A 57671-nucleotide genomic window follows, 5' to 3' on the forward strand; every position below is an offset into this window, starting at 1 on the left:
TCAAGATGAGATTTCCCATAGCGTAAGCTAGTAAGACCCCTTGAAGAACACAAGGTTGATAGGTCAGAGGTGTAAGTGCAGTAATGCATTCAGCTGACTGATACTAATAGGTCGAGGGCTTGATCTAATTTATTACTCTGTGCAATTTTGAGAGAACAACTCTCAAATGAAACTCTTCAGCGTAGCTGATGAGTACTCTATCTCTAGAAGATCGAAGATTTTAAGAGCTAGAGCATCTGGTGATTATGGCTTGAAGGTAACACCCGTACCCATTCCGAACACGAAGGTTAAGCTTCAAAGCGCCAATGGTACTGCCGGGGAGGCCCGGTGGGAGAGTAGGTCGTTGCCAGATAAATTTGTTCCGTGGTAGCTCAATGGCAGAGCATTCGGCTGTTAACCGAAGGGTTGGAGGTTCGAGCCCTCTCCACGGAGCCATTTTTATTTTTTGAATAAATAAGTACATAAAATATTAAAGACTTCCTTAATGGGAAGTCTTTATTTTTTTATGATTAAAAAAATAATTTTTAAGTTATGTTTTTTTATAAAAGGTTTGTGGGATATATATATTATAATACGTCTATATTAATAAGAAGATAATTTTTGAAAGGTGGTAAAGATATGAAAAGAGTAGGAACTATCACTTCTGCTCTAGGCTTTATATTTCTTGGAGTATGGCTTCTTGTCAGAAATGTAAATTTAAGTTTAGCAGATCAATTGATTAAGTGGTGGCCAATTTTAATAATATTATTTGGCTTAGAAATAATATTTTTATTTAATAACAAGAAGGAAGGAGAAAGAATAGGATTTAACTTCTCAATGATTCCTTTAATTATAGCATTTATATTTGCTAGTTTGTATGTAAACATATTAAAGCCAATAGGAAAAGAATTTAATATACTTGAAAATGGCCTTAATATTTCAGAAAATATATTTGATTTAGGAAACGGTAAAAATATTAAGGTAGATAAAACCTTAGATAAGTTAGGAAATAAAATAGAATTTATTACAGATAATAGTGACTTGAAAATAAGAAAGTCTACTGATGATAAAATAAAACTTGATATATATGTTCATATAAAGAATGGAAGTAATATAAATAACTATGATATAAAAGAACAAAAGGTTTCTGATGGCTATAAGATAAATATTAATGAAAGCTATGTAAAAGGAGTAAGTGGCATTATATATATTCCAGATGGGTATAATATAAAATTCCAAAATCATAACATGAAATTAAATACAGAAGATGAACTTATAAATAGTGAACTTTATATAAGTGGAGATAATGGAATCTTTAATTTTAAAGGTCTTAAGTTATTAAAGATGGATATAGATAATTTTAATATAAATGGTAGTAATATAAAGTATTCTATGATTAATGGAAACAATGGTAATGTAATCATTAATGGAGATAAGGTAGAAGAGAGTATTATAGAAATGGATAATGGTAAAGTAAATATAGAAAATAAGTTTTGCAAAAATATAAAAGTGATACTTGAAAGAGGAACAGTGAATGTAAAAACTATAGACCATAATATTCAGGCAAACTTAAATTTAAACAAGGGAAAGGTAAATCTTAATGGTGGAGGAAGAGTTAATTCAAGTATAGTGACCACATTAGGCGATGGAACAGGAAAGGTGGATATAAAGGTGGATACAGGGACTATAAATGTATCTACTAGTCAGGAGTGGTAGAGTGAAGGAAGATGAGATTGTTAAAGCTCTTAAAGAAAATAATGAAGAAAGCTTTATAGAGGTTGTTGAACTTTATAAAAATAAGATAGTATCTCTATGTTATAGCTACACTCAAGACTATGGAGAAGCAGAAGATATATCTCAAGAAGTTTTTATAAGCATATATAAAGGAATAAAAAACTTTAGAGAAGAAGCTTCATTATCCACATATATATATAAGATTACTGTATCAAGATGTTTAGATTACAAAAGAAGAAAAAATATAAAAGGATTTTTGACCGGGCTATTTCAAATAAATAAAGAAATAGAAAATACATTTGATAAGGATGATAAAAATGCAGTAAGAGAAGCAGTATCCAATCTTCCAGAAGACTTAAGGATTTGTATAGTGCTTTATTATTTTATAGGGCTTACTCAAAAGGAAGTAAGCAATATTTTAGATATATCTCCTAAAAATGTAGAAGGACGGATATACAGGGCAAAGAAAAGGCTGAAGGCCTATTTAAAAGAAGGAGGATTTGGGTTTGAGTAATGAGGAAAAGAATTTTGAAGAAATAATAAAGAATTCTTTTAATGAAGTAAAAGTTTCAAGGGATTATACAGAAAGACTTTTAAATAAGCTTTATGCAGAGCCTTCACCAAGCATTCATTTAAGAAAAAATATATCATCAGGATTAAGTTTTATATTTGCAGGTATTCTTATGCTTGTAATATACAACACGGATATAATGTCAGAAATTTTAGATATACAGCTTCAACTTAAGTTGAAGACAAATATAATACAATCTAACTATAAAGAAAGTTTTATAAAAGATAATTTTGGGGAGGATATAAAATGAGAAGGAGTAGTTTTCTAACATTCTTGTCAGCTCTAATACCTGGAGTAGGATATATGTATTTAGGACTTATGAAGAGGGGTCTAGAAGCATTAGCTATATATTTACTTATTGAACCAGTATTTGGGATAATAGGGCTGGGGATTGCAGGAATATTGAAAATAATATTTTGGTTTTATACATTTATAGATACTTTTAATTTAGCAAATAGGATTGATCAAGGAGAAATTATTATGGATTCAAGCTTTATAATGGATAAATTTGCAAACAATAATGGAACAATGACTAATAATTTTCAAGCAAGTAGTAAGAAGTTATGGAATGTTATAGGTATACTTTTTATAATTATAGGTATAATGGCCATACTTGATAAAACATTAGTAGGACTTGATGTATATTATTATGTTAAATCAGTTATGAATAAGTTCTTAGTGCCTATAATACTAGTATTGTTTGGAGTATATATCCTTTTTAAAGGAAATAAGCAAAACTTTAAGCACTAATATAACTTTGATATAGTTTTACCATTTGTAGAAAGTACAACAGTCCCATCTATATCTGTTCTATAGATTTTAACATTAAGGTTTATAAGCTTTTTTAATATATCTTTAGAAGGATGATTGAACATGTTGTGTTTCCCACAGCTTATTATAGCAATTCTAGGAGAAACCTCTTTTAAAAATAGTTCCGATGTGGAAGTATTACTGCCATGGTGGCCAACCTTTAGCACAGTAGATTTCACATCGGTTTTTTCATTTAAAATATCTAACTCACTTTCAAGTTCTGCGTCTCCCATAAATAAAAATGATATACCTTCATAACGGACTTTAAGTACGGCAGAATAATTATTTAAATTATCATAAGTACTTCTTGTAGGAGAAAGCATTTCACAATGTACTTCATTTCCTAAATCAAAATTCACTCCATTTTTAGCTATTTTTATTTTTAAGTTTTTAATCCTCAGGTAATTTACCATGTCTTTAAAGGAACTTTCTTCACTTACAGCTTTAGGAGCGTAGAAATTTTCTATTTTAAAATCTTTTATAATATATTTCATACTTCCTATATGATCATCATGAGGATGAGTAGCTAATACATAATCAAATTTCTTTATATTATTTTTTTTAAGATACCTTATTAAGTTATCACTTGACTCTAAGGTGCCTGAATCTATAAGCATATGATGATTATTAAAGGATAGAAGTATAGAATCACCCTGACCAACATCTATAAAGTGTACTTTTAGTATATTGTCTTTAACATTATTGTAGGTATTTATACTTGTACTGCACGAAGTTAAGAGCAAAGTAATTACTAACAGTATAACTAGATTGTATTTTTTGTAAGATTTCATTTATAGAACTCCTTATCATGGGATCTAAAGTATTTGTATTGCCGCACATTATTAATGATTATAACCAATAGAAGAAATATAATACTTTGTGTTATAATATAAAGTGAAACTTAAATTATATTGAACTACTAAGGTGGGTAGTCATGTGATAATTGCAATATTTACAGAGGAGTGAAATTACATGAAAAATTTATGGCTGTATCTTGAATTTGGAGTATACATGGCAAGGTTATTATTCAAAAGGAATAGTTTTAAAAAAATAAAGAAGGAAAAGGGAGAGAAAGCAGCAGAGGAATTAGTATATAACTATGCTGTTAACTGGGCAAAATTCATAATTGATAAAGTAGGTATGAAAGTAAATATAAAAGGAATAGAAAACTTACCGGAAGGTAGTTGTTTATATGTAGGTAATCATCAAAGTCTTTTAGATATTCCATTAATACTTGCAGGGATAAAAAGGCCTATGGGATTCATCGCAAAAAAGGAGATGGAGAAACATACCATCATAAGCGATTGGATGAAGGAAATTCATTGCGTATTTATGGATAGAAGTAATGTAAGGGAGTCAATAAAGTCTATAAATGAAGGAATAGAAAACTTGAAAAACGGATACTCAATGGTTATATTCCCTGAAGGAACTAGAAGCAAGGGACCTTCATTAGGGGAATTTAAAAAAGGCAGTATGAAACTTGGAATAAAGGCAGAAGTTCCAATCGTACCAATAGCTATAGATGGAACTTATAAATGTATGGAAGGCAACCCTAAAAATAAAATAAAAAGTGCAGAGGTAAATTTAATAATAAACAGGCCTATAGATCCAAGCACTTTATCACGTGAAGAACAAAACAATTTATCAGAAAAAATTAAAGAAATAATTGAAGAAAGCTTAGATAAAAGTAAGCCTATTTAGAAAAAAACATTTCTTGAAGAACTTCTATATCATTTTTAAGATTTTCATTTTTGAATTTATATTCTTTAATTTGTAGTATAAGTTTATTATCAGTTTCCTCTAAGGAATTTAGCTCTGATAATAAACTTTTTTCCATAGTTTGTTTTTCTGCAATTAATGAATTGTAGCTAGCATTTATTAGTTCGCTTTTATTTTTAAAAGTATTTACCTTATTTCCTATTTTTGTTAGATATTCTTCTATTAAATATTGAACTTTTTCAAAAGAATTATAAATAACGTCTATAAATATATCTAATCTTTTTTTCATTACAAATACCTCATTTCATGTTCATATATATATTTTATAGGAAAAATTATTATATACCAAGGGGAAAGTTATGAATGGGAACAAATTAATAGAACATTTACGTAAAAAGAAAGAGAAATCAATTTTAAATAGTGAAAAAAATATAGAAAAGTATTTAAAGTCTATAAATGATTTGAAAGCTGATATATTAAAGAAAGAAACTGAGATAAATAAGCTTCAAAAGGAAAATAAAGAATTAGATAAAAAGTATTTTGTAATAAAAGAAGTTATCTTAAAAAATGGTTTAATATTTTCTATAGTAAATAAAAATTATAATGTAAAAGAGTGGGATAATCTTTATATAAAAACAAGGGAAGATTTTTTAGTTGTAACATTGAAGGATGGTACTGAAATCAAAACTATAGAAAGTTTTAAGAGTAAGTCTTTAAAAAGTTTTTTAGAGGGGCATCCATATAGCATAGTAGTAACTAGAATTGAAAGCAATTTAATTAAAGCAAAATTATATTTTAGCAGGTAATAGGCTAACATTAAAGTTATAAATATATCTAATGATTAATTTAATATAAAAAATTATTAAACTCTCTATAGAAACTATTTTATATAGAGAGTTTTTATTTATGCATGCATGTATAAATATTCATAAGTTATCTGAAAAGTTTGAAAAAGATACAAAAGATTAAATCTAGGGCTTGTAAACGTAAAATTAAATGTCCTCACTGGGAATAAAGGAATATGGGGTAAATAAATAAATTATTTTATGAAAAAAATATTTAAAAATTTTTAAAAAAGCTATTGCATAAATATAAATATAAATGTATAATCTTTATCATAAGAGGGCAATACAGATAAGGAGTTGGGGGCAATGAAAACTAAGAAAATTATAAGTCTTTTATGTACTATCATTCTTGCAGGTGGTGTGCTTGCAGCATGCCAAAAAACTCAAAGTACTCAAGGGGCAAAGAGTACTGAAAACTTAAATTCATTAGAAAGAGTTCAAAAGGCTGGAGTACTTACTATGGGACTTAATGACACATATCCACCAATGGAATTTAGAGATGAAAGTCAAAAGTTAGTTGGTTTTGATATTGATTTAGGTCAAGAAATAGGAAAGAAGCTAGGAGTGCAAGTAGAGGTTAAAACAAATGATTGGAAAGGAATAATACTTTCATTAAAATCTAAAAAGTTTGATATGATTCTCTCTTGTATGACTATAACAGATGCGAGAAAGCAGGAAATAAGCTTCTCAGAGCCGTATATAGTAGGTGGACAGAGAATAGTAGTTAAAAAGGGAAATACTAGCATAAAAACTGCTGAAGACTTAAAAGGTAAGACAATAGGAGTTCAATTAGGAACTACTGGAGAAATGGCAGCAAATAAAATAGAAGGTATAAAAGATCTTAAAAAATATGATGGAGTAACAGAGGCTTTTAATGACTTGACTGTAGGAAGAATAGATGCTGTAATTGCAGATGGTCAGGTAGGCGGTTTTTACTTAAAGAAAAAGGGAGATGAACTAGTTATACTTGATGCTAAGCTCTCTCAGGAACCTGTAGGAATAGGTTTTAGAAAAGAGGATACTCATCTTAGAGATGCAGTACAAAAGGCATTAGATGAATTAAAGGCAGATGGAACAATGTCTAAGTTATCAGAAAAATGGTTTGGATTTGATATATATAAAAATTAGCAGACCCCTTTTATAATAATTATATAAGTTATCCCTGTGTTTCCAATGCACAGGGATAGCTACTGTAAAAAACTTTGTTAATAATGACTGTTTATTAAACAATTAATATTAACAAAGTTTTAAATATGTTGTAATATTAGAAATAGTACATAAAATAAAAATAAAAAAGGAGAGAATAAAATGAAAGCTAGAAAGATATTATCATTAGTTTTAAGTATGGTAGTGGCGGGAGCAATATTTGCTGGATGCGGGAAAACTGAAGAAAAGAAAGCAGCAAATGCATTGGAATCTGTAAAGACACAGAAAAAACTTAGAATAGGACTTGAGGACACATATCCACCACTAGAGTTTAGGGATAGTAAAAATGAATTAGTTGGATTTGATATTGATTTATCAAAAGAAATAGCAAAGAAATTGGGCGTTGAAGCAGATTTCATTTTAACTGAATTTGGCGGACTTACAATGGCACTTAATGCAGGAAAATTTGATGTTGGAATTTCAGCTATAAGTATTACAGAAAAAAGAGCAAAGGAAGTTGACTTTTCAGATCCATATGTTAAAGGTGGTCAGGTGATTGTAGTTAAAAAGGGTACTACAGATATAAAAAGTGTTAATGATTTAAAGGGTAAGGTTGTAGGCGCTCAGCTTGGAACAACTGGCGAAGAAGCTGCAAAAAAAGTTGAGGGGATTAAAGAAATAAAAACTTATGATAAAGCAACTCAACCATTCCACGATCTTGAAATAGGAAGACTTAGTGCAGTAGTTGTAGATGAGTTTGTTGGAAGATATTATTTATCAAAAGAAAAAGATAAATTTGAAGTAGCTGTTGTACTAGATCAAGAGCCAATTGGAATTGCATTTAAAAAGGGTGAAAAAGAATTACAAGAGGCAGTTCAAAAGGCTGTAAATGAACTTAAGGCAGATGGAACAATGTCTAAGTTATCAGAGAAGTGGTTTGGAGAAGATATATATAAATAAATAACATTTTATTAGGGGGTCTAAAACATTGGAAATTAATTTATTAAAGGAGATATTTCCTATACTTATTAAGGCTACAGGTATAACTATAGAATTGACGGTTATATCAGTAGTATTGGGTACACTAATAGGTATAATTGTAGCATTATTGAAACTAACTAAAAATCCATTTATAAATGTCATAGCTTCATTTTATACATGGATTATAAGAGGAACTCCAATGCTATTACAATTGTTCTTCTTTTACTATGGATTACCATTTGTAGGAATTGAGCTAGAGCCGATGAGTGCAGCGATAATTGGATTAAGCTTAAACTCAGGTGCATATATGGCAGAAATAATAAGAGGTGGTATAATTTCAGTAGATAAAGGGCAATTTGAAGCATGTAAGGCATTAGGATTTACTTATTCTCAAACCATGATAAGAGTAATTTTACCTCAGACTATTAGAGTATTATTACCACCAGTAGGAAATGAATTTATAACAATGCTTAAGGATACTTCTTTGGTTTCAACTATAGCAATGGTTGAACTTATGAGATCTGCACAACAGATTTATTCTTCAAACTTTAGACCAATGGAGCCATTCTTCATTGCAGCATGTATATATTTAGGATTAACTACTGTATTTACAGGGATATTCTCAGTTTGGGAAAAGAAATTATCAAGATATTAATAGGAGGGCTCTTATATGTACATGATTGAAGCTAAAAATGTAACAAAAAGATTTGGTGATTTAACTGTATTTGAAAATTTAAGTGTAAATGTATCAAAAGGAGAAGTGCTTGTTATAATAGGACCTTCAGGTTCAGGGAAAAGTACCTTCTTAAGATGCTTAAATCACTTGGAAACAATAAATGAAGGTAAAATAATAATTGAAGACGAAGAGCTAAAAGAAAATGATAAGGCTCTTATAAGAAGAATAACTACAAAAATGGGAATGGTTTTTCAAAACTTTAATCTTTTCCCACATATGACAGCTATTCAAAATGTAATGGAAGCACCTATTACAGTAAAAAAGGAAGACAAAAAGGTTATAGAAGAAAGAGCCAAAAAACTTTTAACAAAGGTTGGGCTTGCAGATAAGATGGATTATTATCCATCAAAATTATCAGGTGGACAAAAGCAAAGGGTTGCTATAGCAAGAGCACTTGCTATGGAACCAGATATAATGCTATTTGATGAACCTACATCAGCACTTGACCCAGAACTTGTTGGAGAAGTTTTAAATGTTATGAAAGAACTTGCGTCAGAAGGTATGACTATGGTAGTTGTAACACATGAAATGGGCTTTGCAAAGGATGTAGCGGATAGAGTAATATTTATGGATGGTGGAAAAATCGTAGAAGAAGGAACACCAGAAGAAATGTTTACAAATCCGGCAGAAGATAGAACACGTGAATTTTTAAAGAAAGTAATATAATTGGGGCAAAGTAACAATTTTATAGTTATTAATTCTGTTAAGTTTCGAATTTTAAATATTAATAAATAAATCGGGGGGCTTTTAAATGAATAAGGAAAAAGTTGTTTTAGCATATTCAGGAGGATTAGATACTTCAATAATAATTCCATGGCTTCAAGAAAATTATGACTTAGAAGTTATAGCAGTATGTATAAACGTAGGTCAAGATGATAATATGGAAGACGTTGAAGCTAAGGCTTTAAGAACAGGAGCAATAAAGGCTTATATTGAAGATGCAAAGGAAGAATTTGTTTCAGACTATGTGTTTAAAGCATTAAAAGCAGGGGCTGTATATGAAGATGATTATTTACTTGGAACTTCATTTGCAAGACCTTTAATGGCAAAAAAATTAGTAGAAATTGCTCATAAAGAAGGTGCTAAATATATATGTCATGGATGTACTGGTAAAGGTAATGACCAGGTTAGATTTGAAGTTGCAATTGCATCCTTCGATCCATCCATAGAAATTATAGCACCTTGGAGAATATGGGATATAGCATCTAGAGAAGATGCTATAGATTATGCTACAGCTCATAATGTAGAAGTACCTGTAACTAAGGCAAAAATATATTCTGTAGATAAAAATATATGGCATACAAGTCATGAAGGTGGAGATTTAGAAGATCCAGCAAATGAACATAAGTCAGAAATGTATGATATGATTACTCCAGCTGAAAAGGCAAAAGATGAACCTACTTATGTTGAAATATCTTTTGAAAAAGGTATACCTGTGAAAGTAAATGGAGAAACTGTATCTCCTGTAGAAATTGTGACTATGTTAAACAAGATTGGTGGAGAAAACGGAGTAGGGGTAGTAGATATTTTAGAAAATAGACTTGTAGGAATGAAATCAAGAGGTATATACGAAACTCCCGCTGGAACTATACTTTACAAGGCACATAAGGAACTTGAAAGACTTACTTTAGATAAAGAAACATATCACTATAAGCAATTAGTTTCTCAAAAGTATGCAGAACTTGTTTATAATGGATTATGGTTTACTACATTAAAAGAATCTTTAGATGCTTTTGTAGATACTACTCAGGAACATGTTACAGGAGATGTAAAATTAAAACTTTACAAGGGTAATGTAACAAATGCTGGAGTAACTTCTCCTTATGCATTATATGATATGAATATATCTTCCTTTGGGGCTAGCGATTTATACAGCCACAAAGATGCAGGTGGATTTATAAGATTATTTGGATTACCATATAGAATAAAAGCACTTAAGAACAGTAACAAGTAATAAGCGTTGATAATAGTCATTAGTCACTAATTGCTAGGGAATGGTAAAAATGCTTTTAGCCACTATAGACTGAAATGTATTAGTATGTATAAAATTAGGAAGTTTGCATTGCAAGCTTCCTTTATTCTATAAAAATTACTGTAAAAGATGAAGGGAGTAAAAATATGAAGCTTTGGGGCGGAAGATTTGAAACGGAAGAAAGTAAACTTATGGAGGACTTTAATAGCTCACTAAGTTTTGATAAAAGATTATATAAAGAGGATATAACAGGAAGTATAGCACATGTAAAAATGCTTGCTAAGTGTGATATATTGACGGAAGAAGAAAGAGATAAAATTATAGAGGGGCTTTCTTCAATACTTGCAGATATTGAAGAAGGTAAGCTTATAATAGAAGGCGACTATGAAGATATACATAGCTTTGTAGAAATGAATTTAACAAAGCGCATAGGAGAATTTGGGAAAAAGCTTCATACAGCAAGAAGTAGAAATGACCAGGTAGCGGTAGATTTAAGACTTTATAGCATAAAAAAGAGTAAGGAAGTAATAAAGTATATAGAATCTCTTCAACAAACTATTTTAAGAGTGGGTCAGGAAAATGAAGTTATAATGCCTGGATATACTCATCTTCAAAGAGCCCAAGTAGTAACATTTAAATATCACATAATGACATATTACCAAATGCTTTCAAGGGATAAGAAAAGAATAGAAAATGCAATAGAAATAATGAACGAAAGCCCACTTGGATGCTGTGCATTAGCAGGAACAACCTATAGCACAGATAGAGAATTTACTGCAAAGGAATTAGGATTTAGTAAACCAGTTGATAACTTTATGGATGGAGTAAGTGACAGGGATTTTGTAGTAGAACTTACCGGTGCTTTTTCTATAATAATGATGCATTTAAGTAGATTAAGTGAAGAACTTATACTTTGGAGCAGTAAAGAATTTAACTTTATACAAATTAGTGATGAATTTTCCACAGGAAGTTCTATCATGCCTCAAAAGAAAAATCCTGATGCAGCAGAACTTATAAGAGGTAAAACTGGAAGAGTATACGGAAGCTTAGTTAGAATTTTAACTACAATGAAAGGAATTCCTCTTGCTTATAATAAAGATATGCAAGAAGATAAAGAAGGATTTTTTGATGCATTAGATACTGTACTTGCGTGCGTAAAAGTAATGGATGGAATGCTTGGAAGTTTAAAAGTTAAGAAAGAAAATACCATAAAGGCTGTTAAAGCTGGGTTCTTAAATGCTACAGAAGCAGCAGATTACTTAGTAGGTAAGGGAATGGCATTTAGAGATGCTCATAAAGTAATAGGTGAAATAGTTCTTTACTGTGAAAAAGAAAATAGGGCTATAGAAGAGCTAACTCTTGATCAACTTAAAGGATTTAGCGAACTCTTTATAGAAGATGTTTATGATTTCATAGATTATGAAAATACATTAAAAAGAGGAACTAAAATGGAAATAATAAAATAGCTGTAATAATGTCGTTAAATAAACTTTCATGTATGATAATATTGAGAAGTTAATTAATCGCTAATCCCGGATTGCTATTGTTAAACTATTAAAGTTAATTAGTAATCGGGATTAGCGATTCTTTTTAAATTCTACCCTTTTGCACCTTTTAAATCTACAGGCTGAACTTCTGTAGTTTCAGGTGATACTCCCATATCTATAGGAGTAATAATCTTTCCGGCCTTACCCATGGTGTCATTTTGAGCTTCCTGCGTAGGAGCTTCGGCGACAGGGGCAGTTTCTGCAGGTTTAGTTTTAGTTTGAGTCTTTGTTTGTGGTGCAGGTTGTGTTTCAACAGCAGGAGACACAGATGTAGGCTCGCAAACACATTCTTTATTTAACGTAAAAATATAATTATATTTTATGGCATGTTTTATTTCATCAGTAATTATTTCAAATAGCATATCTCTAAAGGTTCCAAGTGGAAGACATTTTTTAATATCTCTATATCTTTCTACGGCACTTAATTCTCCAAATAAAGCAACTCTAATACCATCTATATAGGATGCAGGTCTTTGAAAGGTTTCATCTTCAGAAGCTGTTATATCCTTATTAGTAAAGTATTTATAAATTGCCCTAAACATTTTATTATGTTTAATTTCATCATTTCGTATACTTGTAATTATCATCTTTTCCTCATCTGTGGGAGCTGTACTTATAAGATAATTGTAAAATAACTCATCATTTTTCTCTCCTTGTACAGATTCCTTTATAATTTCTAAACATCTTTGAAGTGCAGGATTATCTAATGCAGGTTTTTTCTTAGAATCCATATCGTACAAAATGGTTTCCTCCTAAATAAATTAACTACAATATTATTTTATGCATTAGTCAAAAAACTGTACCAACCTATGGAAATAAGGAGGAAAATTTTAAGAGGTTATAAATAGATCACAAGCACTCAAAAGTAATTATATTATTTTTATTTTCAAAGATAAGAATAAATTAATAAGTGAAATAAAAGCTGCAACGATGAAAACATATTTATAGCCCATAGTTGTCCACAACAATCCTCCTAGAAAGGGGATGGTCATAGCTATAACGTGATCAAAACTTGTGCCGGCAGATAAAGTAGGGGTTACATCATCGGGATCAACAGCTATCTTCTTTATATAAGTGGATCTGGCCATTTCTACAACACTTAGAGAGTTATCAATTACATAGCAGGCTGCAATAACAACAACAGCAATTCCTGTTGGAGCTACATCGGCAGCAAAGGAATAGCCAAGGCATATTACTATAAGAACTACTGCCTCTAAAGAGAGAACAAAGCGTTCACCTTTTATATCAATTGCATTTCCCACAATTGTTCTAGTAAGAATACTAACCATTGAAATTATTAATCCAAGTATTGCGAAAGTGGGTGGATCAAGGTGATATACCTGAATAAGCACCCAAGGAGCAAAGGTCAAAAAGATCTGTTTTCTTGCCCCATTCACAAAGCTAAGAATATAGTATAAAGTATATTTTCTTCTAAATACAAATTTCACCTTTTTAACTGCAGGCTTTTTAGAAGTCATAAGTCCTAAAAATATAGCTGCAAAAATATAAAAAAAAGCGGCAATTATAAATGCAATTTTATAAGTAAGGCCAAGATATTTAAAGCCAAACCATACTATTGCATATCCTATAATTGTAGCAAATAAATTATAGGCACTATATCTGCCAAGTCTAGTACCATAGCTTTCTTTTTCAGAAAGATTCATTCCAATACCTGCAGATAAAGGTAGAAAAATATGAGTTCCTAAACTTAATATCATCATCCATATAAGCATTGTTCCAAAAGTAGGAGAAAATATACCTAAGCCTACCATTCCTAATGATGCAAAGACCATGCCTACTATGGACATCCTTACGTCTCCAAGAAAGGATAGTACTCCTAAAACTACTACAATGAGTGCTCCAGGAAGTTCTCGTGGGAATTCTACTATACCTCTAGCTGAAGCTGATAAATTATATGAATCGCTTAAAAAGTTATTAAATACTGTAGAATTTATGCCACTAGCAATTCCAGTCAATATACCAACAATAAGAAATAATGAAAAATCCCTATCAGTTTTAAAGTTTATAAATATGTTATTAAGTCTATATTGGAGTTTTTTGTTATAGCTTTTAATTTCAACTTTGGAATCCATAAAATAATTCCTCCTCTATTTTTTGGGCATATTATTAAGTATATAATATGTGGAAATACAAATCAATTTCTAAAGGAGTAGTATATAAGGATATATTTACTAAGCTGAAGTACTCAATTAGTATTGCATTATAATAAGGTGAATGCTATAATTTAATAAAAGTGAATATATGACGGACGATAGAGGTGCGATATTTAAGAGTATCTGTGTGGATATAAGCAATGGGAAACATAGTGAAAGGAAATATTGCCGAAGCGTATAGCTAAAGCTTTAAGGCTATATAGCTGGTTTTATTCATAATATGAGTAAAACTGTCACAAAGTAATTTGTGGAGAGCTATCATTCAAAGAGCATGCACTTTTAGTATTTAAGTGTATCGATGTCCTTGAGTGAAAAGTTTCAAGGGCTTTTTTGTTATGATGGACTCTCCTCCCAGAGTATTCACCTATTAATTAAATCTAAGGTTTAATTAATAAAAAAATGAGGAGGAGAAAGATTATGAAAAAGAAAACTTTAATTTCAACACTTACCCTTTTATTTCTATTCGTATTGACTACTACAGTATTTGCAGCTGAACCAGATCCAGCACAAATGAATGCGGATAAATTTGGAATACTTACAATATTACCACCGCTAGTTGCAATTATACTTGCCTTTGTTACTAAAAACGTAGTACTTTCCTTAACACTTGGAGTTCTTTCGGGAACATTCTTAATAAAGCTTTCAGGACATAGTATAGGATATGCAATATTTTATGGATTTTTAGATCTTATAAACAAAGTTAGGGATTCCTTAGCAGATCCGTGGAATGCAGGAATAATTTTACAATGTATGTCTATAGGTGGACTTATAGCAATAGTTTCGAAAATGGGTGGAGCAAAAGCAGTAGCAGAATCTCTTGCAAAAAAAGCGAAGACTCCAGTAAGTGCGCAAATTATAACTTGGCTTTTAGGTATATTTGTATTTTTTGATGACTATGCAAATTCACTTATAGTTGGACCTATAATGAGACCAGTTACAGATAAAATGAAAATTTCAAGAGAGAAGCTTTCCTTTGTAGTAGATGCTACTGCAGCACCAATTGCAGGTATTGCTTTAATATCCACATGGATAGGATATGAAGTAAGTTTAATAAAGGATGGATATTCTCAAATAGGACAAAGTGTAAATGCCTATGGAGTATTTTTAGAAACAATTCCATACAGATTTTATAATATACTAATATTAGTATTTATAGTAGTAACAGCAGTTACTTTAAGAGAATTTGGACCAATGCTTAAAGCAGAAAGAAGAGCAAGATATGAAGGCAAATTATTATCAGATACAGCAAAACCTATGGTATCTTCAGAAGCTACAGGACTTGAGCCAAGAGAAGGAATCAAATTAAGTATTTGGAATGCCATAATTCCTATAGGTGTACTTTTAATAGGAGCCTTTGGAGGATTTTACTTAGATGGATACAATTCAATAATGGGTGGAGAAGATGAGGCTGTAAAAGCTATAGTAGCTTCAGCACCATCATCTTTTGCAGCTATAAGAGAGACATTTAGTGCATCTGATGCCAGCATTGTTTTATTCCAAGCAGGATTGCTTGCAAGTATTGTTGCTATGGCGATAGGTATATCAAAGAAGATATTTACATTAGGCGAAGCTATTGATACGTGGGTAGAAGGAATGAAATCATTAGTTATAACAGGGGTAATACTTCTACTTGCATGGTCTTTAAGTGGAGTTATAAAAGAACTTGGAACAGCTAAATTCTTAGTTGCTATATTATCGGACACATTACCAAAGTTCTTACTTCCAACTATAATATTTATAATGGGAGCTATAATATCTTTTGCAACTGGAACTTCTTATGGAACCATGGGAATACTTATGCCACTTACAATACCATTAGCAAATGGTATTGCACCAGGGGATGCTCAATATATCATATTAAGTACTAGTGCGGTTTTAACAGGAGCTATATTTGGAGATCATTGTTCACCAATATCTGATACAACAATATTATCTTCTATGGGTTCAGCTTGTGATCATCTTGATCATGTTAGAACACAAATGTGGTATTCTTTATCAGTTGGGGTAATAACAATACTATTTGGATATATTCCAGCGGGATTTGGACTTCCAATAATTATAGTCCTTCCATTAGGTTTAGTAGCAACTATACTTACGGTTTATATACTTGGAAAGCCGATTGAAAATAAAGAAGTAGAAGAAGCATTCAATAAAAGAGCAGTATAAGAAATGTAATAAATTTAAAAGTGCATTTTCAAAATTTGAAAATGCACTTTTGCTTTATCTAGGTTCTCTTTCATTATTTCTTCCAAAGAAAGATATTGCATATAATCCTGCTATGCCAACAAGAGAGTAAATTACTCTACTGAATGTGGTCATACTCCCGAATAATGCTGAAACCAGATTAAAGTCAAAGAAACCTATTAATCCCCAATTTATAGCTCCTATTACTACTAATATAAGTGCAATAACATCTAATCCCCTCATAATTACATCTCCTTTATAAGTAATTTTATTACATCTATATCTTTTCCAAATTCACTAACTTTATACTAAAGATTTTACTATTAATATTTAAAGCATAGCAGCATATAGTTAAGTATAATAACTTTTTAAAATTATTGTTGATATATTTAAAAAAATATACAATAATATATATAATAGCTGATTTAATATGAGAGGGGGTCGTCAGATGTCAGGTAATTTAGGATATATATTAAGACTTGTGCTTTTTTCCTTTGTAGTGATTGTAATATATAATGTTTTAAAAATTTATGTGCTACAAAAATTTAAACCAAATAAATGGTTAATATTTGGCTTAGCCATAGCATCGTTAACAGGTCCATCTATCATAAGACCTGGTTTCAATACTACTATATGGGGATTAATTCCTTCAGGTATATTTGTAATATTATTTTTATGGTTTTTTGATTTATTTAATGAAGAAAGATATACAAGTAAAGGTCAAAAAAATAATATAAAGATAAAGCCTAAAGCAAAACCTAATAGAATAAAAGATAAGGAAAATAAAGATAACAAGTAGGTAAAAATAGAGAAAAATGCAGTAAGTGGCATTCTTTCTCTATTTTTTATTGATAGATAGTTAACTTTTATAGTTACTAATTTTGAAAATGTCTTGGATTTATAGATACAATTTCAATTGAGTTCATAAGTTCTTTTATTACATCAGTAGTAAATTGAGTTCTCAAATCATTTACCTTTGCATATACCAATCCTGTTTCAGTAGCTACATATAAAGGCTTTAAGTTATTTAAGGCTATAGCCTTTATATCCTCAACGCATCGTGGACATGTACATATATCAGAATACTTGTCAAGAACATGAGGCAACAATTCATCAACTACAATTTCTATATAATTTTTAAGCATAATTAAATCCCCCCCTTTAATATGCTTACATCGTATTATTTCATTATTAATAATATTCATAAGTGATTTTTATAAGTACTAAGAGATGATTTATTTATAAATAAGCCTTACTATAGCCCGAAATATAAGTACCCAAGGTAAATTTATTTTTGATATTTCTCGTTGCATATTTAGGATGCCATCTATTTCAGTTCACTTAAAACCTCCAACATTATTGAGATTAATAATATTATAAATGATAAACAGGTAATTATCTACGAATAATTTGTAAGAGTATAAAAATTGATAGTTTGAAAGAAGGATTTAGAAGAGACACATAGAATATTATTTAAGTAGCGGGAAAAATCAGAATATATAAACTTTTGTCCGTTTAACCAAGGGATTTAGCATATATATTGTTTATTAAGGGAGGAATAAAAATGAGAGATATAAAAATGTACTGCACTAAATGTGGTAAGGAATATCCTATAAAAAATGTTCATCCAAGATGTGAAGAGTGTAATGAACCATTAGAAGTTGAACTTGTTAAAGAAGGAAAGATCAAAGAAGGAAATCCGCTAAGACAAACTATGCTTGAAAGATACAGCGACTTTTTTCCATTTGATAAAGTAAATAACGATTTATCATTACATGAAGGATTTACTCCACTAGTGCCTTCACCTAAAATAGCAAAAGGTGTAGGAGTTAAGAAGATTTATTTTAAAACTGAAAGTCAAAATCCTACTTGGTCATTTAAAGATAGAGGAACTTTAGCAGGAATACAGCATGCATATAGCTTAGGATATAAAAAGGTAGGGGCGGTTTCTACAGGTAATATGGCAGTATCTGTTGCGGCTTATGGACAAAGAGCAGGGTTTGAAACATTTATACTTGTAGATAAAAATATCCCAGAAGAAAAGCTTAATCCTGTAGCTATATATGGAGCCAATTTAATTAAAGTAGATGGGGATTATGGAAACTTATATTACGAAAGCTTAGAGATAGGCAAGAAATATGGAATATACTTCATAAACTCTGATGTTACATATAGAGTTGAAGGCTCAAAAACTATAGCTTTTGAAATATGTGAGCAATTAAACTTTGATGTTCCTGACTATGTTATAGTTCCAACTAGTGCTGGTGGAAATATAAGAGGAATACTTAAGGGCTTTGAAGAATTTAAACAATGCGGATTAATTGATAAAATACCTAAGATGATATGTGCACAGGCTTCTGGATGCTCTCCAATATTTAATGCTTTTAAGGATGATAAGGAAAATATCGAGAGAGTAATAGAACATGAAACTATAGCTCATGGCATAGAAAACCCATTCCCACCAAGTGGAAATGAGGTTTTAAGAAAGATAAGAGAAAATGGAGGCATATGTATTGCTGTAACTGATGAAGAAATAGTTAAAGCTCAAAAGGAAATGGCTGAAGAAGGAATTTTCGGGCAGCCTGAATCTGCAGTTCCACTAGCTTCTATTAAAAAGTTAGTAGCAGAAGGATACTTAAAGGATACGGATACTGTTGCTTGTATAGTTACTGGTAGTGGCCTTAAATATACTGCAGCTTTCAAAAAACATGATCTTAAGACTTATGATTGTAAAATAGAAAGTTTAAGTGACTTTATAGGAAAGTTTAAATAAACGTTGTATTTTCTATTATCCTAACTTGTAATTTAAGAATTTCTAAATTTATAAGTGCTAAATACTAAGAATTTACAGAAACTAATGTCCCATTTAGGCAATTTGTAAATTCCAAAGTCTTTAGCACTTATTATATTTAGGAAGATTCAGGGATTTTTTATACTTCAAGTATGACATTAGGTAATTTTATACGTATAACAAGTATAGATCAAATTTAAAGGAGGAAAGTTTATGAAATTCAAAAGAGGATTTACGGGGATTTTATCTCTCGCCATCTTAGCAGCGTCTACATCTACAGCTTTTGCAGCTAGTAGGGATAATCTAAAACTAATTAACTATATTAAATTAATTGGTAAGGTTGTTCCAATAAGTAGTGAAGTAAAAGAAGAAAAACAATATAATTTTAAATCTTTTACTGGAACAGTTAAAACAGTAACAGATTTTCAAGGAGCTAAAAAGGATTTAAAATATGTGTTGGTAGAAGATGCAGAGGGAAGAGAAGCAAACATTATAGTATCTAAAGACACGTATATTGTAAATAATGAAAACATTGGTGTAGGATCTGTTATAACTGGATTCTACGATGCAGATAAGCCTATGATAATGATATATCCACCTCAATATAATGCTGAAGTTGTTGCTGTTTTTAATAAGGATCAAAATATTAAAGTTGATAGCTTTGATAAGAATTTAATTAGCTCTGACAAATATTTGAAGTTAAATATTTCTAATGATACAAAGATTATCACACAAGACGGAAAACCTTTTAAAGGAAAGCTTAAAAACAAAAAGCTTGTAGTAATTTATAGCATATCTACAAAAAGTATTCCTGCACAAGCAAATCCAATTCAAATAATTGTATTATCTAAAAAGTCAGCTTAATGCTGGCTTTTTAATTTTATTTATATTATTATAAAAATGGTTGTAATAAATTTACATAGTAGGGTATCCTAGATATAATTGAGAATATAACTTCATCATAAAAGGAGGCAGGATAAAGTTGAAAAAAACTGATACTAGTAGCAGCTCTAATAAAAATTACTACAAAAATAAGTTAATAAATAAGCTATTTAAAATAGTATCAGTAGCTACTATGATTATTATTTTTATAATGATTGGAGGATATATTTTTATGCATCAGCCTCAGTTTGGTAATAATCCTACAGGAGATCGACTAGAAAGAATGAAAAATTCACCTAATTATAAAAATGGAAAATTTCAGTATGCTGTAGAAACTTCTGATTTAGGAGAAGATACTAGCATGTATGAAATGTTTAACGAATTTTTCTTTAATAAAAGTAAAAGAATTAGACCTGCTTCAGAAATTCCATCAGTAAAGAGTGATTTGAAAAACTTAAAATCAGATGAAAATATTATAGTTTGGCTAGGACATTCATCTTTCTTCTTACAAGTTGATGGAAAGAAAGTTTTAATTGACCCTGTCTTAAGTCAATATGCATCTCCTGTAAAGTTTTTCAATAAAAGTTATAAGGGCAGTAATGTATACACCGCCGATGATATACCTAATATAGATTATCTTTTTATTTCTCACGATCATTATGATCATTTGGACTATGAGACTGTTACAAAGCTTAAGCCTAAAATCAAAAAGGTTATCACAGCACTTGGAGTAGGGTCTCATTTTGAACATTGGGGCTATGATAATAATATTATAGTAGAGGAAGATTGGAGTGAGACTATAGTTTTAGATAAAAGTTTTGAGGTAACTTTAACTCCATCAAGGCATCGTTCTGGTAGAGGGGTGAAGTCAAATCAAACTTTATGGGGATCTTTTGTGTTTAAAACGCCAAGTATGAAAATTTTCTACAGTGGAGATACAGGTTATGGTCCGCATTTTAAGGATATAGGGAATACCTATGGACCTTTTGACCTTGCTATTATGGAATGCGGTCAATACAGTAAATATTGGAGAAGTTCGCATATGATGCCTGAGGAAGTAGTTCAGGCTTCGCTAGACTTAAAAGCAAAAAAGCTAATGCCTGGACACTGGGCAAAATTTGCTCTGTCCATGCATGATTGGGATGAACCTATAATTAAAGTTATAGAAGAAAGCAAGAGAAAAAACATGCCATTATTATATCCATTGATTGGCCAAAAACTAGACTTAAAAGAAGCTGTTACAATGGAAGCATGGTGGAAAAAAATAAAATAGATAAAGACAGGTAAATGAAAAATACAAAACATTACTATAAGATAAACAGCATATTTTATGACAATTAAGTATTTAAGAGAGATAGAAATTTGCCAAAGTAAAATTTCTATCTTTCTCTTTCAAAGCCTTTATATCTAGTACCTTGAAAGGTAAGCTTACCAATATCTCCTTCAACTAGCATTCCAAATTCATCTGAATTAATTCTGAACTCCATTCTATCTCCGCTTTCTACTTCAAAAGTAATATAATAAGTGGTTGAGTGGCTCGTATGATGTATATTATCATTAACCTGGTGATTATGACTAGATACACTTGTTCTTTTAGCTACGACTTTTGACCAAACGGTAAGCACAGGTTGTGCGTTATTATATCTAGTTGTTTTGATTGAGCTAACTATAGTAAATATAAAGCCACCAATAACTAGACAAAAAACAATAATCATAAAAATAGGAGCAAAATAGCTAAATAAGAAACTGTCAAAAGTATTGTTAAACGGACTCATATATATCCCTCCTTTATTTTCAATATATTCTACATACTTAATATAATTCCTATGTAAAATTAAAAATATGGGGAGAATAACGTAGATTATACTTTCCGAAAATTTATATATTCTTTTAACTATTATGCGCATAGAAAGTTTATGAAAATATAAAAGCTTTATATAGGTTATAAAAAATTATTTTTAGAATTTCATGTATATGTTTTAATACCATAAGTTATATAATAAGATAAAGTAAGGAGGCGATAGTAATGAATTTTATAGATATGCATTGCGATACTATATATAAACTTATGGATGATTCAAAATTTGGCTTATACAAAAATAAGTTTTCTGTTGATATACAAAAAATGAAGAAGGGAAATTATAAGGCACAATTCTTTGCATTGTTTATAGATGCAGGAGAAACTCCTAATAGACTAAATAGGGCACTGGATATGGCTAATAGATTTCATATAGAAATAGAAAGAAGTAAAGAATATATTTCCTTGGCTACAAACTACCAAGATCTTAAATATAATGAAGAGCACAATAAAATTTCAGCGTTTTTAACTATTGAGGAGGGAGGTGTATTAGAAGGTAACATTGATAACTTAAAAAGATTTTATGATTTAGGAGTAAGATTGATAACACTTACATGGAATTTCAAAAATGAAATAGGATATCCAGCTTATGATAGGATAAATAGTCATAAAGGATTAACTTCCTTTGGCATAGAAGTCGTAGAAGAAATGAATAACCTTGGAGTGATAATAGATGTATCCCATCTTTCAGATGGAGGATTTTATGATGTATTGAAGCACTCGAAATATCCATTTATAGCATCTCATTCCAATGCTAGGGCAGTACAAAAGCATCAAAGAAATTTAACAGATGAGATGATAAAAGTTCTATCAAACAAAGGTGGAATTACAGGAATAAACTTTTGTACAGAATTTCTTACTGAAGACAGTGTAAGTAAGATAGAAGACATGATTAAGCATATAAAGCATATTAAAAATATTGGTGGAGTAGATGTTATAGCATTGGGAACAGATTTCGATGGTATACATTCTAAAGTTGAGATAGAAGATGCATCTAAAATGCATAAGCTCATTTATGCTCTTGAAAAGGAAAAATTTTCTGAAGATGAAATAGAAAAAATATGCTATAAAAACATAGAAAGAGTTATAAAAGATATACTAAAGTAAAGGATGATTAGAATGAAAGAATTGAAGGTGGGCATTTTTTCATGGTTTGGATATATAATGCCTTTTGAAGAAAGAATAAAAATTATAAAGGAATCAGGATTTGATGCTGTATCAATTTGGTGGGAAGATGAGTTTCAAGATACGCAGAATAGTATAGTTCTTAAAAAGGATAATATTCCTGAAATTATTTCAAAGTACGGACTTATTTTAGAAAATATTCATGCCCCTTTTACAAACACCAGTGATTTTTGGAAGGGTGATTTAACTACAAGAAAAACTCTTGTAAATCAGCATATAGGATGGATTAAGGAGTGCAGCAAATTTAATATCCCTATAATGGTTATGCATGTATCGGAATTATTTAAAGTAGAAGAGCCAAACCATTTAGGAATAGAGTGCTTTTTAGAAATAGTAAGGGCAGCAGAGGTTTTAGGTGTAAAGGTCGCCATAGAAAATACTGATTACAATATATTTGTGGACTATATACTTTCCAATATAGACTCTTCTAATTTAGGATTTTGTTTTGATACCTCTCATAATGTGATTTCAAAAGGAGAAAAAATAAACTTACTTGAAAAACATGGACATAGATTATTTGCAACGCATATATCTGATAATGATGGATTAAAGGATAGGCACTGGATACCTTATAACGGGAACATAGACTGGGCTACATTAAAAAAAGATTTTCCAATAGACACATATAAGGGAATTTTAGGTATGGAGCTTTATACAAGAGAAGATGAGAAGAAAATAACCCCAAAGGAATTTGCAGAAAAAGCATACTTTAATATTGATAAATTGAAAAGGTACTTACAATTATAGAAAAAATGTCGCATTTTCCTTTTTCAATGTCGGAATATAATTTTTCTTGACAAACGAACATGTGTTCTGTATAATAAATAATGTTAATACAGGAATATTATATAAGCTTTACTCATATATTTGTTATATAGAAAAACATCTTAAAGGAATAAGAGGTGTTGATTTATAACAAAAGCAAGAATAAATGGGGGTATACGTATGAATAATAAATTGTTTGTCAAGATATATTATAATGTTAATGGTAAAGGAATTTCCGAAGGAGATGCTGCGAAGTATTTGATTGGGGGAGGATTTTATAATAAGGAAGGCGGACATTTTACATTTAAGGCCAGAAGTTTAGATGAGGCAAAGCTTATAGCAAATAATCTTTCTTATAAAAATAAGCTTAATAATTTGAATTTATTTTTATTACCAGATTCAATTGTAAGCTAATATACAAGTAAAAAATGAAAATTTATATATAAAAAAAGATATCCTTATAATAAATATTAATTATATAAAAGTCAGCTAGTGTTTAGCTGGCTTTTTTAATTTATAAGGACTATTATAATTATAATATTATATAAGATATGTAAAAATTATTATATAATAGTAATAGCATTGAAATAGGGGGAGTTTTCATGGATGACATAGTGGGAATTTTAAATATAAAGATTAAAGTTTCTTCTAAAGAAAAATTAGCATATATATTGGTTATTTTAACTTCGCTACTCTGGGGTTCATCGGCAACAGTTGGGAAAATCGTGTTAAAAAACTTAAGTAACTTTCAAATACTATTTTATATTTCATTTATAGCTTTCGTTAGCCTTTTTATTATTTCATGGAAAGAGGGAAGTCTAAATCAGGTTAAAAGTTATACTAAAAGAGATTACTTTAATTTTGCCTATATGGGTTTTATAGGAGTGTTTTTATACGATATATTTTTTTATGGAGCGCTTATGCATGCCCCAGCACAAGAGGTTTTTATAGTTAATTACACATGGCCTGTATGGGTGGGTATATTTTCTTGTATTTTAATTAAGGAGAAGTTTAGTATTAAAAAAGCAATTGCTATAGGCATGGGGTTTGTAGGAATATATCTTGTAGTAAGTAAAGGAAAGATGAATGTGGCTGTGGAAATTGGAAATATGAAAGGATATGCAATGGCCTTAATGGGAGCTGTATGTTATGGAATATTTTCAGTACTTGGTAAAAAACATAATTATGATAAATTTTTATCTATGATGTTTTACTATGCATTTACTTTTATATACATATCCATTTATTTATGTATATTTTATTATATACCAGCAATAAATTTTAAAGAGTTTTTAGGATTAATATGGCTTGGAGCTTTTTCAGGAGGAATTGCATCGGTATTGTGGTTCTTGGCTTTAAAGCATGGAGATACGTTTAAAATGTCAAATATGATTTTTCTGACTCCGTTTATATCACTAATATATACTCATTTTATATTAGGCGATAGAATATATGTATCTTCTTTTATAGGATTATTATTTATAATAATTGGGATATTAATTGAAAAACTAGTGAATACGGCATAATTATTATTTAATATTATCGGAGGTTTTTTATGGAGCTTAGTTTTTTAGGGGGAGCCTATGAAGTTGGGGCAAGTTCTATCCTAATCAATATAAACGGTAAAAAAATTTTGCTTGATTCAGGAATAAGACAGGGAGTAGCAAAAGATTCACTACCTGATTTTAGGACTATTCAAGAAAAGGGTGGAATAGATGCTATAATAATAAGCCATGCCCACATGGATCATACAGGGTCCCTCCCTATCATAAGTAAGGAATATCCAAATGCTAAAATTTATATGAATATCATGACCAAAGATTTAGTAAGGGTGTTGCTTTATGACAGTTTAAAGATTATGAATAATCGTGAAGCAGAAATTCCTTTATATGCTGAACTAGATGTGAAAAATATGCTAGATAGAGTATTTACTATAAATTATCAAGTTGAATTTCCAATGTTTGATGATTTAACAGTTACATTTTATAATGCTGGTCATATTGCAGGAGCTTCTTTAGTATACGTTAAGTCAGAAGAAGGAGCATTATTTTACTCTGGGGACTTTTCACTGTTTCCTCAAAGAACTGTAGAAGGAGCAAAGGTTCCAAAGCTGAGACCTGATGCTGCTATATTTGAGTCAACCTATGGAGATAAGCTTCATTCAAATAGAGAATTAGAAGAAGAAAGGCTTATAAAGGTAGTTAATCAATGTGCTATAAATAAAGGTAAAATGCTTATACCAGCCTTTGCATTAGGAAGAGCTCAAGAAATAATACTCATACTTAAAAAGGCAATAAATAAGGGACAGTTAAAAAATATAAACATATATGTGGATGGAATGATAAGAAATATAAACAGTACATATATGCTCAATCCATTATATCTTAAAAATTCTTTAGGGAAAAAGATATTAAGAGGTATAGAGCCTTTTTATGATGATTACATAAAGCCTATTAAAACTCCTGATGAAAGAGAAGAAATACTTAAAAAAGATGATGCAATTGTTATAATTTCAAGTTCAGGAATGTTAACGGGAGGGCCTAGCTTAGCCTATGCGGAAAAGATAGTTTCTATGGAAAATGGATACATAGTACTTACTGGATACCAAGATGAAGAAAGTCCAGGTAGAAAACTTTTAAGTCTTCTAGAAGCTATGCCGGGTGATAGAGTTCTTGAAATAAATAATAAAAGCATACCTGTAAAATGTTTTATAGAAAAGGTTGGGCTTTCAGCTCATGGAGATAAGAGTGAAATAAAGGCGCTTATCAATATGCTAGCGCCTAAAAATGTGTTTTTAGTTCATGGTAATGGAGAAATTATAGAGAATTTGGGGCATGAGCTTATACCAGAAATAAGGGCAAATATATTCGTTCCAAAGCTTGGAGACAACTATAGCATTAGTATAAAAAGTCCAAGAAAGCAGTGGAAAAAAGAATTTCAGCAGCTTTTGAACATAGAAGTGGAATTATGTGAAGAAAATATAAAGGATTTGTGGAAATTTATAAGAGAAAATTATGGAGAAAAGTTATTTACTGTAGAAGAGCTTATGTACTTATGGAGTGGAAGTAACAAGCATACTATAAGTTCCCTGGAAAAGCTTCAAGAGACTATTTTAAAATCTTTATATTTTGATACAGATAACAAAAGATTATTTTTATTTAAGGCAAAATCGGAAGAGGATGTTAAAGATGCCTTAACCCCAAAGGAATTAAAACCAAATGAACTTTCACAACTGGTGGAAAAGCATTTTAAGGAATATGCTTATAAAAAATCTGGATTTATATATGGGGAAAAGAAGGTGATACTTAGCTTTGATTTTCCTAGAATTGTACCAAATTCCATATATGAATCTATCAAAGGTTTTGAAGCAGAGACAGGGTGGGGAGTAGAAATAAGCAATGCTTTAAATATAAATAAAGCAGAGCAAGTTGTAAGGGAAGTTTTAAAGAATGCAGATGTAAAAAAGATATCTTTTAGAGGAAATGATACTGTGGTAACTCTAAATTCTAATTATAATATTATGGATGAGAGGGAGAAATTTAAAGAAATCACAGGATGTAATTTAGAAGTTTTAACAAAGGGTAGTGCGAATGCAAATGAAGCTCTAAAGGAAAATCTACAAGAAAGTAGCAGTAGTTTTAAAATGGAACAAAACCAAGCACTTAGTTATATAGATGAAGATTTTAGAGAAGAAGAGTTTAAGCCTTACAAAAAAGGGATTAAAAATAATCGCTTAGGACAACATATTGAGCTATCCTTTATAACACCTGTTATAGGTGAAAAATATAAGGATAAAATAAAACAAATAGCTAATAAAACAGGATGGAACATGTCTATATCAAATTCATCAAATATGAATGAAATAATAAATATAGCTTCTTTATATTGCAGAGAAGAGGGAATAACTTTAAAGAAAAATCCTTCCTTTAACCAAGTAGAACTTACAGTAACTTTAAAAGTGGAAAGTGGAAGTGAGGAAGGAATTGAAACGATAAAGCAAAGAATTAAAAAAAGCACAGGATGTAGGGTCATAATTTAAGTAAAATTTGTTTACAAATGAACATAATTATAATATAATGATATAAATTTATATTTTATAAATTTGAGGAAGGGAAAAGTAGATATTAATTATCAACTATAGCGAGTGGGGGATGGTGAAAGCTCCGTGTTAAGATTAATATTGAAGGACATCCTGGAAAAGTTTACTTGAAAACATGTTGTAGGGTAAATCGGTATCCACCGTTATATGGAATAGAGATAACTTAAATTACTAAGTTAAGTAGGATGGCACCGTGAAGTATGTACTCTCACTCCTTGTATAGGAGTGAGAGTTTTTGTTTTGGTGTATCTTATAATATCCTTATCGGGAATGGATCCGCCCGAAAGGCTTAATTTGTATTTAGGTTAATAAGGGTGGCATCGCGACGTTTCGCCCCTTGGAGTATTTCCAAGGGGTTTTGTTTTTTTATTAAGAAATAATAAGGAGGATCAAGTTATGAAAAGAGTGCTTGTAGAACAGTTGAAAAATCATATAGATGAAGAAGTTTTGATTAAAGGATGGGTTGCTAGAATAAGAAAGCTAAAATCAGTTACATTTTTAATAATAAGGGATAGGACTGGTTTAGTTCAATGCATTGCTACTAATGAATTTATGGAAGCTAGGTTTATAAAGCTTGAAACAGTAGTTTCAATTATAGGCAGTGTTGTTGAAGGGAACAACTCATATAATCCATTTGAAGTACAAATTAAAAGCATGGAGATATTAAGCCAGGTGACAGAAGAACTTCCTATAGAGATAAATAAAAAAGACCTTGAGGTAAATCTAGATGTGATGCTAAATAATAGGGTATTAAGTCTAAGGCATGAGAAGAAGAATGCTATATTTAAGGTTCAAAATATAATAGTAGAGGCATTCAGAGAATTCTTAAAAGGAGAGGGATTTACAGAGATATTTACTCCTAAAATAGTTGCGGAAGGCGCAGAGGGAGGAAGTGAGGTTTTTTTAGTTAAATATTTTGAGGAGAATGCTTACTTAGCTCAAAGTCCTCAATTTTATAAACAAATGATGGTGGGTGCAGGCTTTGAGAGAGTTTTTGAAATAGGGCATGCCTATAGGGCTGAGGAGCACAACACAAACAGACATCTCAATGAATATGTAAGTATGGACCTTGAAATGGGCTTTATAGATGGGTTTGAAGATATTATGGACATTGAAGAAAAATTTATAAGACACATGCTATTAAGTTTAGACGAGAGAGGAGCAAAATATATAGAACTTTTAGGAGCTTCTCTTCCTGTTATAGAGAATAAAATACCAAAGATAAAATTTAATGATGCTATTAATATATTAAATACAATGTATAAGAAAACTCTATCAGGAGATTTAGATCCAGAGGGAGAGAGGTTAATATGTAGTTATGTAAAGGAAAAATATAATTCGGATTTTGTATTTATAACCCACTACTCAAGAGAAAAAAGACCTATGTACACCATGCCAAGTGGCGAAGAAGAAACTAAAAGCTTTGACCTTTTATTTAGGGGTATAGAGATAACCACAGGAGGACAAAGAATTCATGATTATAATATGCTTATAAATAATATGCTTTACAAAGGGCTAAATCCTAACAATTATGAGTACTATTTAAATACTTTCAAGTATGGAATTCCTCCACATGGAGGGCTTGCAATTGGACTAGAAAGGTTAACAGCTATGATACTTGGACTGAGCAATGTAAGAGAAACATCTCTTTTCCCAAGGGATAGAACAAGGCTTCAACCATAAATGATTATTTAAAGAAATAGTAGCTATCCATTTGTAGTTCGAGCTACTATTTTCTTGCTATTCTTAAATTAATATTAGATAATATTATGTTATAAAGGAATGTGGTATCATATTTATAAATATAGAATCAGAAAAAAATATTAGGTGTTTTTTCTATAAATAACACTATTAATATTGGGAAGGGAAAAATGTGCAATGACATTTATAATTGAATTGCTAATTAGAACTTGTATAGAAACAGTATATCTTACAGGAATGGTTATTCTAGTTGGATTACTTCTGGGAGTATTAAGAAATAATTCTATGAAAAATTTTCAGAGAAGTTTTGGAACTAAAGCAGTAATGATAACAGGGGTTATTGGTGTTCCAATACATGAATTGAGTCACGCCATATTTGCTCTATTATTTGGACATAAGATTACTCGTATAAAATTACTTCAAAAACCAGATGAAAAGGGGGTAATGGGTTATGTACAACACAGCTATAACCAAGGTAGTATTTATCAGCAGGCAGGAAATCTTTTTATAGGTATAGCACCTATATTTGGAGGAGCTTTTTCTATAATAGCTTTAATAAGGTTTATAATACCACAAGCCTATAACAGCTTTATTAATATATTAGTTAAAGGCCTACATGTTACAGTATTAAATAAAAGTACAATTGAAGAAATAATTAATTCTTATTCAGAGCTAGTAAAAGTTATTTTCTCCTTCAGGAACTTTGAGAATCCATACTTTTACGTATTTTTATTTATAGCTATATGTATATCATCTCATATATCTTTAAGTTATGCGGACATAAAGGGAGCTTCCAGAGGATTAGGGGTTATATTTCTAATATTACTTGTACTGAATGCTTTAAATTTATCAAAATATATATTAGCTATTGATTTAATAAAGTATAATATTTTGATAACAGGGGTTCTAATTGTAGCTTTGATACTTTCAGCAGTAACACTTTTAATAAGTCTAATTTCCATTAGTATAAGTTAGGAATGAGGATAGGCATTTATTTAATTCCAAGGCCCTAACAGCAGATGAATTAAATGATGCAACAGATATAATTGCGTCAATAATCCTTCAGATGCAAAAATAATGATTATTAATTAATATCAATTATAGACTAATTTGGAAATTAGATGTATAATGAATATAATATATTATGGTGAAAGAGGGGGATTCCTAATGTATGAATTTAAAGAAGAATATAAGACTGGAATAGATTTCATAGATGAACAACATAAAGTACTCTTTGAAATAGCTGAAAAAACCTATAATTTACTAAAAAATGAGTTTGCAATTGATAAATACGATAAAATAGTGGCATTAATAAAGGAACTTCAAGACTATACTATTTTTCATTTTACAGCTGAAGAAGAATACATGAAAAGTATTAATTATAAAAGAATGTTCACTCAAAAGGTTGAGCATGATGCATTTATAAAAAGAATTAATGATGTAAATTTTTCAAAGATTGATGAAGATCAAGATGAATATATAATTAGCATATTACAACTTTTAAATGACTGGTTAACAGGACATATCTTTTCAAATGACAAGCTTATAGGAAAATAATTTAGAAATAGTACGACACTTTTAATGCTGGATGACGTATAGAATTTTCATCTAGGAAGGCGTTCATTTCGCTAAAAAGGGCTAATATTTATAAATTTAAAATACCTAAACCTCCTAAACTCGCCATAGGCTCAAACAGTAGGAGGTTCTTAACGTTATTTTAAATTTATAAATAAAGCCCTTTTAAAGCTCATTCAATGCCTTCTACGATGAAAATTCTATACTCTCCAGCATTAAAAGTATCTTCATGAAAACTGCTGAAGGAAGAAATTCAGTGAACTGAATTTCTAAAATATTTTAAGACTTATCACATAAAAATATTTTAGGGCGGTAGTCTTGGAAGTCACAAGAACTTATACGAAATAAATGACGAAATTTAATTTACAAGTTAAAGATATGAGAGTATGATAAAAGGTTCTTAATAAAAAAATAGGATGATTAATAATTTCCGACCTGTCGGTCTTTGGGCTTACCAGCCCTTTGCTAAGTGTCAATTCAAAGGAATTTCGTCAAATCGAAATTCCCTCATTCAGCAGTGTGGATGAAGACATTTTTAATGTTAAATTTAGTATGGGTTCTGCATTGTAGAAAGCATTGAACAAGCAATTAGAAGCTCTTTATCTCTCAATTCAAAACACCGTAAAGAACTTTCTACTGTCTGAGCGGCAGCGAGTTTAGAAAATTTAGGTGATTTAAATTGAGAGATATTAGAGCTTCTTTGCGCAGTGAACGCTTTCTTAAATGCAGAACCCATACGGAAGATTTAGCATTAAAAACGTCGTAATATCCTTTTTAGCTGCATCCAGTAGTGGAGCCACAGTCTAAGCAAACCATGCAGGTTCCATTTCTAACCATTCTTGTGCTAGAACAATGAGGGCAGGTAGAGCCGTAAACTCTTTCTCCATCTACTTTTTCACCCCCAAAAGTTGTAAAGCTTGCTTCCAATGTTGATGATGAAGAAGATATGGCTGTTATTTCGGGGCAATCGGTAGTTTTTTGATCTTCAATAATATCCTCAGTTGAAATTATATTTGTCTTATTCGTGTTTGAGTCGTAGCTTTCAGGTCTTACCTGACACCTTGAATAATCATCAAGTTCTATATCTATAATCTTACTTATAAGATCAGATATAGAGGATACATATTTAATATAAGGATGCTTTTGAACAAAGCCATATGGTTCGTATTTTTGGCCTCTAAGCATTCTTGCAATGTCCTGAGGTGGTACATGGTATTGAAGCATTACTGAGATTGACTTAGAAAGTGAATTTAAAAGTCCAGTAATTATAGTTCCTTCTCTATCTGTAGTTATATATATTTCAGATATTTCTCCATTTTCACGTCTATTAACTGTAGTATATATCTTAACGTCATTTATTTGAGCAGGGTGAGTAGTGCCGCGTCTAATACCTGCTGCTTTGTCACGTCTTGGTCCTTTAACACCCTTTTGAAGTTCCCTTGCTTTTTCAAGTAATGCATTATAGGTTAAAGATTCAAGTTTTACTTCTGTATCAGAATTTAAACTTGTATTTAAAGGCTGACTTGCCTTAGAGCCATCTCTATAAAGAGTAATACCCTTAATTCCAAGTTTCCAAGAAGTTAAAACAACTTGTTTAAAATCTTCCACTGTAGCAGTTTTTGGAAGATTAACTGTTTTCGAGATAGCTCCAGATATAAGTGGGGTAAGCGCAGCAACCATTTTCACATGACCCATAGGATTTATATATCTTTCACCACTACCACAGCGATTTGCAGTATCAAATATGGCTAAGTGTTCATCTTTCAAATGAGGAGCACCTTCGATTTTGCCATCTATTACTTTATCATGTTCTTTTCTAAGTATATAATCCATTATATCTCCAATTTGAACTTCATTATAGCCTAAGTTCTTAAGTGAAGTTTTTATAACAGGATTTATAACTGTCATCATTCCGCCACCAACAAGCTTTTTATAAACAATATGGCTAAAGAATGGTTCAATTGAAGTCGCTCCAGAATCCATGGCAAAAGAAATAGTTCCTGTAGGTGCAATTACAGATACCTGTGCGTTTCTATAACCATACTGTTCACCATTTTTAAGGGCATTAGTCCAACACTCCTTAAGTAGCAAACTTACATTTTTCAAACATTCCTTTGAAAGTATATCATGATTGATTTTAATAGGGTTATATTTTAAATCCTCACAATCTAAATCAATATCTGTACCATCAGTATTAATAGCGCCAGCAACCCTTGAGTGATTTCTTATAACCTTAAGCATATATGATTTATTTATGTCATATTTATCAAAGGTTCCGATTTCCTTAGCCATTAAAGATGATACAAAATAGGAATGGCCTGTAAGTATTCCTGTTAGGGACGCGGCAAGTGTTCTTCCTTCTTCAGAATCATATGGGTATCCCATCACCATAAGAAGTGATGCAAGATTGCTTACTCCAAGCCCTGTGGTTCTAAATATATATGTTTTTCTTGCTATGTCTTCTGTAGGGAACTGCCCCCAGTGTATTGAAGCTTCAAGTATAAGTTGAGTAAGTCCTATAATATGAACATATCCTTCTAAATCTATATTTTTCTTTTGGTCATCATAAAATTTGTAAAGATTTATTGATGCCAAATTACAAGATGTATCATCTAAAAAAGCATATTCCCCGCAAGGATTAGTTGAATTTATTTTATTATAGTGGGCCCCATAAACTCCATCTTCTCCAGCAGGACAAGTATGCCAAGCGTTAAAGGTATCTAAAAACTGAGGAGCAGGGTCTGCACAAGCCCATGCGGAGTTATTAAATGCATCCCATAGAGCTTTAACTTTAACATTTTTATCTAGCTTTTTATCAACTCGTCCCTTAAGATCGATAATTGCTTCAGGATCTTTATGTAAGTTTTCTACTTTGCTCATAAATTCATTAGAAAATCTCACAGAGTTATTGCTATTTTGTCCTGAGACAGTTTCGTAAGCCTCGCCGTCCATATCCATATCATAACCCATTTTTCCTAGAGCTTTAACCTTTTCTTCTTCATGGGCTTTCCAAGTTATAAAATCCATTATTTCAGGATGATCTATATCAAGGCATACCATTTTAGCAGCACGTCTTGTTGTACCACCAGATTTTATGGCACCTGCATTACGATCAAGACCTTTTAAAAAGCTCATAAGACCTGAAGATACTCCGCCACCAGAAAGATGTTCACCTCTAGCTCTAATGCTTGAAAAATTGCTACCAGTACCAGAACCACCCTTAAATAGTTTAGTTTCTGTTACATATTGTTCTGAAATAGAATGAGGTCCTAAAAGTTTATCCTCTACAGAAAGTATAAAACAAGCTGAAGCTTGAGTTCTCGTGTAATTATCTTCACTTTCAACTATTTTTCCAAGGGTTTCATCATAATAATAAGTACCTTGTTTACTACCTTTTATATTATAGGAATGAGAAAGCCCTGTATTGAACCATTGAGGAGAATTTGGGGCATACATCTGATTAAGTAAACCATATACCATTTCATCATAAAATATAGATTTTTCCTCTTCAGTTTTTAAAAGGCCTTCATTTATTAAAGCTTCTGTCCAAAAATTCACCATTCTATGAGCTACCATTTTCATACTGTTTTCATAACCACACTCGTTTGGAACTCCAGCTTTTCTAAAATACTTAGAAGCAATAATATCACAGGCATTTTGAGAATAATGTTCAGGAAATTCTAAATCCTTCATATCCACTAGTACTTTTGAAGTTTTATGATCTTTTAAAAATACATCTACTTTTTTCCAATTAAATAAATCATAAACAGTTAAGTTTTCACTACTTTCCAGAGCTTTTGTATAATATCTTTTTACTATGTGTTTTAAAGAATTAATTTCTTTTAAAAACGGCATATAAATTCCCCCTTTTAATTAAGACTGTTTTAGTATACAATAGGATTAACAAGCAAAATTGCTTGTAATTATCTTACAAATATAATGTGCAAACAATATATATTGTAGTACATTATAATCATATACACAACATCTAGTTTTAATACAAATTTTTAGTTTAATACTAGTAATATAGGAAAAACAATCAAAATCATCAATTTATATACAAATTCAAATTTGCATATAATAATAATTACATAGTAAATAATAATAAATGAATAATAGATAATAACTGATGTTCATTATTATTTACTAATTACATTGATAATATATTGACAATTAAAATAATAGATAATAATATAAAATCAACTAAATAAGTATGAAATTTAAAGTAAGGGTGGATATATATGAATATTACTCAGGAAGCAGATTATGCAGTAAGAGCATTACTGATTTTATCAGAAGAAGGAGAAGAGGCTAAACTTGACGCTAAAACAATAGCAGAAAGAGGATGCATTCCATTAAGATTCTTATTAAAACTTTTAAGAAAGCTTATACATGCAGAGTTGGTTAAATCCTATAGGGGGGTAAATGGAGGATATGCGCTTGCTAAAAGAAGTAAGGATATAAATGTAAGAGATATTATAGAAGCTGTGGAAGGTCCCATAGCTATAAATAGATGTCTAATAAAAGATGGAGTATGTAATGCAAATAGACGTTCATTTTGTACAATTCATAAAGGTCTCGAAAAAGTACAAAAGATTCTTTCTAGTGAACTAGAAAAGATTACTTTAGAGGAGTTAAAAAAGTAATTGACATACATTTTATAGATATTTCAGCATGGCATTTTCACATAGCAAATATTACGCCTGTATTTGCTATGAATGCAGGAATTGAAACATTACCTTACCTATAAATAAAAGGGACTTAAATTTTTAAGTCCCTTTTATTTATAGGTTGTTATCTTTTATAAAAAGAGTTCCTGTTATAGCAAGTATCCAAGAGTATTCCCATAGAGGTTGAAGAATTATTCCAGCCACTACTGCCACAAAAGCAATATCTGCATTAGTTCTCCTAGCTTTGTCCTTAATTTCGGTAATAATTTTTTCAGACATAATTACACCTCTTGTAACTTATTAATATATAAGGTCATATAGGAAATAATTCCAATTACTATTATATCATTAGTGGCACCCACATGACAAGTGGCAAGTGACTTTATCACTTGCCACTTGTCATGTGGGTGCCACTCTTATCTTATAGTGTTTATAGAAGCATCCTCAGAAAAGGTATTTACATTATATAATAAAAGTATGTCATCTACAGAGTTAGCCTTTGCAAGGTCTGTTATGCTATCTGTATAGTATCTGGGATCAACCATATATATTTCACTATAGTGATTTGTTAAAAATGGTACTAGACTATTAGCGTAGGAATCCTTTATAACTAAAAGCCTTTTATGATTATTAATTCCAGTTTCTATTTTTACAAGTGGATGATTACTATTAAAGAACACAGTATATTTATCTTTTTTATTAGCATTTTCAAGGTGTAAGAAAGAGTCACGTTCTTTTTTTTCATCAGAGTACCAAACTTTATAATGAGTTTCTTCTTTAGGAGTATAAACTTCTATGGTATCAGGCTTTATATTTCTAAATCCACTTCTTGAATACAAGGTTCCATAGAACTCATCACTAACCTTTGTAATCTTAAAGTCTTCTTTTTTTAGAGGGGAATAGCCCATATATTCACCTAAATCTTCATAAGCATAAAAGGCACCTTCTGTTGTCCAGTGATGATCTGTTTTGTAATAGATATACTTGTCTTTATTGGAATTCATAGTATCAAATACATCCACAAATTTTATATCTTTACCTAATCCGTGATTAACTTGATTTATGTAATCTCTTTGGTCAGCAGGAGAAGCATAAGAAGGAAGTCTATCCTCAAGTATCTTTGTAGAGTTTGGTGCAAGCATAAAGTATACATGAGTATTTTTGTTATTTGAAGCAAAGTTATTTATTGTATTCAATTTATTTTCTAAGTTTTTAATATTTGGTTTTTCAAATTTTTGAAATAGGTACCCGTCTTTTCCTAAGTACACATCATTATTTTCTGTTTTTCCTAGAAGTTTTTCTGTAGCAGACTTTACGCCTATCCAGAAATCTCTTCCTACAAATTGGTCAGAAATATATTTTTCATAGTTGGAGGTATATTTTCCTTCTATCAGACGATCCATAGAAAACTTAGGTTTTTGCTGAAGAGTTCTATTTTCAGAATCAGAGAAGTTTTTATCTGCTGTTACTATATTACTTGCCAATATAACAACTATATATAAGAACACAAAGGCTCCCAGTACGCATTTATATACATTCTTGTATTTTTTCAAAAGTATCACCTCCTAAAATTTAAAGTATAGAAATGGATTATAACTTGCATTTACTAAATATGAAGTACAAATAAATATAAGTAAAAGATAAATAAGAGGAATAATTATAGCTCCAATAAATTTAACTTTTCCTTTTAACTTTTGCATAAGTTTCCATGGTAATGGGGTTGCGCAAAGTATAAGTAATATAAATAATATGGCATTATTTGAAATATAGTAAAGGGTAGTGGTATCCATAAAAGTACGACTTCCAAAACCAAATAATGTCTTAATGAATTCTAATCCTAAACTCATATTTTCAAATTCGAACAATATCCATCCAAATACTATAAGAAGAAAAGCATATGTATGTGCTATTATTTTAGGCTTATTTTCGAGCCATTTTAAAATAAATGCCTTTTCTAAGGCTAAAATAACTCCAAAGTATAATCCCCAAAGTATAAAATTCCAGTTGGCTCCATGCCAAAATCCCGTTAAAAACCAAACTACAAATAAATTTCTATATCTTTTTATAGCGCTTACCCTATTTCCACCAAGAGGTATGTATACATATTCTCTAAACCAAGAACCTAAGGATATGTGCCATCTTCTCCAAAACTCAGTAATACTTCTTGAAATATAAGGGTAATCAAAGTTTTTCATAAGTTCGAAACCAAACATTTTACCAAGACCTATAGCCATATCTGAATATCCACTAAAATCATAGTATATTTGAAACGTAAATCCTAGTATTCCAAGCCAAGCTGATAGGACAGGAAGTTCACCAGCAGGAGTATCCTTTATAGCCCTCCAAAGTATTCCTATATTATTAGCTAAAAGAACTTTTTTTGAAAGGCCAATGATAAACATTTCAGCTCCAGAACCAAACTTAGCTAAGGTGACACGTCTATTTTTAAGTTGTTCTTCAACGTCATCATATTTAACTATAGGACCTGCAACAAGCTGAGGGAACATAGTTATGTAAGTTCCAAAGGATATAATATTTCTTTGCACAGGAGTTTTGCCCCAATATACATCAATTACATAGGACATAGTTTGGAAAGTATAAAAAGAAATTCCTAATGGCAATGCTAATTTTTTTGCTTCTATACTAAGACCCAACAGTGCGTTTAAATTATCAATGAAGAAACCATAATACTTAAAGAAGCCTAGTATGGATAAATTTACAACTACAGACAATATAAAAACTGCAAGAGAAATTCTCTTGCATGTTTTATATTTGTTTATTATTAACCCAATTATGTAATTGAAAGTTGTGGAGAACATCATTAGAAAAATATAAATGGGCTCTCCCCAAGCATAAAATATAAGACTTGATATAAGTATTACTAAGTTCTTCAGAGACTTTGGCACTAAATAGTAAGATAAAAGTGTTATTGGTAAAAATACAAATATAAATAATAAACTACTAAAAACCAAAATAGTCTCCTCCTAAAACATTAGTTTAAGTTATTTGAAAGCTTCATTAAAAGCAGCTTCAATTTTTTCAGCATCTTTTGAAATAGTTAAAAATACGTAGTTTCCTTGAGTTTTTAATACATGATTTTGTATTAAGGAGTATTCCTCAGGAAGATAATCTTTAAAGCTAGCGCTTTGATTTTCTACTCTTTTAGCTACTTTATCTTTTATTTCAGTTACCTTTTTTTCATCTTTAACTTTAATTATGGCAAGTTCATCAGCCTTTATATTAGAAGGAGCTATATAAACTTTAAAACCTTCTAAGTCAGCAGCATCTATATCATATAACATCTTTAATTTTTCGCCATCTATTTCTGGCATTTGGGAAATATCAGTAGCACCTTTTACCTTTGCTAGTATCTCGTCTACAGATGGATTTTTAGCAGTCTTTTTAGAAGAACAACCATAAAGGCTTCCTACAGCAAATACAAGTAGTAATAGTAGGGATAATAAAGTTACCTTAGATTTTCTTGAATTTCTTATCATTTTTATCCTTCTCCTTTGTAAAGTTTAATTAGTTATATTAGCTTAATGCATGTTGTCTTATATAATCTAGGAGCACATTATAAAAACTGGCCTTGTAATGTATTCCGTCTTGTTCGTGTAAACTTGGATTACTATCAACTACTGATCTAGCATTTATATAGTCAGCCCCCTTTTGAGAAGCAAGGTTTGCTAGTGCAGAATTAAATGTATTAATACGAGAATTTGCAAAAGCTGAATTTTTTTGTTCAGCAGCTTGTGTAACAGGTAAAATAGAAAGCACATGTATTTTAGTATTTGGAACTTTACTTTTTATAGAATCTATTAAAACTCCATATTGAGTTGTAAATCTTTCAGGAGTAAGGTTCTTGTCCACTAAATCATTATTACCAAGTAAAATATATATATCTTTAGGATTTGAAGCAGTAAGCTTTGTTACTTCATTTGTAGCGTGAAATACTGAAAGTCCCTTTTTTGCAATAACGTGAGCTGTATCTAGTGCTCCATAATACCACATTCCTTCTGTAATTGAATCTCCTAAAAACATGGAAGTATTAAAATAGGCCTTATTAACTTCTTTATTAGATGAAGCTGAATTACTAGTTGTAGTATTTGTATTATTAGAAGAATTATTAGTAGAAGAATTTGCATTTGTAGTAACTGAAGTTCCAGTTGCTACACCATTGGAAGAAGTTTGTCCGTTTTTATCTAATGAGGTATCTTTATTATCCTCATTAGAAGAAGGAGCTTGTACATTTTCCTTCCCATCTTTTACCTCTTTTTTAGTTTCTTCTTTAACAGCTGTATAGGCTTGAGTATCCTTATTTATAAAATTTTTTATGGATACAGTTAAAACACCAGATAATAATGCAATTACGGTAAGTGACATTGCAAATCTTTTAAGATTAAATTTCTTTTTTCTTCTCTTCAAGGGTAAGTACCTCCAGTACAATTTATTTTAAGTTATTTACCTTGCATATTTGAATAAGTTACATAATTTTTAAATTTATTACAAAACAGTACATCTCAAATCTAATTGAGATGTTTTATATTAAATGCACCTTTTATATTATAGTATAATTAATATACAAAGTGGTTACAAAAAAGTATCGCTATTAATTAATATAATAAAATAATATTAATATGTAAAGGGTTTGCAAAGCTTTATCATTAGATTTCTTAGTTTTTCTTTCATATATTTTATAATATCAAAATAAACTGATAATGGAGCGATAAAAAAGGAAAAATTTATGGGGAGTGGATGGAAAATAATATCTAAAAATCATATAGTAAGTATAAAGAAAAAGTATTCATATGATCTATTAGAAAGAGATATAAGCTATTTAAAAATGAAGTTCCCATTTATAACAGTAGGGAAAATAGGAGTAAGTGTATGTGGAAGAAACTTATATTACATTAAACTTGGTGATGGATCTAATAAAGTACTTTATAATGGAGCCCATCATGCACTTGAATGGGTAACGTCTTTGTTGCTTATGAAATTTACAGAAAATATTTGTAAGGCTTATAAAAATGGAAAGCGAATAAGAGGATATGATATAAGACAGTTATTAAAAAAATCTACCATATATATAGTTCCTATGGTAAATCCTGATGGGGTAGAGCTAGTTATAAATGGTCTTAAAAAAAGTCATCCTTATTATAGTGAGCTTTTAAGGTGGAATGATGGAGGCTCAGATTTCTCAAGAGTATGGCAGGCCAATGCAAGAGGAGTGGATTTAAATCATAATTATGATGCTTCGTTTGATCTTTCTAAAAAAGCAGAAAAGGAGCATTGTATAGTAGGACCAGGGCCTACCCGTTATTCTGGAGAATATCCTGAGTCTGAACCAGAAACGAAGGCTTTAGCAGATTTTACACGGAAAGAAGATTTTAAGCTTGTAATGGCCTATCATAGCCAAGGTAAGGAAATATATTGGCAATATGGAGATTCAACCCCGCCAATAGCAAGATCAATAGGAGAAATTTTTACAGAGGTAAGTGGATATAAATTAGGAGAAGTAACAGGTATTGCTTCCTATGCGGGTTATAAAGATTGGTTTATAGATAAGTTTAAAAGGCCAGGATATACTATTGAAGTAGGATGGGGGAAAAATCCTCTGCCATTAACACAATTTCACCAAATATATGAAGATAATGAAGAAATGCTTATATTAGCAGGAATGCTGTAAAATTGCTAATGAAAATTATTAATATATACTAATCACAGTCTCTCAATACGTTGAGAGACTTCCTATATTATGTCTAATAAGTAGTATTTCAAGATTAAAGTTTGATAAAAAGTTTAATTTATTATATAATAGTATACTATGTGTCTAAGTTTGAAAAGGGGAGAGAAATGTTATGGATCGTTCAAAACAACTAGGTGAAGAGAGTATAGGTAAGCTCTTATTTAAATTTTCCTTGCCTGCAATTATCGGTATGTTAGTAAATGGACTTTATAATATGGTAGATAGAATATTTATAGGAAGAGGGGTAGGTTCTTTAGCACTTTCGGGACTTGCTGCAGGATTCCCATTATCAATTATAAATATGGCATTTGGAATGCTTGTTGGAATAGGTTCCTCTGCTATGATTTCTATAAAGCTTGGAGAGAAAGATAAAGATTCAGCAGAAAAAATACTTGGAAATGCGTTAGTATTAAATATAATATTATCTTTGGTGTTCACAATTTTTGGATTATTATTTTTAGATAAATTATTAATTATATTTGGTGCAAGTGCCGAAACTCTTACATATGCAAGAGATTATATGAAATTTATTATTGGAGGGGCATTGCTTCAAAATATAGGCTTTGGTATGAATAATATAATACGTTCAGAAGGTAGTCCACGTATTGCTATGGCCACTATGCTAATAGGAGCTATTATAAATACAATACTTGACCCTATATTTATATTTATATTTGATATGGGAGTTCAAGGAGCAGCTATTGCTACTATAATCTCACAAGGGATTTCTTCAATTTGGGTACTTGCACACTTTATAAGTGGTAGAAGTACATTAAAGTTCCATAAAGAAAACTTTAAGTTAAGACTTGAAACCATAAAGCACATACTTGCTATAGGAATGTCACCATTTGCAATGCAAATTGCAGCAAGTGTAGTTACAACAATTTACAATAATAGTCTTTTAACTTATGGGGGGAATTTAGCTGTAGCATCAATGGGAATAATAAACAGTATAATAATGTTGTTTTTTATGCCTATATTTGGTATAAATCAAGGTGTTCAGCCTATAATAGGTTATAACTATGGAGCTAAAAATTATGCTAGAGTAAAGAAAGCTTTAAAACTTGCAATTATGGCAGCAGTTTTTATATCTATAGTAGGATTCATAGTAATACAGGCTTTCCCAAGACAACTTATAGGACTCTTTAATAAAAATGATGCAGAGCTTATAGCAATAGGGTCTAGAGGAATAAGAATAGACATGATATTTTTACCTATAATAGGATTTCAAGTAGTAAGTTCTAATTATTTTCAAGCTGTTGGAAAAGCAAAGATATCAATAATTTTAAGTTTATCTAGACAGGTGCTTATACTTATACCTATATTACTCATAATACCACCAATATTTAAGTTGGATGGAGTATGGGCAAGTGCACCTATAGCAGATTTACTTTCTGCAATACTTACAGGCGTTTTACTATATAGGGATATAAAAGCCTTAAACAAGGATATCAAAAAGGAAGAAAGGAATAAAAAACAACAATTAATTGATGAAGAAGTACAAGATGAAGGTTTAGAAAATAAGATTGAAATTAAGAAACAGTTCGAATAGGAATTGTGTTACATTCTACGTACTAAAAATAAAAGGAATTTTGCTAAAGCAAAATTCCTTTTATTTTTAGTATAATAACAGGCACTTGCCACTTGTCATGTGGGTGGCACTTTTTAAATCTCATCAATAAGTCCTTTTCTATAAGCCATTAAAAGTTTTTCTAAATCTTTTATACGAACAGTAAGTTCCTTACCTATATCAGTATCTGCAACTCTTTTTCTTTGCATGCCATGCTCGACAATTATTGTAGATGATAATATGTCTTTTTCTTCTTCAATGGCTTTTCTAATAGAATCAAAGGGCTCGTGAGAAGTAAGAAGGAACCCATAGGAATTATATATTAAAGTATACCCTGCAATCCCTGTTTCAGGTTGATAAGCCTTACAAAAGCCTCCATCAATAACTAAAAGCTTACCATTTGCTTTTATTGGACTTTCACCTCGTATTGTTTTTACAGGGATATGTCCATTTATAATGTGAGAGCAATCTTTATCTAAATGGAATTCTTCAAAGATTCTATTACTTAACTCTTCATCATTTATTAACTTATAGTAAGTGTTCTTTTCTTCTATATGAGTTAATTTATCTTCAATAAAGTATCTTTCAAAGGTAGTTATTCTGTTTTTACCAAATAGTGGGGAATGTTGTCCGCACCAAAGATACCACATTATATCCATGGCATAGTTTTTAACATTCTTATCTTTCTTATAAAAATATGCCTCTCTTGCATAACGATCAAACATATCTAGAAGAGATTTACCGCTGTAACTTTTCCCTTCAAAGTTAACAGTTTTAAAGTCTCCATTTTCATCAAGGGGAATACATCCATGAAATAATATATTTGAGTTATATACAAGATATAGGCTGCCCTTACTATATAAAAACCTTATATGCCTTTGAAGCTTCTCACTATTAACAAAGGAGTGAGTAAGTTTGTTTATTAACTCTTCTTCTTCGGCAGTTAGTTTGTATGGATCATCTTTAAATAATGTAGGGAAATTAGTATCCCTTAGTGGATAAGTTTTTCCATCGACAGTTACGGTCTTATTTTCTAAATTCATCTTATCTAGAAGCAGCATATAATCCATTTCAAATTCAGGATGTCTTTTAACCTTTTGGCCTTCTAGCTTAAACTGAATAACTGCTATTGCTTTATGCATTTTAGCTAAAAGAGACACTTCATTTTCTGGAAGTTTCTTGGTTAATGTTTTTGGAATAAAATATTTACAAGGATCATTGCCGTAAATTTCTAAAGCAAAAGTAGCAAGAGGTAGTAGATTTATGCCATAACCATCTTCAATACTGCTAAGGTTTGCATATCTTAAACTTACCCTAAGGGCATTAGCAGCACAAGTTCTAGAGCCTGAAGCTGCTCCCATCCAAATAATGTCATGATTTCCCCATTGGATATCTATAGAATGATGATTCATTAAAGCATCCATTATTATTTCAGCACCAGGACCTCTATCGTATATATCACCAATAATATGAAGTCTATCTACTACAAGTCTTTGAATAACTTTAGATAAAGCAACCACGAATTCACTAGCACAGCCAATGTCTATTATGGTATCTATTATGCCTGTATAATATTCTTGTCTATTAATCCTATCAATTTGTTCATTTAAAAGTTCTTCGATTATATATGAAAAATCCTCAGGTAGAGCTTTTCTAACTTTGGATCTTGTATACTTTGAGGATACTGATTTACAAACTTGAATAAGCCTGTATAAAGTAATCTTGTACCATTCTTCTAAATCTTGTTCTGTTCTTTTAAGAAGCTCCATTTTTTCTTCAGGATAATATATTAAAGTAGCAAGAGCTGCCTTTTCTCTTTCCATTAAGGATGTTCCGAATATTTCATCAAGCTTTCGCTTAATAACTCCAGAAGCGTTTTTAAGCATATGGGTAAAGGATTCATATTCGCCGTGTATATCGCTAATAAAATGCTCTGTACCCTTAGGAAGATTTAATATAGATTGAAGGTTAATTATTTCACTACTAGCTAAAGATATAGTAGGATATTTTGTACTTAGTAACTTCAAATATCTTAAATCGTTTTTTATGATATTGATGTTGTTTTCATCATATAAGGTCATTTTCTCCATCCCTCATTTTCAATAGTTTTAATTTAAACCATATAATATATTATATAGCAAGAGTATGTTAAATTCTATATTATAATTCAATTTTTTATATGCAATATGCTACATTTTTCGAAATTAGTATACGCTATTAGCTTAAAGCGTTATATAATAGAAAAACCAATGTGTGGAAAGATGTTTTAGTATAAACATAGCTTGTTTTCAAGGTAAGATAAGTGTAGATATATGTATATTTATATACTTTTAAGAAATTAGCATGAAATAACAGAGGCTAAAGGAAATCACCCTTTAGCCTTTGTTATATAGAAGGAGAGATTAAGGGAGGAAGGAATAAGGCACTTGTATAATATTTTTTATAGAGTTTCTCTATAGTTATGCATTATATTAGAGAACATTTTTGCAGTACTTGGAGGAGTATATGTAATTGCATTGGCTCCAGCTTTAATTGTATTACGAATACTTTCTACGTTAGGTCCCCCTGTAGCAATTATAGGGATATGGGGGAATCTTGTTCTAATATTTTGAACAAGCTCAGCTGTTTTTGCGCCACCTGAAACATTAAATATAGAAACTCCAGCTTTGATTCTTTCTTCAATACATTCCTTTTCTGATACTATAGTAATAACGATAGGAATATCGATTTTCTTTTTCATTTCAACAATAAGCTCGTTTGGCGTAGGAGCATTTAAAACAACACCAAAAGCTCCATGTAGTTCAGCGTGGAGAGCAATATCAATAGATCTCTGCCCTGTTGTAAGTCCTCCGCCTACGCCTACGAAAACTGGGCTAGGGGATACCTCTATAATAGCATGAGTTATTGAAAGCTGAGGGGTGAAGGGATAAACGGCAATTACTCCATCTGCATTACAATTTTTGATTATGGCAACGTCTGTTGAAAAAATTAGCGACTTTATTCTTTTTCCAAAAATATTGATACCACTTGCATCATATATTTCCTTTGGAACCTCTACAATTCTCTTTCTAAGTCTTGATTCTATTACCGGTACATATTTTTTATCTTTTATAATGTTTTCCAAAATAAAATCTCCTAACATGATTTTATGATTTTAAAATTAATTTACCCTTTATTTTATTTGTTATTCTGTATATATATTTATTAAGTTTGTTTAATTTTTTTCGCCTTTCAATACTAGAAAATAACTTAATAAAAATAAAGGTGGATTAATATCTATAGATTTAATTTAGATAGCAAACCACCCATATGAATTGTATTATATGAATAATCAAATGTAAATAAATTTTATAAAAACTAAGTTGAAATAATATACTGTTAGTGATATATTTATTTACATGTGTATATACACCTGTAAATAAATATGTACATAATGAAGATTAATTTATAAAACCTGGAGGGGACTGTATGAAGATTAACTTAAAAGATGAAATACTAAGATTAAAAAAAGATAAACAAGCTATAATATTAGCTCATTATTATCAGAGAGGTGATATCCAAGATATAGCTGATGCTATTGGGGATTCTTATCATCTAAGCAAAGTAGCTAAAGATTGTAGTGAAAAACTAATAGTATTTTGTGGTGTAAAGTTCATGGCTGAAAGTGCTAAAATACTTTCTCCTGAAAAAACTGTGCTATTGCCTGCAGCTGGTGCAGGATGCCCAATGGCAGATATGGCAGATGCTGAAGGTGTGAAAGTATTGAAGGCTAAGCATCCTAATGCAAAGGTTGTTTGTTATATAAATTCTACAGCGGAAGTAAAAGCGGTATCAGATGTATGTTGTACATCATCTAATGCAGTAAAGATAATTAAAAATATTAAAGAAGATGAAATAATATTTTTACCTGATAAAAATTTAGGGGAACATGTTCAAAAACAAGTCCCTGAAAAAAATGTTATCCTATGGGATGGTTTTTGTATAACTCATAAGAAGGTTAGAGTTGAAGAACTACTGGCAGCTAGAAAAATTCATGAAGATATTGTAATTGCTGCTCATCCTGAATGTGAAAAATCAGTTAGAGAAAATGCTGATTTCCTTGGAAGTACAGGAGAAATTATAGATTATGTTACTAATCATTCAGGCAAGAAATTTCTTATTGTTACAGAAGAAGGGGTACTTCATCAAATTAAATTAAAAAATCCTGATAAGCTCTTGTATGTTCCTGGAGGTGGAATGACTTGCGTGAATATGAAAATGACTCGCTTAGAAGATGTTTATAATAGTTTGCTTAATATGGAATGTGATATCAAAATTGATGAAAGTATAAGACAAAAAGCGTACAATTCTTTAGCTATGATGCATGAACTTGGGAGGTAGCGAAATGAATATTATAACTGATGTACTAATAATAGGCGCTGGAGTTGCAGGGCTTTACACAGCATTAAATTTAGATGAAAAATTAAAAGTTATTATGGTTTCAAAGGGAGAAGTAAATGAATGTAATTCGAATTGGGCTCAAGGTGGAATATCCGTAGCTAGAGGATATGATGATGTAGAACTATTTGTACAGGACACTCTAAAAGCTGGTCGATATAAGAATGATATTAATGCAGTTAAAGTTCTTGCAGAAGAATCTATAGAAAATATAAATGCATTAATAGAACTTGGGGTAGACTTCGATAGGAGTGGAGATGAGTTGAATTATACTCGTGAAGGTGCACATACCATAAATAGAATAGTTCACTATAAAGACAAAACTGGAAATAGAGTAGAAGAGGTCCTTTTAAATAATGTAAGGGATAGAAAAAATATTAAATTTAACCAAAACTGTTGTTTAGTGGATATATTAAAGAAAGATAACCTTTGTATGGGTGGTATATGTATCAAAGATAATAAACAAATTAACATATATTCTAAGGTAACTATATTAGCTACTGGTGGAATAGGAGGAGTCTTCAAAAATTCAACAAATGAGAGAATTATTACTGGAGATGGCATTGCTATAGGTATAAAAAATAATATTAAAGTTAAAAACATAAATTATATTCAGTTTCATCCTACAGTATTTTATTCAGAAAACAATAATAATGAGAGAAGATTTCTAATCTCTGAGTCTGTTAGAGGTGAGGGAGGAAAACTTATAAACAACAAAGGGGAAAGATTCGTAGATGAACTTCTTCCAAGGGATGTGGTTAGTAAATTTATAATAGAAGAAGAAAAGAAAACCAATTCTAATAATGTTTATTTAGATGTTAGCTTTATGCCTAAGGATTTTTTACAAAAAAGATTTCCTACTATATATGAGGAATGTTTGAAATATGGGATAGATATTTCTAAACAGCCTATTCCAGTTACCCCAGCACAGCATTATTTCATGGGGGGACTTGAGGTGGATTTATACGGTGAAACTTCCATGGAAAACTTATATGCTTTCGGAGAAGTTAGCTGCACAGGAGTCCATGGAGCAAATAGACTTGCAAGTAACTCTCTTTTAGAAGCATTGGTTTTCTCAAAACGAGGAGCAGAAAATATAAATAAATCTATAAATGATATTGAAATTATATATAGTGAGGTTTGTGAGCTCGATCATAACTCTGAATATTATCAAGAAATGAACAAGAAAATATTAGTAGATACAATTGCCAAGTTGAGGGGAGATATAAAAAATGAATTGGTTACTTGTGGATGATATTATAAAAAAGGCTCTTAATGAAGACTTATATTATGGGGACATAACTACTGAGTCCATAGTGGTTAATAATAAAAATGCGTCTATAGATTTGATAGCTAAGGAGGATGGTGTTGTAGCTGGTCTTGAAGTTTTTAGAAGGGTTTTCCTAACTCTTGGGGATGCAGAAACTGAGTTTTATGTAAAAGACGGTGATAATATTCATAAGGGAGAAAAAATTGGAAAAGTCTATGGAAATATAAAAACCTTATTAAGTGGGGAAAGAGTTGCTTTAAACTTTTTGCAAAGAATGTGCGGCATAGCTACTCTTACAAAAATGTTTACAGAAAAGTTAAAGGGAACTAACGTAAAACTTTTGGATACTAGAAAAACTACCCCTAATATGAGAATGTTTGAAAAATACTCAGTAAAGATTGGAGGTGGTACAAATCATAGATTTGGACTAAATGATGGAATCCTTATAAAGGACAATCATATAGATGCTGCTGGAGGAATTCAACAGGCAATTGAAATGGTTAGAAGTAATGCTCCCTTTGTTAGAAAAATAGAAATCGAGGTTGAAACCCTAGAACAGCTTAAAGAAGCATTAGAAATGAATCCTGATATAATAATGCTTGATAATATGGATATTGAGACACTTAAGGCAGCGGTAAAAATCATAGATGGCAAAGCAGAAATTGAGGCCTCAGGGAACGTTGATTTAGACACAATAGAAGTCATTGCCCAAATAGGTGTAGATTACATATCGACAGGCGCTATAACACATTCATTTAAAGTTTTAGATTTAAGTCTGAAAAATTTAATATATGTTGAGTAACTTAATTTAGGTGTAGAAGAAAACTTCTACACCTTTAATATTATGAATTTAATTTGAACTTTTTATTGTATCTATTACTTTTTTACGTTCTTTATTCATAGATAAAAATGTACTGAAATCAGCATTTTCAGGGCTTAAAGCTACATCTGTAGGTCCCCCTAGAAAATAAGTTGCATTACCTATAGTAAGATGTTTTTTGCCATCAATAGAATCATACATAGCCTCGGTTGATGAATCATTATTTTTCATTATAACAAAAAATAATCCAGATCCTCGAGGAGTATTTGGATCAGATGATTTAAAATAAACAGATACAGAATTATCATCTTCTTTAATTGTATATTTATTTTTCCAATTAGAAGGAAACTTAAGTGAAAATCCTAACTTGCTTTTGAAAGTTAAGTCCATATCATCTATTTGTGTACTAGTCTCTAAAGCTATTTCACTTTTAATGGGATTATTTTCTTTAGAAGAAGTTTTACTAAGTTTAGAATTGTTACATCCATATAATATAGATGCTGATGAAATTAAAATTGTAAGAAGTAATATTGGTTTTATCTTCATAATTATCTCCTTTTGTAATATTGTTAATAAGAACTTTGCATAAAAAGGATGCTGATAAGATGAATAAATTTATTTGAAATAAATGTTTTCCTATTATCTTATTGAAAACAGAATTTTAAACGATTTTACAAGAATATATGGTTAATTTGTAGGGAAAATTATCTAAGTATTTAGTTTTCAGGCCCAACTATTATAGTTCATCCAGATTCAATTGTATATGCTAATATAAAGCCCAATGATATTCATGAACTTGTGGTTGAACATTTTATCATGCAATATTGGAGGCTATGGTAATAGGAAGATATACTATAGGAGCTAATAAAGGTTTTAGTTGTTAAAAGAATTAAAAAAGCTATAAAGTAGTGATAAATGAAGAATTTTAGAAAAAGTTAATATCAAAGAATTAAATAAGATGATATAATACAAGGATAAGCAAAAAAAGACTTTAAAAGACTTTTTTCTACAATTAGTTAGTAAAACATCATATGAGTCACGTAGTAACGGACAAATATTTAAAATAGGGTGATAAATTGTTCTTATTATTTATAGAAATAAGGAGGAGCGATTGAGTGGCTAAAAAGCACGTAATTAAACACATTATTGTTTATGCAATTGCAATAGCTTTAATTACTTATTTTGCAAACACTTACATAAGGGGGCCTTTGAATAGCATTGTAGTGATTTTTGCCGCTACACAATGGGGGATTAAAGGTGGGATTCTTATGGCTACATGGGCTACTTCTATGTTAACATTTGGAGTAATATTTACTGAACACATTCGTATTAGCAATCTTATATCAGGAGCATTAACCTATTTCACTATAGGATTAGCGTTAGGTAAAGCAATGGATATTCTTCGAAATAAGAAAAGAGAGTTAGAAGATGAAATAGAAAAATGCAAAGAAATTCAGCAGGCTTTAATTGAAAGTCGAAAGGAATTAAAGGAAAAAGCTGAAGAACAACAATTATTACTTGATAATATTGATATACATATATGGTATTTAACTGATCCTAAAACATACGCTATAGTTAACGAAGCACATGCAAAGTTTTTTAACAAGAGAAAGTGTGAATTAGAACGAGCAAGCATCTATAGTTCATGGAGCAAGGAAGAAGCAGATATGTGCATTGCAGGAACTGAGGAAGTTTTTGAAAAAAGAGTGCAAGTTAAAAAGGAAGAGTGGCTTACAAATTATGAAGGTGAAAAACGCTTAATGTTAGTCACGAAAACTCCAAAGCTAGGGGAAGGCGGAGAAGTTAAGTATGTGGTTTGTACTGCCCAAGATATTACTGAGCGTAACCAAGCAGAGGAATCTATTAAAAAATTAGCCTATAAGGATAGTTTGACAGGCCTTTATAACCGTACATATTTTGATGAGCAAATGATAATGATAGAAGAAAATATAACCGAATACGCTCCAGTAAGTATCATATCTGTAGATTTAGATGGTCTTAAAATTGTAAATGATACCTTCGGACATAAGTCAGGAGATGATTTTCTAAAAGCTGCAGCAAATATAATAGCAAAGGCATTTAGAAAAACAGATGTTATTGCTAGAGTAGGGGGAGATGAGGTTTGTATAATTCTTCCTAAATCTGATAACAAAGTTGCACTAAAAAAAAGAAGCGATATTTTAGAGTTGATAGAAAATCATAATAAAGAAAACCCCTCAACTCTTATAAGTATGTCTATCGGGACAGCTACCACAAGAAGCTTAGAAAGCATTTATGATGTTTATAAAAGATCAGATGACAATATGTATGAGTATAAATTGGCTCAAGCAACAAGTCCTAAAAGTAAAGTTATAGATTTATTAGTTGCAGCTTTAGCTGAACGTGACTATATGGCTAGTGGACATGGGGAAAGATTAGCTAGGATGGGAGAAATTATGGCTGATAAAATAGGATTAGATGATGATATACGCCGAAATCTTATTGTATTAGCTAAGGTACATGATTTGGGAAAGGTAGGTATTCCAGATCAGATACTGTTTAAAAAAGGAAAATTAACAGAAGAAGAATATAAAAAGATGAAAGAGCATGTTAAAATAGGATGGGAAATTGCACATCGAAGCAAGGAATTGGAAAACATGGCAGAACTTATACTTCATCATCATGAGTGCTGGGATGGTAAAGGGTATCCAAATGGGTTAAAGGGTAATAATATACCAATAGAATGTAGGATACTTAATATAATGGATGCTTACGATACTATGATTAGTGATAGACCTTATCAAAAGGGTATAAGTAAACAAGAGGCAATAGAAGAGTTGATAAGATGCTCGGGAACTCAATTTGACCCACAACTATTAAGAGAGTTTATTGAGGTTATAAAGTATAAAGAAGCAATGGAGTTATAATCTGATGCTTCTTTTTATTTAATACAGTATCAATAAATAATAGAAGTATCTTTAGTAATTAGTAAAAGTTATCATATTTTATGATATAATTAAAATTAAAAGTTTTCAATTTTAGGAGGAATTACAATGGAATTAGAGCCTGACCCTGCGAATATTACTTCGCAACTAATATTAATAGTCATTTTAACAATGCTTAATGCATTTTTTGCATCAGCAGAAATGGCTATAGTATCACTAAATAAAAATAAAATAAAACTTCTTGCAGAAGAAGGAAACAAAAAGGCAAAGCTTTTAATAAAACTCATGGAAGAGCCAACTAAGTTTTTATCTACAATACAAGTAGGAATAACTCTTGCTGGATTTTTCTCTAGTGCTTCTGCTGCTACTGGAATATCAGAAGATTTAGCACAGTATTTAAATACGTTTAATATTCCTTATAGTGGACAAATAGCATTAATAGTAGTGACAATCATACTGTCTTATATAACATTAGTATTTGGAGAACTGTTCCCAAAGAGAATAGCAATGCAAAAGTCACAGTCCATAGCAATGTTTTCTGTAATACCTATATTGTATATATCTAAAGTAACTAAGCCCTTTATAAAATTACTTTCAGCATCAACTAATGTTCTTGTTAGATTAGCTGGATTTGATAGAGAAGATTTAGAGGAAAGGGTATCAAAAGAAGAGATTAAATCTTTAGTGGAAGTTGGACAGGAACATGGCGTTATAAATGAAACTGAAAAAGAAATGATAAATAGTATATTCGAGTTTGATGATAAATTAGCAGATGAAGTAATGACACCAAGAACTGAGGTATACTTAATTAATATAGATACTCCCTTAAATGAATACTTAGACGAATTAATGGAAGAAAAGTATTCAAGAATACCTGTATATGAAGGGGATAGTGACAATATTATTGGTATTCTTTATATGAAAGATTTTTTCATTGAGGCTAGGAAACATGGATTTGAAAATGTAGATATCAGAAGTATACTACATTCAGCTTATTTCGTTCCAGAAACAAAAAATATTGATGAATTATTTAAAGAACTTCAAGTTTCTAAAAAACATATGGCAATATTAATAGATGAATATGGCGGCTTTTCAGGAATAGTAACTATAGAGGATCTTATTGAAGAAGTTATGGGTAACATAGAAGATGAATATGATAATGATGAGCCAGATATAGAAAAAATAGATAATAACACATTTATCGTTAATGGTTTACTTGCAATAGATGAGCTTAATGATGATCTTCATATAAATTTAGATTCGGAAGAACAAGATACTATCAGTGGATTTTTAGTTGATTTATTGGGAAGAATACCTGAAAATGGAGAACAAGAAGTTATTGAGCATAATAATATTGTGTTTAAGATTCAAGAGGTAAAAGAAAAAAGAATAAATAAAGTAAAGATATGTATTCAAAGAGAGGTATAATCCTCTCTTTATTTTTATAAGCATTCTATGGATCGTTATCTTAATTGATATTCCTTATAGGTTTCCCATTTATAATTTCCCCATTTAAGTATAGTAATATTATCAAAATAAATATTAAATTCAGGGTTAAAGTTATTTGTATAATTCCAAATAGAGTCATATTTTTCCCTAGGGATACGTGTAACTATAGTAGCATGAAAGGTTTTTCCTTTACCATCATGTTTTTTCCACTCAAGCCAAGGTAAAGTTTTTAATGCATCTATAAAAGCATCATGAACCTTTAGGCCTTCATTTGACATATTTATATCCATAAAAATTGTATCTGTTCTAAAGTGATTAATTCCATCTATTTTCATACGTTCTTTTTTATTATTAGCTACAAAGTCTTTTATAACACACTCAACTTCGCTAATTTTATCAGTTTCAAAGGGAGCTTTTATAGTAAAGTGCCCAGGAAGCTTCTGTCTTTTTACATTAAATTTTGAACAAACATCTGTTACTAATTTCTCATGAAAGTTTAAAGCTTCTTCATTAAGTAAACAAACAATAACATATCTATCCATGATAAACCTCCAATTACTCCAGTTAATAGTTAATAGTGTTAGTATTTTAGTAAATAAATATGTTAAAATATATGGTATAGCTTTTATTTTTGTTTCAGTGTATTTTGAAAATGAAATAGTTCAGATGAATAAGACATGCCGATTTATAATTAAATCATGGAAGAAAATATTTCGACAAACTAATACAGTCAGCCCTGCGGCTGACTTTAAACATTAATTATTATGTATTATTTATAAAACTGAGGTGGGAATATGAAAAAAGTTTTACAAATGTTTATTAGCTTCTTTAAAATAGGAGCTTTTACCTTTGGAGGGGGATACGCAATGATCCCACTCATTGAAGAAGAAGTAGTTAATAAAAAAAAGTGGATAGAAAAGGAGGAGTTTGTGGATATTGTAGTTATTTCACAATCCTTTCCTGGAGCCTTAGCAGTAAATACTTCAATATTTATAGGGTATAAAATAAATGGTATTTTGGGGGCTATTATGGCGCTACTAGGGACGGTTATTCCTTCTTTTATAATAATACTTTTGATAGCTTCAGTCTTTATGCAATTTAGAAGTAACTATTATGTTGAACAGGTTTTTAAAGGAATAAATGGAGCAGTGCCAATGCTTGTGCTAATTGCAATATTTAGTATTTCAAAGTCAGTTAAAAAGAGTTACTTAAACTTGGGAGTTGTTATAATTGCATTAATATTATTGCAAGTTTTAAATGTTAATCCTGTGGTTGTAATCATTCTTTCAGGTGCTTTCGGTGTTATTTATTATAGAGAGAAGGTGGGAAAGTGAATATAATATTACAGCTTTTTCTGTCCTTTTTAAAGATAGGAGCCTTTAGCTTTGGTGGAGGATATGCTATGCTTCCACTTATTGAAAGAGAAATAGTTAAAAATCACAATTGGATTAGCTATAGGGAATTTATAGATATAATAGGCATTTCACAAATGACTCCAGGACCCATTGCTATAAATTCTGCTACTTTTGTAGGATATAAAGTAGGAGGAGTTTTAGGAAGTACGGCAGCGTCCATAGGTGTGGTTACAACGTCATTTATACTAGTATCTATTGCTACTCACTATATAATGAAATTTAAAGAGTCCAGGGTAATAAAATCAGCTTTTATGGGAATGAGACCAGCACTTATAGCACTTATTTTATCAGCATTTTGGTCACTAGCTAAGACATCGTATACTGATGTTAAAAGTGCAATAATAGGTATATTGACATTGGTAATGCTATTATCTAAAAGAATACATCCAATTATGGTAATTGTAGTAGCAGGTGTACTAGGAGTAATATTATATTAGAAAATCTTCACAAAAATTTCTTGTATGTGGAAAAACTCTGTGATATAATTACCTTGCAAAGGGGAGTAGCAATTATTTAACTATTCGTCATGTCGGTAAGATTTTTACCCGGATAGTTATTCTCCAAAAGAGTTAGCAAGACCTTTGCTCTATTTGTGCACACAATAGAGCAAAGGTTTTTTTTATTAATTTTTTTAATAAATAAAACCTTAACGACAAATAATAATGTATGAGGTGAAGAAGAATGTGGTTTGAAAAAAGCAATGAAGAGGTATTAAAAGAGCTTTCTACAGATCAGCATAACGGTCTTACTTCCCAGGAAGTAGAGAATAGAAAAGAAAAGTATGGACTAAATATGCTTGAAGGTAAAAAGCCAAAGACAATGATGAGAATGTTCTTTGAACAATTAAACGATCCAATGATTTTTATATTATTAGGTGCAGCATTGATTTCTGGATTTATGGGAGAAATAAGTGATGCAATTATAATTGCAGTAGTAATCATTCTTAATGCTGTTATAGGAATTATACAAGAATCTAAAGCTGAAAAAGCATTAGATGCCTTAAAGAAAATGTCTACGCCTAAAGCTGTAGTAAAAAGAGATGGAGAGTTAAAGGAAATAGCTTCTGAAGAGTTAGTCCCTGGAGATGTAGTAATACTTGATGCAGGTAGATATGTTCCATGTGACTTAAGACTTGTAGAAACAGTAAATCTTCAAATTGAGGAATCAGCTTTAACAGGAGAATCAGTTCCAGTAGATAAGAACGCTAATTTAAAATTTGATACTAATGAAATACCATTAGGAGATCAAAAGAATATGGCATTTATGTCTACTCTTGCAACTTATGGCAGAGGAGTTGGTATAGCAGTTGGAACTGGTATGTCAACTGAAATAGGTAAAATAGCAAAATTGCTTGATGAGCAAGAAAATGAACAAACACCACTACAAAAAAAACTTGCAGAGCTTAGTAAAACTTTAGGTTTTGGAGCTCTTGGAATATGTATTGTAATGTTTATAGTTGCTATAATTCAAAAAAGAGATTTTTTTGAAATGTTTTTAACAGCTATAAGTTTGGCAGTAGCTGCTATACCAGAAGGACTTCCAGCTATAGTTACCATAGTTTTAGCTATGGGTGTTCAAAAGATGATAAAGGAAAATGCTATAATAAGAAAACTTCCAGCAGTAGAAACATTAGGTGCAGTTAATGTAATATGTTCCGATAAAACAGGTACACTTACTCAAAATAAGATGACTGTAATTAAGTTTTATGGGGATAATGTACTAGGAAATATAAATGACTTAGATATAAAAAATCCAGTTCAAAGGTTGTTGCTAGAAAATATAGTATTGTGTAACGATGCAACTTACAGTGAAGAATCAAAAACAGGAGATCCAACAGAAATAGCTTTACTTGAGGCTGGTGTAAAGTATGATTTGTTTAAAAAGGGATTGAATGAAGATCATAAAAGAGTAAATGAAGTTCCTTTTGATTCAGATAGAAAACTTATGACTACAGTAAATAAATATGATGATAAATTTTATGTAATGACAAAGGGAGCTACAGATAATTTAATCAATCTTTGTAATAATGCATATATAAATGGAGAAATAGTTCCATTAACAGATGAAATTAAAGATAGTATAAATAAGGCCTCTATTAGTATGTCAAATGATGCCT

52 protein-coding genes, 1 tRNA gene, 2 rRNA genes, 1 pseudogene, 1 riboswitch and 1 other annotated feature (1 of these 58 running past the window's edge) are annotated in these 57671 nt (G+C 30.5%); of the genes and pseudogenes, 39 read left to right on the top strand and 17 right to left on the bottom strand.

The window, feature by feature from the left end; genetic code table 11:
• The 7 genes from BSD9I1_RS02985 to BSD9I1_RS03015 form a co-directional block, all read left to right on the top strand.
• Positions 1-127: ribosomal RNA gene (locus tag BSD9I1_RS02985) — 23S ribosomal RNA — on the top strand; the annotation flags it as partial.
• A 108-nt stretch (positions 128-235) separates the two neighbouring features.
• Positions 236-352, top strand: a 5S ribosomal RNA gene (rrf, locus tag BSD9I1_RS02990).
• An 8-nt stretch (positions 353-360) separates the two neighbouring features.
• A tRNA-Asn gene (locus tag BSD9I1_RS02995) sits at positions 361-435 on the top strand.
• Positions 436-618: 183 nt separating this feature from the next.
• A complete protein-coding gene (locus BSD9I1_RS03000; RefSeq protein WP_186429076.1) occupies positions 619-1695 on the top strand; it encodes a DUF4097 family beta strand repeat-containing protein in 1077 nt (358 codons plus the stop codon).
• A gap of 1 nt (position 1696) precedes the next feature.
• On the top strand, positions 1697-2227 hold the full coding sequence (locus tag BSD9I1_RS03005) for an RNA polymerase sigma factor (protein ID WP_186429077.1): 531 nt from the start codon (positions 1697-1699) through the stop codon (positions 2225-2227).
• The gene (locus BSD9I1_RS03010) at positions 2220-2534 is read left to right on the top strand and encodes a hypothetical protein (protein ID WP_186429078.1); all 315 of its coding nucleotides are present in this window, start codon (positions 2220-2222) and stop codon (positions 2532-2534) included. Before BSD9I1_RS03005 ends, BSD9I1_RS03010 begins: the two co-directional genes overlap by 8 nt.
• A complete protein-coding gene (locus tag BSD9I1_RS03015; protein ID WP_186429079.1) occupies positions 2531-3034 on the top strand; it encodes a hypothetical protein in 504 nt (167 codons plus the stop codon). Before BSD9I1_RS03010 ends, BSD9I1_RS03015 begins: the two co-directional genes overlap by 4 nt.
• On the opposite strand, the gene BSD9I1_RS03020 is transcribed toward BSD9I1_RS03015, so the two are convergent.
• Positions 3031-3885: a ComEC/Rec2 family competence protein gene (locus tag BSD9I1_RS03020; RefSeq protein WP_186429080.1), complete on the bottom strand. Its 855-nt coding sequence runs from the start codon at positions 3883-3885 to the stop codon at positions 3031-3033. The genes BSD9I1_RS03015 and BSD9I1_RS03020 overlap by 4 nt on opposite strands.
• Positions 3886-4066: 181 nt before the next feature.
• Between BSD9I1_RS03020 and BSD9I1_RS03025 the strand changes: the two genes are divergently transcribed.
• Positions 4067-4795 carry a 1-acyl-sn-glycerol-3-phosphate acyltransferase gene (locus tag BSD9I1_RS03025; RefSeq protein WP_186429081.1) on the top strand — a complete coding sequence of 243 codons (729 nt, stop codon included), beginning with the start codon at positions 4067-4069 and terminating at the stop codon, positions 4793-4795.
• On the opposite strand, the gene BSD9I1_RS03030 is transcribed toward BSD9I1_RS03025, so the two are convergent.
• On the bottom strand, positions 4788-5102 hold the full coding sequence (locus BSD9I1_RS03030) for a hypothetical protein (protein ID WP_186429082.1): 315 nt from the start codon (positions 5100-5102) through the stop codon (positions 4788-4790). The two genes, BSD9I1_RS03025 and BSD9I1_RS03030, sit on opposite strands and share 8 nt — an antisense overlap.
• 70 nt (positions 5103-5172) lie before the next feature.
• Here BSD9I1_RS03030 and BSD9I1_RS03035 point away from each other — a divergent pair, with 70 nt between their 5' ends.
• From BSD9I1_RS03035 to argH, 7 genes are all read left to right on the top strand, one after another.
• Positions 5173-5619 carry a hypothetical protein gene (locus tag BSD9I1_RS03035; RefSeq protein WP_186429083.1) on the top strand — a complete coding sequence of 149 codons (447 nt, stop codon included), beginning with the start codon at positions 5173-5175 and terminating at the stop codon, positions 5617-5619.
• A 345-nt stretch (positions 5620-5964) separates the two neighbouring features.
• On the top strand, positions 5965-6786 hold the full coding sequence (locus BSD9I1_RS03040) for an ABC transporter substrate-binding protein (RefSeq protein ID WP_035309638.1): 822 nt from the start codon (positions 5965-5967) through the stop codon (positions 6784-6786).
• 180 nt (positions 6787-6966) lie between these two features.
• The gene (locus tag BSD9I1_RS03045) at positions 6967-7764 is read left to right on the top strand and encodes an ABC transporter substrate-binding protein (RefSeq protein ID WP_186429084.1); all 798 of its coding nucleotides are present in this window, start codon (positions 6967-6969) and stop codon (positions 7762-7764) included.
• Between the two features lie 28 nt (positions 7765-7792).
• Positions 7793-8440, top strand: coding sequence for an amino acid ABC transporter permease (locus BSD9I1_RS03050; protein WP_035309642.1), 648 nt, complete (start codon positions 7793-7795; stop codon positions 8438-8440).
• A gap of 15 nt (positions 8441-8455) precedes the next feature.
• Positions 8456-9187 carry an amino acid ABC transporter ATP-binding protein gene (locus BSD9I1_RS03055; protein WP_035309644.1) on the top strand — a complete coding sequence of 244 codons (732 nt, stop codon included), beginning with the start codon at positions 8456-8458 and terminating at the stop codon, positions 9185-9187.
• An 85-nt stretch (positions 9188-9272) separates the two neighbouring features.
• Positions 9273-10475, top strand: coding sequence for an argininosuccinate synthase (locus BSD9I1_RS03060; protein ID WP_035309646.1), 1203 nt, complete (start codon positions 9273-9275; stop codon positions 10473-10475).
• Positions 10476-10639: 164 nt separating this feature from the next.
• Positions 10640-11959, top strand: a complete 1320-nt coding sequence (gene argH, locus BSD9I1_RS03065; RefSeq protein WP_186429085.1) for an argininosuccinate lyase — start codon at positions 10640-10642, stop codon at positions 11957-11959.
• Positions 11960-12090: 131 nt separating this feature from the next.
• Here the strand turns inward: argH and BSD9I1_RS03070 are convergent, their stop codons facing one another.
• On the bottom strand, positions 12091-12771 hold the full coding sequence (locus BSD9I1_RS03070) for a ferritin-like domain-containing protein (protein ID WP_242966414.1): 681 nt from the start codon (positions 12769-12771) through the stop codon (positions 12091-12093).
• 138 nt (positions 12772-12909) lie between these two features.
• Positions 12910-14133: an MFS transporter gene (locus BSD9I1_RS03075; RefSeq protein ID WP_186429087.1), complete on the bottom strand. Its 1224-nt coding sequence runs from the start codon at positions 14131-14133 to the stop codon at positions 12910-12912.
• A 172-nt stretch (positions 14134-14305) separates the two neighbouring features.
• Positions 14306-14480: riboswitch (Lysine riboswitch) on the top strand.
• Between the two features lie 151 nt (positions 14481-14631).
• On the opposite strand from BSD9I1_RS03075, the gene BSD9I1_RS03080 reads away from it, so the two are divergent.
• Positions 14632-16380 (top strand): Na+/H+ antiporter NhaC family protein, encoded by a 1749-nt coding sequence (locus BSD9I1_RS03080; RefSeq protein ID WP_186429088.1) that lies wholly within the window; start codon positions 14632-14634, stop codon positions 16378-16380.
• 54 nt (positions 16381-16434) lie between these two features.
• On the opposite strand, the gene BSD9I1_RS03085 is transcribed toward BSD9I1_RS03080, so the two are convergent.
• A complete protein-coding gene (locus BSD9I1_RS03085; RefSeq protein WP_035309650.1) occupies positions 16435-16641 on the bottom strand; it encodes a DUF378 domain-containing protein in 207 nt (68 codons plus the stop codon).
• 205 nt (positions 16642-16846) lie between these two features.
• On the opposite strand from BSD9I1_RS03085, the gene BSD9I1_RS03090 reads away from it, so the two are divergent.
• Positions 16847-17197, top strand: a complete 351-nt coding sequence (locus BSD9I1_RS03090; RefSeq protein WP_186429089.1) for a hypothetical protein — start codon at positions 16847-16849, stop codon at positions 17195-17197.
• A 76-nt stretch (positions 17198-17273) separates the two neighbouring features.
• Here the strand turns inward: BSD9I1_RS03090 and BSD9I1_RS03095 are convergent, their stop codons facing one another.
• On the bottom strand, positions 17274-17543 hold the full coding sequence (locus BSD9I1_RS03095) for a late competence development ComFB family protein (protein ID WP_186429090.1): 270 nt from the start codon (positions 17541-17543) through the stop codon (positions 17274-17276).
• Positions 17544-17962: 419 nt separating this feature from the next.
• On the opposite strand from BSD9I1_RS03095, the gene BSD9I1_RS03100 reads away from it, so the two are divergent.
• From BSD9I1_RS03100 to BSD9I1_RS03110, 3 genes are all read left to right on the top strand, one after another.
• Entirely contained in the window at positions 17963-19171 is a 1209-nt protein-coding gene (locus BSD9I1_RS03100; RefSeq protein WP_186429091.1) for a threonine synthase, read from the top strand.
• Positions 19172-19402: 231 nt separating this feature from the next.
• A complete protein-coding gene (locus BSD9I1_RS03105) occupies positions 19403-20053 on the top strand; it encodes a hypothetical protein (RefSeq protein WP_186429092.1) in 651 nt (216 codons plus the stop codon).
• Between the two features lie 118 nt (positions 20054-20171).
• Positions 20172-21344 (top strand): MBL fold metallo-hydrolase, encoded by a 1173-nt coding sequence (locus tag BSD9I1_RS03110; protein WP_207653876.1) that lies wholly within the window; start codon positions 20172-20174, stop codon positions 21342-21344.
• A gap of 106 nt (positions 21345-21450) precedes the next feature.
• Here BSD9I1_RS03110 and BSD9I1_RS03115 read toward each other — a convergent pair whose 3' ends face one another.
• The gene (locus tag BSD9I1_RS03115; RefSeq protein WP_186429093.1) at positions 21451-21846 is read right to left on the bottom strand and encodes a DUF2500 domain-containing protein; all 396 of its coding nucleotides are present in this window, start codon (positions 21844-21846) and stop codon (positions 21451-21453) included.
• 251 nt (positions 21847-22097) lie between these two features.
• Between BSD9I1_RS03115 and BSD9I1_RS03120 the strand changes: the two genes are divergently transcribed.
• The 8 genes from BSD9I1_RS03120 to BSD9I1_RS03155 all read left to right on the top strand — a co-directional run bounded on the left by BSD9I1_RS03120 (position 22098) and on the right by BSD9I1_RS03155 (position 31236).
• The gene (locus BSD9I1_RS03120; RefSeq protein ID WP_186429094.1) at positions 22098-23036 is read left to right on the top strand and encodes a dipeptidase; all 939 of its coding nucleotides are present in this window, start codon (positions 22098-22100) and stop codon (positions 23034-23036) included.
• 12 nt (positions 23037-23048) lie between these two features.
• The gene (locus tag BSD9I1_RS03125) at positions 23049-23861 is read left to right on the top strand and encodes a sugar phosphate isomerase/epimerase (RefSeq protein WP_242966395.1); all 813 of its coding nucleotides are present in this window, start codon (positions 23049-23051) and stop codon (positions 23859-23861) included.
• Positions 23862-24059: 198 nt separating this feature from the next.
• The gene (locus BSD9I1_RS03130; protein WP_035309662.1) at positions 24060-24293 is read left to right on the top strand and encodes a hypothetical protein; all 234 of its coding nucleotides are present in this window, start codon (positions 24060-24062) and stop codon (positions 24291-24293) included.
• Positions 24294-24481: 188 nt separating this feature from the next.
• Positions 24482-25405, top strand: a complete 924-nt coding sequence (locus tag BSD9I1_RS03135) for a DMT family transporter (RefSeq protein ID WP_186429095.1) — start codon at positions 24482-24484, stop codon at positions 25403-25405.
• Positions 25406-25434: 29 nt separating this feature from the next.
• Positions 25435-27918 carry an MBL fold metallo-hydrolase gene (locus BSD9I1_RS03140; RefSeq protein ID WP_186429096.1) on the top strand — a complete coding sequence of 828 codons (2484 nt, stop codon included), beginning with the start codon at positions 25435-25437 and terminating at the stop codon, positions 27916-27918.
• A gap of 57 nt (positions 27919-27975) precedes the next feature.
• Positions 27976-28197: a binding site (T-box leader), on the top strand.
• Between the two features lie 177 nt (positions 28198-28374).
• Entirely contained in the window at positions 28375-29661 is a 1287-nt protein-coding gene (gene aspS, locus BSD9I1_RS03145) for an aspartate--tRNA(Asn) ligase (protein ID WP_186429097.1), read from the top strand.
• Between the two features lie 195 nt (positions 29662-29856).
• Positions 29857-30654 carry a M50 family metallopeptidase gene (locus BSD9I1_RS03150; RefSeq protein WP_186429098.1) on the top strand — a complete coding sequence of 266 codons (798 nt, stop codon included), beginning with the start codon at positions 29857-29859 and terminating at the stop codon, positions 30652-30654.
• 192 nt (positions 30655-30846) lie between these two features.
• Positions 30847-31236, top strand: coding sequence for a bacteriohemerythrin (locus BSD9I1_RS03155; RefSeq protein WP_186429099.1), 390 nt, complete (start codon positions 30847-30849; stop codon positions 31234-31236).
• Between the two features lie 792 nt (positions 31237-32028).
• Here BSD9I1_RS03155 and BSD9I1_RS03160 read toward each other — a convergent pair.
• Positions 32029-35091: a vitamin B12-dependent ribonucleotide reductase gene (locus tag BSD9I1_RS03160; protein ID WP_186429369.1), complete on the bottom strand. Its 3063-nt coding sequence runs from the start codon at positions 35089-35091 to the stop codon at positions 32029-32031.
• A 404-nt stretch (positions 35092-35495) separates the two neighbouring features.
• On the opposite strand from BSD9I1_RS03160, the gene BSD9I1_RS03165 reads away from it, so the two are divergent.
• Positions 35496-35900 (top strand): Rrf2 family transcriptional regulator, encoded by a 405-nt coding sequence (locus BSD9I1_RS03165; RefSeq protein ID WP_186429100.1) that lies wholly within the window; start codon positions 35496-35498, stop codon positions 35898-35900.
• Between the two features lie 138 nt (positions 35901-36038).
• On the opposite strand, the gene BSD9I1_RS03170 is transcribed toward BSD9I1_RS03165, so the two are convergent.
• From BSD9I1_RS03170 to BSD9I1_RS03190, 5 genes are all read right to left on the bottom strand, one after another.
• Positions 36039-36203 carry a hypothetical protein gene (locus BSD9I1_RS03170; protein ID WP_186429101.1) on the bottom strand — a complete coding sequence of 55 codons (165 nt, stop codon included), beginning with the start codon at positions 36201-36203 and terminating at the stop codon, positions 36039-36041.
• A gap of 137 nt (positions 36204-36340) precedes the next feature.
• On the bottom strand, positions 36341-37486 hold the full coding sequence (locus BSD9I1_RS03175; RefSeq protein WP_373419337.1) for a DHHW family protein: 1146 nt from the start codon (positions 37484-37486) through the stop codon (positions 36341-36343).
• Between the two features lie 3 nt (positions 37487-37489).
• Positions 37490-38896 carry an MBOAT family protein gene (locus BSD9I1_RS03180; RefSeq protein ID WP_186429103.1) on the bottom strand — a complete coding sequence of 469 codons (1407 nt, stop codon included), beginning with the start codon at positions 38894-38896 and terminating at the stop codon, positions 37490-37492.
• 30 nt (positions 38897-38926) lie between these two features.
• A complete protein-coding gene (locus BSD9I1_RS03185; RefSeq protein WP_242966396.1) occupies positions 38927-39421 on the bottom strand; it encodes a DUF4358 domain-containing protein in 495 nt (164 codons plus the stop codon).
• Positions 39422-39458: 37 nt separating this feature from the next.
• Complete coding sequence (locus tag BSD9I1_RS03190) at positions 39459-40349, bottom strand: GDSL-type esterase/lipase family protein (RefSeq protein ID WP_186429104.1); 891 nt, start codon at positions 40347-40349, stop codon at positions 39459-39461.
• A 355-nt stretch (positions 40350-40704) separates the two neighbouring features.
• On the opposite strand from BSD9I1_RS03190, the pseudogene BSD9I1_RS03195 reads away from it, so the two are divergent.
• Both BSD9I1_RS03195 and BSD9I1_RS03200 read left to right on the top strand, forming a co-directional pair.
• A pseudogene (locus BSD9I1_RS03195) lies at positions 40705-41610 on the top strand (M14 family metallocarboxypeptidase); the annotation flags it as partial.
• Between the two features lie 172 nt (positions 41611-41782).
• A complete protein-coding gene (locus BSD9I1_RS03200) occupies positions 41783-43222 on the top strand; it encodes an MATE family efflux transporter (RefSeq protein WP_186429106.1) in 1440 nt (479 codons plus the stop codon).
• Between the two features lie 113 nt (positions 43223-43335).
• On the opposite strand, the gene BSD9I1_RS03205 is transcribed toward BSD9I1_RS03200, so the two are convergent.
• Positions 43336-45321 carry a fructose-1,6-bisphosphatase gene (locus tag BSD9I1_RS03205; protein ID WP_186429107.1) on the bottom strand — a complete coding sequence of 662 codons (1986 nt, stop codon included), beginning with the start codon at positions 45319-45321 and terminating at the stop codon, positions 43336-43338.
• A 359-nt stretch (positions 45322-45680) separates the two neighbouring features.
• Complete coding sequence (locus BSD9I1_RS03210; RefSeq protein ID WP_052085808.1) at positions 45681-46382, bottom strand: hydrolase; 702 nt, start codon at positions 46380-46382, stop codon at positions 45681-45683.
• A 326-nt stretch (positions 46383-46708) separates the two neighbouring features.
• Here BSD9I1_RS03210 and nadA point away from each other — a divergent pair, with 326 nt between their 5' ends.
• From nadA to nadC, 3 genes are read left to right on the top strand one after another with little or no spacing between them, the layout of a single operon-like run.
• Positions 46709-47620 (top strand): quinolinate synthase NadA, encoded by a 912-nt coding sequence (gene nadA / locus BSD9I1_RS03215; RefSeq protein ID WP_186429108.1) that lies wholly within the window; start codon positions 46709-46711, stop codon positions 47618-47620.
• A gap of 4 nt (positions 47621-47624) precedes the next feature.
• On the top strand, positions 47625-48932 hold the full coding sequence (locus BSD9I1_RS03220; protein ID WP_186429109.1) for an L-aspartate oxidase: 1308 nt from the start codon (positions 47625-47627) through the stop codon (positions 48930-48932).
• On the top strand, positions 48910-49749 hold the full coding sequence (gene nadC / locus BSD9I1_RS03225) for a carboxylating nicotinate-nucleotide diphosphorylase (RefSeq protein WP_186429110.1): 840 nt from the start codon (positions 48910-48912) through the stop codon (positions 49747-49749). Before BSD9I1_RS03220 ends, nadC begins: the two co-directional genes overlap by 23 nt.
• A 48-nt stretch (positions 49750-49797) precedes the next feature.
• Here nadC and BSD9I1_RS03230 read toward each other — a convergent pair whose 3' ends face one another.
• Positions 49798-50313 (bottom strand): hypothetical protein, encoded by a 516-nt coding sequence (locus BSD9I1_RS03230; RefSeq protein ID WP_186429397.1) that lies wholly within the window; start codon positions 50311-50313, stop codon positions 49798-49800.
• Between the two features lie 569 nt (positions 50314-50882).
• On the opposite strand from BSD9I1_RS03230, the gene BSD9I1_RS03235 reads away from it, so the two are divergent.
• Complete coding sequence (locus tag BSD9I1_RS03235; protein WP_186429111.1) at positions 50883-52673, top strand: diguanylate cyclase; 1791 nt, start codon at positions 50883-50885, stop codon at positions 52671-52673.
• 126 nt (positions 52674-52799) lie between these two features.
• Entirely contained in the window at positions 52800-54119 is a 1320-nt protein-coding gene (locus BSD9I1_RS03240; RefSeq protein ID WP_186429112.1) for a hemolysin family protein, read from the top strand.
• Positions 54120-54154: 35 nt separating this feature from the next.
• On the opposite strand, the gene BSD9I1_RS03245 is transcribed toward BSD9I1_RS03240, so the two are convergent.
• Positions 54155-54682, bottom strand: a complete 528-nt coding sequence (locus BSD9I1_RS03245; protein WP_186429113.1) for a 2'-5' RNA ligase family protein — start codon at positions 54680-54682, stop codon at positions 54155-54157.
• 252 nt (positions 54683-54934) lie between these two features.
• Between BSD9I1_RS03245 and BSD9I1_RS03250 the strand changes: the two genes are divergently transcribed.
• The 3 genes from BSD9I1_RS03250 to BSD9I1_RS03260 all read left to right on the top strand — a co-directional run.
• The gene (locus BSD9I1_RS03250; RefSeq protein WP_186429114.1) at positions 54935-55474 is read left to right on the top strand and encodes a chromate transporter; all 540 of its coding nucleotides are present in this window, start codon (positions 54935-54937) and stop codon (positions 55472-55474) included.
• Positions 55471-55992 (top strand): chromate transporter, encoded by a 522-nt coding sequence (locus BSD9I1_RS03255; protein WP_186429115.1) that lies wholly within the window; start codon positions 55471-55473, stop codon positions 55990-55992. The genes BSD9I1_RS03250 and BSD9I1_RS03255 overlap by 4 nt, the downstream gene beginning before the upstream one ends.
• Before the next feature lie 244 nt (positions 55993-56236).
• Positions 56237-57671: the 5' portion of a cation-translocating P-type ATPase gene (locus tag BSD9I1_RS03260; protein ID WP_186429116.1), read on the top strand. It continues 1235 nt past the right edge of the window; 1435 of the gene's 2670 nt are visible here — the first part of the coding sequence; the start codon lies at positions 56237-56239; the stop codon falls past the right edge of the window.

Origin of the sequence: Clostridium sp. BSD9I1, assembly GCF_900185645.1 — a bacterium.
Taxonomy (GTDB): domain Bacteria; phylum Bacillota; class Clostridia; order Clostridiales; family Clostridiaceae; genus Clostridium_AK.

Coding starts and splice junctions, on each gene's coding strand:
- BSD9I1_RS03140 (WP_186429096.1), top strand. CDS start 25,435: ATGGAGCTTAGTTTTTTAGGGGGAGCCTATGAAGTTGGGGCAAGTTCT.
- BSD9I1_RS03000 (WP_186429076.1), top strand. CDS start 619: ATGAAAAGAGTAGGAACTATCACTTCTGCTCTAGGCTTTATATTTCTT.
- aspS (WP_186429097.1), top strand. CDS start 28,375: ATGAAAAGAGTGCTTGTAGAACAGTTGAAAAATCATATAGATGAAGAA.
- BSD9I1_RS03025 (WP_186429081.1), top strand. CDS start 4,067: ATGAAAAATTTATGGCTGTATCTTGAATTTGGAGTATACATGGCAAGG.
- BSD9I1_RS03150 (WP_186429098.1), top strand. CDS start 29,857: ATGACATTTATAATTGAATTGCTAATTAGAACTTGTATAGAAACAGTA.
- argH (WP_186429085.1), top strand. CDS start 10,640: ATGAAGCTTTGGGGCGGAAGATTTGAAACGGAAGAAAGTAAACTTATG.
- nadA (WP_186429108.1), top strand. CDS start 46,709: ATGAAGATTAACTTAAAAGATGAAATACTAAGATTAAAAAAAGATAAA.
- BSD9I1_RS03205 (WP_186429107.1), bottom strand. CDS start 45,321: ATGACCTTATATGATGAAAACAACATCAATATCATAAAAAACGATTTA.
- BSD9I1_RS03085 (WP_035309650.1), bottom strand. CDS start 16,641: ATGAGGGGATTAGATGTTATTGCACTTATATTAGTAGTAATAGGAGCT.
- BSD9I1_RS03115 (WP_186429093.1), bottom strand. CDS start 21,846: ATGAGTCCGTTTAACAATACTTTTGACAGTTTCTTATTTAGCTATTTT.
- BSD9I1_RS03245 (WP_186429113.1), bottom strand. CDS start 54,682: ATGGATAGATATGTTATTGTTTGTTTACTTAATGAAGAAGCTTTAAAC.
- BSD9I1_RS03105 (WP_186429092.1), top strand. CDS start 19,403: ATGAAATTCAAAAGAGGATTTACGGGGATTTTATCTCTCGCCATCTTA.
- BSD9I1_RS03045 (WP_186429084.1), top strand. CDS start 6,967: ATGAAAGCTAGAAAGATATTATCATTAGTTTTAAGTATGGTAGTGGCG.
- BSD9I1_RS03125 (WP_242966395.1), top strand. CDS start 23,049: ATGAAAGAATTGAAGGTGGGCATTTTTTCATGGTTTGGATATATAATG.
- BSD9I1_RS03015 (WP_186429079.1), top strand. CDS start 2,531: ATGAGAAGGAGTAGTTTTCTAACATTCTTGTCAGCTCTAATACCTGGA.
- BSD9I1_RS03165 (WP_186429100.1), top strand. CDS start 35,496: ATGAATATTACTCAGGAAGCAGATTATGCAGTAAGAGCATTACTGATT.
- BSD9I1_RS03040 (WP_035309638.1), top strand. CDS start 5,965: ATGAAAACTAAGAAAATTATAAGTCTTTTATGTACTATCATTCTTGCA.
- BSD9I1_RS03060 (WP_035309646.1), top strand. CDS start 9,273: ATGAATAAGGAAAAAGTTGTTTTAGCATATTCAGGAGGATTAGATACT.
- BSD9I1_RS03240 (WP_186429112.1), top strand. CDS start 52,800: ATGGAATTAGAGCCTGACCCTGCGAATATTACTTCGCAACTAATATTA.
- BSD9I1_RS03070 (WP_242966414.1), bottom strand. CDS start 12,771: ATGGATTCTAAGAAAAAACCTGCATTAGATAATCCTGCACTTCAAAGA.
- BSD9I1_RS03230 (WP_186429397.1), bottom strand. CDS start 50,313: ATGAAGATAAAACCAATATTACTTCTTACAATTTTAATTTCATCAGCA.
- BSD9I1_RS03030 (WP_186429082.1), bottom strand. CDS start 5,102: ATGAAAAAAAGATTAGATATATTTATAGACGTTATTTATAATTCTTTT.
- BSD9I1_RS03220 (WP_186429109.1), top strand. CDS start 47,625: ATGAATATTATAACTGATGTACTAATAATAGGCGCTGGAGTTGCAGGG.
- BSD9I1_RS03200 (WP_186429106.1), top strand. CDS start 41,783: ATGGATCGTTCAAAACAACTAGGTGAAGAGAGTATAGGTAAGCTCTTA.
- BSD9I1_RS03090 (WP_186429089.1), top strand. CDS start 16,847: ATGTCAGGTAATTTAGGATATATATTAAGACTTGTGCTTTTTTCCTTT.
- BSD9I1_RS03120 (WP_186429094.1), top strand. CDS start 22,098: ATGAATTTTATAGATATGCATTGCGATACTATATATAAACTTATGGAT.
- nadC (WP_186429110.1), top strand. CDS start 48,910: ATGAATTGGTTACTTGTGGATGATATTATAAAAAAGGCTCTTAATGAA.
- BSD9I1_RS03095 (WP_186429090.1), bottom strand. CDS start 17,543: ATGCTTAAAAATTATATAGAAATTGTAGTTGATGAATTGTTGCCTCAT.
- BSD9I1_RS03210 (WP_052085808.1), bottom strand. CDS start 46,382: ATGTTAGGAGATTTTATTTTGGAAAACATTATAAAAGATAAAAAATAT.
- BSD9I1_RS03135 (WP_186429095.1), top strand. CDS start 24,482: ATGGATGACATAGTGGGAATTTTAAATATAAAGATTAAAGTTTCTTCT.
- BSD9I1_RS03100 (WP_186429091.1), top strand. CDS start 17,963: ATGAGAGATATAAAAATGTACTGCACTAAATGTGGTAAGGAATATCCT.
- BSD9I1_RS03155 (WP_186429099.1), top strand. CDS start 30,847: ATGTATGAATTTAAAGAAGAATATAAGACTGGAATAGATTTCATAGAT.
- BSD9I1_RS03170 (WP_186429101.1), bottom strand. CDS start 36,203: ATGTCTGAAAAAATTATTACCGAAATTAAGGACAAAGCTAGGAGAACT.
- BSD9I1_RS03020 (WP_186429080.1), bottom strand. CDS start 3,885: ATGAAATCTTACAAAAAATACAATCTAGTTATACTGTTAGTAATTACT.
- BSD9I1_RS03035 (WP_186429083.1), top strand. CDS start 5,173: ATGAATGGGAACAAATTAATAGAACATTTACGTAAAAAGAAAGAGAAA.
- BSD9I1_RS03250 (WP_186429114.1), top strand. CDS start 54,935: ATGAAAAAAGTTTTACAAATGTTTATTAGCTTCTTTAAAATAGGAGCT.
- BSD9I1_RS03080 (WP_186429088.1), top strand. CDS start 14,632: ATGAAAAAGAAAACTTTAATTTCAACACTTACCCTTTTATTTCTATTC.
- BSD9I1_RS03055 (WP_035309644.1), top strand. CDS start 8,456: ATGTACATGATTGAAGCTAAAAATGTAACAAAAAGATTTGGTGATTTA.
- BSD9I1_RS03185 (WP_242966396.1), bottom strand. CDS start 39,421: ATGATAAGAAATTCAAGAAAATCTAAGGTAACTTTATTATCCCTACTA.
- BSD9I1_RS03130 (WP_035309662.1), top strand. CDS start 24,060: ATGAATAATAAATTGTTTGTCAAGATATATTATAATGTTAATGGTAAA.
- BSD9I1_RS03075 (WP_186429087.1), bottom strand. CDS start 14,133: ATGGATTCCAAAGTTGAAATTAAAAGCTATAACAAAAAACTCCAATAT.